Source organism: Niastella sp. sgz303648, assembly GCF_059587045.1.
This window is the reverse complement of sequence record NZ_JCAPSW010000010.1, coordinates 230,687-284,644: the sequence shown is the minus strand read 5'-3', so window position 1 is coordinate 284,644 and position 53,958 is coordinate 230,687. Positions and strand designations below refer to the sequence as shown.

General features: G+C 38.1%; 43 protein-coding genes (1 of these 43 running past the window's edge). 31 read left to right on the top strand and 12 right to left on the bottom strand.

The window, feature by feature from the left end; translation table 11 throughout:
• Positions 1–241 precede the first annotated feature (241 nt).
• Complete coding sequence (locus tag AC59IL_RS27010; protein ID WP_496555341.1) at positions 242–853, top strand: fibronectin type III domain-containing protein; 612 nt, start codon at positions 242–244, stop codon at positions 851–853.
• Between the two features lie 180 nt (positions 854–1,033).
• On the opposite strand, the gene AC59IL_RS27005 is transcribed toward AC59IL_RS27010, so the two are convergent.
• From AC59IL_RS27005 to AC59IL_RS26990, 4 genes are all read right to left on the bottom strand, one after another.
• Positions 1,034–1,399 (bottom strand): cupin domain-containing protein, encoded by a 366-nt coding sequence (locus AC59IL_RS27005; RefSeq protein WP_496555340.1) that lies wholly within the window; start codon positions 1,397–1,399, stop codon positions 1,034–1,036.
• A 15-nt stretch (positions 1,400–1,414) separates the two neighbouring features.
• Entirely contained in the window at positions 1,415–1,939 is a 525-nt protein-coding gene (locus AC59IL_RS27000) for a hypothetical protein (RefSeq protein WP_496555339.1), read from the bottom strand.
• On the bottom strand, positions 1,929–2,402 hold the full coding sequence (locus AC59IL_RS26995; protein ID WP_496555338.1) for a hypothetical protein: 474 nt from the start codon (positions 2,400–2,402) through the stop codon (positions 1,929–1,931). Before AC59IL_RS26995 ends, AC59IL_RS27000 begins: the two co-directional genes overlap by 11 nt.
• A gap of 257 nt (positions 2,403–2,659) precedes the next feature.
• Positions 2,660–3,757 carry an alpha/beta fold hydrolase gene (locus AC59IL_RS26990; protein WP_496555337.1) on the bottom strand — a complete coding sequence of 366 codons (1,098 nt, stop codon included), beginning with the start codon at positions 3,755–3,757 and terminating at the stop codon, positions 2,660–2,662.
• A gap of 243 nt (positions 3,758–4,000) precedes the next feature.
• On the opposite strand from AC59IL_RS26990, the gene AC59IL_RS26985 reads away from it, so the two are divergent.
• A complete protein-coding gene (locus AC59IL_RS26985) occupies positions 4,001–4,546 on the top strand; it encodes a hypothetical protein (protein WP_496555336.1) in 546 nt (181 codons plus the stop codon).
• Positions 4,547–4,691: 145 nt separating this feature from the next.
• Positions 4,692–4,928, top strand: a complete 237-nt coding sequence (locus tag AC59IL_RS26980; protein WP_496555335.1) for a hypothetical protein — start codon at positions 4,692–4,694, stop codon at positions 4,926–4,928.
• A 179-nt stretch (positions 4,929–5,107) separates the two neighbouring features.
• Here AC59IL_RS26980 and AC59IL_RS26975 read toward each other — a convergent pair whose 3' ends face one another.
• From AC59IL_RS26975 to AC59IL_RS26965, 3 genes are all read right to left on the bottom strand, one after another.
• On the bottom strand, positions 5,108–5,338 hold the full coding sequence (locus AC59IL_RS26975; RefSeq protein ID WP_496555334.1) for a hypothetical protein: 231 nt from the start codon (positions 5,336–5,338) through the stop codon (positions 5,108–5,110).
• Between the two features lie 233 nt (positions 5,339–5,571).
• Complete coding sequence (locus tag AC59IL_RS26970) at positions 5,572–6,117, bottom strand: GNAT family N-acetyltransferase (RefSeq protein WP_496555333.1); 546 nt, start codon at positions 6,115–6,117, stop codon at positions 5,572–5,574.
• Positions 6,118–6,388: 271 nt separating this feature from the next.
• The gene (locus tag AC59IL_RS26965; RefSeq protein WP_496555332.1) at positions 6,389–8,059 is read right to left on the bottom strand and encodes a T9SS type A sorting domain-containing protein; all 1,671 of its coding nucleotides are present in this window, start codon (positions 8,057–8,059) and stop codon (positions 6,389–6,391) included.
• A 319-nt stretch (positions 8,060–8,378) separates the two neighbouring features.
• Here AC59IL_RS26965 and AC59IL_RS26960 point away from each other — a divergent pair, with 319 nt between their 5' ends.
• Entirely contained in the window at positions 8,379–9,626 is a 1,248-nt protein-coding gene (locus AC59IL_RS26960; RefSeq protein WP_496555331.1) for a zinc dependent phospholipase C family protein, read from the top strand.
• 231 nt (positions 9,627–9,857) lie between these two features.
• Here the strand turns inward: AC59IL_RS26960 and AC59IL_RS26955 are convergent, their stop codons facing one another.
• On the bottom strand, positions 9,858–10,139 hold the full coding sequence (locus AC59IL_RS26955; RefSeq protein ID WP_496555330.1) for a hypothetical protein: 282 nt from the start codon (positions 10,137–10,139) through the stop codon (positions 9,858–9,860).
• Positions 10,140–10,696: 557 nt separating this feature from the next.
• On the opposite strand from AC59IL_RS26955, the gene AC59IL_RS26950 reads away from it, so the two are divergent.
• From AC59IL_RS26950 to AC59IL_RS26900, 11 genes are all read left to right on the top strand, one after another.
• Positions 10,697–12,817: an ATP-dependent nuclease gene (locus tag AC59IL_RS26950; protein ID WP_496555329.1), complete on the top strand. Its 2,121-nt coding sequence runs from the start codon at positions 10,697–10,699 to the stop codon at positions 12,815–12,817.
• 1 nt (position 12,818) lies between these two features.
• Complete coding sequence (locus AC59IL_RS26945) at positions 12,819–14,630, top strand: UvrD-helicase domain-containing protein (protein ID WP_496555328.1); 1,812 nt, start codon at positions 12,819–12,821, stop codon at positions 14,628–14,630.
• Between the two features lie 601 nt (positions 14,631–15,231).
• Positions 15,232–16,398, top strand: a complete 1,167-nt coding sequence (locus AC59IL_RS26940; RefSeq protein WP_496555327.1) for a hypothetical protein — start codon at positions 15,232–15,234, stop codon at positions 16,396–16,398.
• 12 nt (positions 16,399–16,410) lie between these two features.
• The gene (locus AC59IL_RS26935; RefSeq protein WP_496555326.1) at positions 16,411–18,765 is read left to right on the top strand and encodes a hypothetical protein; all 2,355 of its coding nucleotides are present in this window, start codon (positions 16,411–16,413) and stop codon (positions 18,763–18,765) included.
• 322 nt (positions 18,766–19,087) lie between these two features.
• Positions 19,088–19,387, top strand: coding sequence for a helix-turn-helix domain-containing protein (locus AC59IL_RS26930; RefSeq protein ID WP_496555325.1), 300 nt, complete (start codon positions 19,088–19,090; stop codon positions 19,385–19,387).
• The gene (locus tag AC59IL_RS26925; protein WP_496555324.1) at positions 19,387–22,545 is read left to right on the top strand and encodes a helicase-related protein; all 3,159 of its coding nucleotides are present in this window, start codon (positions 19,387–19,389) and stop codon (positions 22,543–22,545) included. Before AC59IL_RS26930 ends, AC59IL_RS26925 begins: the two co-directional genes overlap by 1 nt.
• The gene (locus AC59IL_RS26920; protein ID WP_496555323.1) at positions 22,546–23,316 is read left to right on the top strand and encodes a DUF4391 domain-containing protein; all 771 of its coding nucleotides are present in this window, start codon (positions 22,546–22,548) and stop codon (positions 23,314–23,316) included.
• Positions 23,317–23,320: 4 nt separating this feature from the next.
• Positions 23,321–25,312, top strand: a complete 1,992-nt coding sequence (locus tag AC59IL_RS26915) for a site-specific DNA-methyltransferase (protein WP_496555322.1) — start codon at positions 23,321–23,323, stop codon at positions 25,310–25,312.
• Positions 25,313–25,333: 21 nt separating this feature from the next.
• Positions 25,334–28,372, top strand: coding sequence for a type III restriction-modification system endonuclease (locus tag AC59IL_RS26910; protein WP_496555321.1), 3,039 nt, complete (start codon positions 25,334–25,336; stop codon positions 28,370–28,372).
• A gap of 212 nt (positions 28,373–28,584) precedes the next feature.
• On the top strand, positions 28,585–28,761 hold the full coding sequence (locus tag AC59IL_RS26905) for a hypothetical protein (protein WP_496555320.1): 177 nt from the start codon (positions 28,585–28,587) through the stop codon (positions 28,759–28,761).
• A 456-nt stretch (positions 28,762–29,217) separates the two neighbouring features.
• Positions 29,218–29,694, top strand: a complete 477-nt coding sequence (locus tag AC59IL_RS26900) for a hypothetical protein (RefSeq protein ID WP_496555319.1) — start codon at positions 29,218–29,220, stop codon at positions 29,692–29,694.
• A 190-nt stretch (positions 29,695–29,884) separates the two neighbouring features.
• Here AC59IL_RS26900 and AC59IL_RS26895 read toward each other — a convergent pair whose 3' ends face one another.
• On the bottom strand, positions 29,885–30,238 hold the full coding sequence (locus AC59IL_RS26895; RefSeq protein ID WP_496555318.1) for a hypothetical protein: 354 nt from the start codon (positions 30,236–30,238) through the stop codon (positions 29,885–29,887).
• Positions 30,239–30,657: 419 nt separating this feature from the next.
• Between AC59IL_RS26895 and AC59IL_RS26890 the strand changes: the two genes are divergently transcribed.
• The 8 genes from AC59IL_RS26890 to AC59IL_RS26855 all read left to right on the top strand — a co-directional run bounded on the left by AC59IL_RS26890 (position 30,658) and on the right by AC59IL_RS26855 (position 38,983).
• Positions 30,658–31,527 (top strand): hypothetical protein, encoded by an 870-nt coding sequence (locus tag AC59IL_RS26890; RefSeq protein ID WP_496555317.1) that lies wholly within the window; start codon positions 30,658–30,660, stop codon positions 31,525–31,527.
• Positions 31,528–31,671: 144 nt separating this feature from the next.
• On the top strand, positions 31,672–32,193 hold the full coding sequence (locus AC59IL_RS26885) for a hypothetical protein (protein ID WP_496555316.1): 522 nt from the start codon (positions 31,672–31,674) through the stop codon (positions 32,191–32,193).
• 266 nt (positions 32,194–32,459) lie between these two features.
• A complete protein-coding gene (locus tag AC59IL_RS26880; protein ID WP_496555315.1) occupies positions 32,460–32,819 on the top strand; it encodes a helix-turn-helix domain-containing protein in 360 nt (119 codons plus the stop codon).
• Between the two features lie 543 nt (positions 32,820–33,362).
• The gene (locus AC59IL_RS26875) at positions 33,363–34,151 is read left to right on the top strand and encodes a hypothetical protein (RefSeq protein WP_496555314.1); all 789 of its coding nucleotides are present in this window, start codon (positions 33,363–33,365) and stop codon (positions 34,149–34,151) included.
• Positions 34,152–34,439: 288 nt separating this feature from the next.
• Complete coding sequence (locus tag AC59IL_RS26870) at positions 34,440–34,844, top strand: plasmid mobilization protein (protein WP_496555313.1); 405 nt, start codon at positions 34,440–34,442, stop codon at positions 34,842–34,844.
• 14 nt (positions 34,845–34,858) lie between these two features.
• The gene (locus AC59IL_RS26865; RefSeq protein WP_496555312.1) at positions 34,859–36,055 is read left to right on the top strand and encodes a relaxase/mobilization nuclease domain-containing protein; all 1,197 of its coding nucleotides are present in this window, start codon (positions 34,859–34,861) and stop codon (positions 36,053–36,055) included.
• Positions 36,056–36,117: 62 nt separating this feature from the next.
• Positions 36,118–38,127, top strand: coding sequence for a conjugal transfer protein MobC (mobC, locus tag AC59IL_RS26860; RefSeq protein WP_496555311.1), 2,010 nt, complete (start codon positions 36,118–36,120; stop codon positions 38,125–38,127).
• 40 nt (positions 38,128–38,167) lie between these two features.
• A complete protein-coding gene (locus AC59IL_RS26855; protein ID WP_496555310.1) occupies positions 38,168–38,983 on the top strand; it encodes a hypothetical protein in 816 nt (271 codons plus the stop codon).
• Positions 38,984–39,557: 574 nt separating this feature from the next.
• Here the strand turns inward: AC59IL_RS26855 and AC59IL_RS26850 are convergent.
• The gene (locus AC59IL_RS26850) at positions 39,558–40,124 is read right to left on the bottom strand and encodes a hypothetical protein (protein ID WP_496555309.1); all 567 of its coding nucleotides are present in this window, start codon (positions 40,122–40,124) and stop codon (positions 39,558–39,560) included.
• A 577-nt stretch (positions 40,125–40,701) separates the two neighbouring features.
• On the opposite strand from AC59IL_RS26850, the gene AC59IL_RS26845 reads away from it, so the two are divergent.
• From AC59IL_RS26845 to AC59IL_RS26810, 8 genes are all read left to right on the top strand, one after another.
• Positions 40,702–41,319, top strand: a complete 618-nt coding sequence (locus AC59IL_RS26845) for an RNA polymerase sigma factor (protein ID WP_496555308.1) — start codon at positions 40,702–40,704, stop codon at positions 41,317–41,319.
• Between the two features lie 116 nt (positions 41,320–41,435).
• The gene (locus AC59IL_RS26840; RefSeq protein ID WP_496555307.1) at positions 41,436–42,638 is read left to right on the top strand and encodes a FecR family protein; all 1,203 of its coding nucleotides are present in this window, start codon (positions 41,436–41,438) and stop codon (positions 42,636–42,638) included.
• A gap of 4 nt (positions 42,639–42,642) precedes the next feature.
• Positions 42,643–42,915 (top strand): hypothetical protein, encoded by a 273-nt coding sequence (locus AC59IL_RS26835; RefSeq protein ID WP_496555306.1) that lies wholly within the window; start codon positions 42,643–42,645, stop codon positions 42,913–42,915.
• A 731-nt stretch (positions 42,916–43,646) separates the two neighbouring features.
• Positions 43,647–46,946: a SusC/RagA family TonB-linked outer membrane protein gene (locus tag AC59IL_RS26830; protein WP_496555305.1), complete on the top strand. Its 3,300-nt coding sequence runs from the start codon at positions 43,647–43,649 to the stop codon at positions 46,944–46,946.
• Between the two features lie 24 nt (positions 46,947–46,970).
• On the top strand, positions 46,971–48,419 hold the full coding sequence (locus AC59IL_RS26825; RefSeq protein WP_496555304.1) for a RagB/SusD family nutrient uptake outer membrane protein: 1,449 nt from the start codon (positions 46,971–46,973) through the stop codon (positions 48,417–48,419).
• 56 nt (positions 48,420–48,475) lie between these two features.
• Positions 48,476–49,819: a thioredoxin family protein gene (locus tag AC59IL_RS26820; protein WP_496555303.1), complete on the top strand. Its 1,344-nt coding sequence runs from the start codon at positions 48,476–48,478 to the stop codon at positions 49,817–49,819.
• A gap of 13 nt (positions 49,820–49,832) precedes the next feature.
• A complete protein-coding gene (locus AC59IL_RS26815) occupies positions 49,833–50,096 on the top strand; it encodes a hypothetical protein (protein ID WP_496555302.1) in 264 nt (87 codons plus the stop codon).
• Positions 50,097–50,276: 180 nt separating this feature from the next.
• Positions 50,277–52,988: an alpha/beta hydrolase family protein gene (locus AC59IL_RS26810; RefSeq protein ID WP_496555301.1), complete on the top strand. Its 2,712-nt coding sequence runs from the start codon at positions 50,277–50,279 to the stop codon at positions 52,986–52,988.
• A gap of 187 nt (positions 52,989–53,175) precedes the next feature.
• Here the strand turns inward: AC59IL_RS26810 and AC59IL_RS26805 are convergent, their stop codons facing one another.
• Together AC59IL_RS26805 and AC59IL_RS26800 are read right to left on the bottom strand one after the other, a co-directional pair.
• Positions 53,176–53,403 (bottom strand): hypothetical protein, encoded by a 228-nt coding sequence (locus AC59IL_RS26805; RefSeq protein WP_496555300.1) that lies wholly within the window; start codon positions 53,401–53,403, stop codon positions 53,176–53,178.
• A gap of 228 nt (positions 53,404–53,631) precedes the next feature.
• Positions 53,632–53,958: the 3' portion of a TlpA family protein disulfide reductase gene (locus AC59IL_RS26800; RefSeq protein WP_496555299.1), read on the bottom strand. 162 nt of this gene lie beyond the right edge of the window; the window shows 327 of its 489 coding nt (coding positions 163–489); the start codon falls outside the window, past its right edge — the gene reads right to left on this strand; the stop codon is at positions 53,632–53,634.

The following is a 53,958-nucleotide window of genomic DNA, read 5'->3' as shown; positions in this document are numbered from 1 at the left end:
GTGTCATAATGTGTCATTTTGAGTGCCCACATTTGGATTTCGCATAAGTGTCATATTATATTTGTATTGAACAAAGAAACTAATATGTATAACCGAATTATTCTTAAAGGATCCTAAGGGTAGGCCGGCGAAGCAAATTAGTATCTTTTTCAACGGACTTTATTAGCTAATAGGTTTGAATGATGTTCTTTTTAGTAGCATGAACAGTAACAATTTTCCTTAACAATTAAATTTCATTCGTATGAATAAGATTACATTTCCCTTCAAACACGGTCGTGATGCCGAAGTAGCCAAAACGGCCAACCGTGTTCTGAACAGCGTTAAAGGCAACGCAAATTTCCCTGATACCACTTTGGTACAGGCGCTCGAAAAAAGTTTGAGCGAATACCAGGTGGCATTAAACGCTGCTGCCGATGGCGGCAGAACGCTGATATCGATCAAAAAAGACAAACGAAAGGCTTTGATTGAAGCCTTAATAAGGCTGGCTTTTTATGTATCGCAGATCAGTAATGGCGACAGAACCATGCTGCTTAGTAGCGGTTTCGACGTTAACAGGGAAAGAAATGCATCTTCGCAATTGACTGCTATCGAAGGTGTGGTGGTTGGAAATGGGCCTTCAGGCGAATTAACCGTGCAAGTAAAAAAGGTCACGGGCGCCAGGGCTTACATTCACCAGTACACGACCGAGCAGCAGCCAAACTCAGCCACTGCCTGGGTGAGCGAAACAACTGCCCACCGAAAGCATGTGTTTAAAGGGCTGAAGCCGCTTACGATTTACTGGATACGTGTAATTGCCATTGGCCTCAACGGCCAGTCGGTAATGAGCGATCCGGTGGCAAGAGTGGTGCAGTGAGGTTGTTCGGCAATTTGCAGGATAAATAAAAACGGGGCCGGCGTAGGTCGGCTTCGTTTTTATGGTCTTATAAATAAGGTGTGTAACGTATTTGTATATATTGAATTGAAAATGAGAGATAAAGTGTTATTACTAAACACCCATTTTGAAAGCAAAATGTAATGATTGTAGTAATCGCCACTAAATACTTTCCAGATCATACCTCGTTAAATCACTTTTTTGATCACCTGTATTTAATGTGGTAGCAGGCTCAAATAAAATTACCTGCACTTCCTGTGGCGCAACCGGCCTATGTTCAACGCCTTTGGGGATAATGATAAATTCACCCGCGTTCAGGGTAATTGTTTTATCGCGTAGCTCCATATTAAAAGAACCTTCGACAACCAGGAACATCTCATCTTCATGATCATGTTTATGCCAGATGAACTCTCCCTGAAATTTCACCAGCTTTACATATTGGTTATTGAGTTCTCCGGCAATTCTGGGATTCCAGTAATCAGAGATCGAGCTGAATTTTTCAGCAATGTTTATTTTGTTGAGTGACATATAGGATGCCTGGTTTTAAGCTGATAATTTTAGTTTCACATGCACAAAAGGCCTTTCCTTCTTCCTTAATTCTTTATCGTTTGTTAATTCATGCAATCGCTGCTTTTCTACCAGTTTTATCCACGAGGTAGCGGGGATAAAATTATTGGAATGAATTTCCAGCCGGATGGCAATATAATCGGGTGGTAAACGGTGCATATTGATCAGTTGGCTCAACAACGTTTCATCTATACTAATTTCTTCTGCAAAATCTTTTCTTTTTTTGTTTAGCACCTCTACATATTTTTTTAGAAAATTGCCAAACGTGAATTCAACATCATATTCTTTGCTTTCGAGATAATCTTCCAGCTGAAATCTAAGACCGTAAAGCCTCAGGGTTAACCGATCTTCATCAGTCATCTCTTCCTGTGTTTTTTTTCGTGCTGCAGCCAATTGCCTGGCAGCCTCTTTTTGTTGTTTGGCAGTAAGTTTAACCGGAAATACAAATGCTTCAGCTAATTCTTCAGGAGTATGTTCCTTAAATAATTTTTTATAGCCCATAAAAATATTCGTTTAATATTTTTTTTAATGCACTGCCTTCCAGATATAATTGCCAGCCTCCGTAAACCATAAAGTACTTTTGTTTATAATGATTAATTAAGCTTGTTTTTGGTATCAACGATATACATGCTGCTGCAAAGTACTTCCTGGTAGATAATTGACATGCGTATGCAATAAGGCAGCCGGCAACTCTATCATATTTTTTGTTTTTCCCTTTGTTTTCAATTGAACAAGCCAAAAGCTTTATCTCAATTCTTTTTTCGAAGGGAAAATCAATCAATGCCATAACCCCTAAAATTTCAACTTCATTTTCAATTTGCAGTTTGTATAAAACGCCGACATCTTTAACAGATTCCCAGTGAAAAGAATATCGCTTTTTTGTAAGTATTTTAAAGTCTTTGCTTTCAACCTTACTGATAATGACCTTTTTCTTTACTCCACTGCATACTTCTGTTATGTACATATAAAGGTAATAAAAAGTTTACAAAAAATGTAAAGTAATTAATGAAAGATGTACTAATGCAGATTGGAGAATCTCAATGATTTTTGGGAAGTGTTTCTAAGAACCTTAAGTGTAAAAGGCTCTTTCAAATATACGAATTCCAGACGTGTAAATCAGTCAATTGTAAAAGCATTATCAAAAAAAGGGCCGTCTCAATTGAAACTGCCCGCGCTTGTTTCCGGCGCGCTTTTACCTATCCCAAACCCCATATACATAACTCACCGGGCACAACTATCGGCCTCAATTATAGCTTGTGCAAATGCTTTAGGCGCTTCCTGAGGCAGATTATGACCTATGCCTCCCTTAATAACTTTGTGTGCATATTTGCCCGAAAACTTTTTTGCATAAACGCTGGCATCAGGATGAGGCGCACCATTGGCATCACCTTCAAGAGTAATAGTTGGTACAGTGATACCGGGTCCTTCGGCAAGCCGCTTTTCAAGGTCATCGTATTTCGGTTCACCCGCTGCCAGTCCAAGTCGCCATCTGTAATTGTGTATTACGATAGCTACATGATCAGGATTGTTGAATGATGCAGCAGTGCGATCAAAGGTAACATCGTCGAAATTCCATTTTGGTGAAGCCAGTTGCCAGATAAGTTTGGAAAACTCGTTCCGGTATTTCTCATATCCCAGGCGGCCACGTTCGGTGGCAAAATAATATTGGTACCACCATTGAAATTCAGCATTGGGGGGAAGCGGTGTAGCGCCCAGTTTTTGATTACCGATCAGATAGCCGCTAACCGATACCAGCGCCTGGCAACGTTCGGGCCAAAGCGCTGCCATGATGTTGGCAGTACGAGCTCCCCAGTCAAAGCCACCGATGATTGCTTTTTTGATGTTGAGTGCATCCATTAAGTTAATCATATCTACCGCTATTACCGATTGCTGACCATTGCGAACTGTATTTTCAGAAAGAAAACGAGTGGTACCAAAACCGCGCAGATAAGGCACTATTACCCGGTAACCTTTTGATGTTAATATAGGCACCACTTCGTCGAAGCTGTGAATATCATAAGGCCAGCCATGCAACAGAATAACAACAGGGCCATTGGCAGGACCCGCTTCAAGATAACCTACATTCAAAACGCCGGCATCAATTTGCTTCAGATCGCCCACAGACATGCTGCCGGTAGTTTTTATGGTATGAGTATTTACATGATCGTTTTTGTCTGTTGGTTCCATAGTGAAACCGATCATCGCAAGTTCGGTAGCCGCAATAGTTTTAAAGGCGGATCCCAAAAACCGGCGGCGATTATAAACTGTATTTTTTGCTGCCACAAGGGTATCTGTCGGAATCGAAATATTCTTTTTCATTGCCTGCTATTTTCTGTTTAAAAATTTCTTTTGTAAAATTATTGCAGATAGCAGGGGTTCCAACAAACAACCAGTTGGGGCAGGCTACAAAAGCGCTGAGCCGGTCATTTTAAGGCGTGAAATTTTAATCTGGATAATTTCTTGTAAGGCGTAGTTGCAAATAAAGTTTGTTTGTATTTATTTTGAAAAGTTTCCGGTTGAGTTTAAACCATCTTACTGCTCCCGCCGCAAACAGATTAATTTATGGACAAAGAGTCTTTTAAAAATAAAATCAGACAACCTTACAGAAAAGGTGACAAAATAAACTACGTATTTGCTTCCTTTTTTCTTGTTGCGGGGCTTTTTGTGGCAATCGGTTTTTCAACAAGCAATTCTCTGGGTGAAACGGTACCTGGAAAATATTTGATATGGCTTATACCAGCAATGCCTGTTGCTGTTGCTTTATATGTTTACTGGCGTATTCCCCGGGATTATAAAGTATTTCAGATTGATTCTGCAGCTCCTATGGAAGAAAAACTTAAGATAATAGAAAATTATTTTTTGAATGTAAAAATAATCAGATCTCGTTTTGAGAATAATTATGCAAGTTATACCTACGAAAACAGGTTTTTTTGTATGGTTGATGTAAGGTTTTATATTGATGACAAAAAAATACTTTTTAATGCTAAGTCAGTAGATTCCAGCCCGATAAAAGGATGTATTGATTTTGGTTTATCTAAAAGAGCTGCGAATAGACTTTTGAAATATTTAAAATCCCCGATCGCAGATAAAAAAGATAAATTGCAATAATAAAAGATAAAATATTTAGTATATTTGTGCTAAAATAATTGTCATTCAGGAGTGTTTTCTATTCACAAATTAGAATGTATTTTAGCGACCTGTTTTTCCGGTACGCTGTTAAATGAAGACTTTAAAATAAAAAACAATCAATCTTATGGCCAAAGAAATCATTGCAAAAGAAAATCCGGTTACTGACGCTCTGCGCAAATTAAAAGAAGAGGAGGCGGAAATAATGATTAAATTAAAGCCTGTTCAGGAAGCCATCGGCGCTCTCGAAAAAATTCTCGGCAAATCAGAAAAAAAAGTTAAACCGTCATCCGGGGCAAAAGATGCTTCAGGTGAAAATTTATTCTCTGAGGAAACTGTGCCGGAGGCAAGTGAGGCGGAATAGTAAAGAGATTTTTTTTCAGCATAAGAAATTAACAAGGCGTTTAAAAAGTTGCAGGGTGAATATCCTGCAATTTTTTTTTCGAGATTTTTCCTTGAGGCTTTTCGGTTAATATCAGGTCAATGGCAATTGTGAGTTTTTTGTAACTGCAACTCAGGTAAACTCTATAGGGGATGAGGGTATTATTCACCGTCTTTAATCTTGAAATAATCTTTTAGCTGTTGCAGTTCTTCATTAGGAACGCCCAGTTTTTGGCATAATTTTACCAGCAACCAGATGGTGACTTCCTGATTGTTTACAATTTTATCGGCCCGCACTGCCCAGCGTATAAGTAAGCAAGTTATAAAAATTAAAAAAATAACAAAACCAACATATATAATTATGGCCAAAGAGTCAACAATGAGTAAGAGCATGAGCATGCTATTTGAAGGTTAAAATTTAATACCAGGCAACAATTGAATGGTAATGGTTGCAGGCATGTGATATTCGGATGGGGAAAAACTCAGAGAGTCTGTAACTGGTTGGAAATAAGAAATATGTGTGCGGTCTCGCCTACACATCCCAGCCCGAATATAAACATTTTTTTATATAAAGTGAATCGGTTTCTCCGCCTTGTTTCAAATAGATTACCTGCCGGCGGACCTCATTAATAGCGATTAAAATATTCATCTTCCAATATGCCATACGTGTAAGCGTCGTGCCAGCCGTCTTCAAGTGGTAATACTTTTCTTTTTATTCCTTCTCTTGTCATTCCCACCTTCTCCATTACTTTGAAAGAAGCAATATTATGTACACTGCAACCGCATTCAATTCTATGAAGCAGCAATTGCTCAAATCCAAAAGCAAGCATTGCTTTCACAGCTTCCGTAGCAAATCCCTGCCCCCAATAAACAGGAAGCAGTTTATACCAGATCTCTCCTTTCCGGTATTTGCGGTCACTTAAATCTAAAGAAATTACACCTATAAAGGGATGATTTACTTTATCAAAAATTACTGCGGTATAATTACCCCTTGCGGCATTAACAGGTTGTAATGACCAATCAGCAACTAATTTTCTACTGGCATCTTCATTTTCAGGATATCCGCTTGGATTATACTTAACAGTTTCGGGCTTCATATACAGAGTATGTAAATCCTCCCAGTCGCTGTTAGTAAAATCTCTAATCATCAATCTTTCCGTTTCAAGATTCATGTCAATATTTTTATATTTAAAGGTTTTATCTTTTAAAGCTTCCCTTATATCTATTCACATAACTTTTCATACCTTCCATACATAATCATTTTCCGGCTGTTCGAACAAATACGCGTTAGCGAAATTAAATAAAATGACAGCAGAACAATTTAAGAAAGCGTAGGGCAAAACATAAAGACAATTATCTCCGATTGCCTGAATGGAAGTTGAATATAAAAAAATTATGACTTTATTTGAATTTGAAAAAATATATACGCGGGAGATAGAGCAATTACCTGTAAACAATTAATTTTTTGGTTATACTTTGGTTAGCGGTGAAGATTTGAATGAAATAGATTCCGGCTTTGTTGAGCTGAAGGTTCAGTTTTTTTTCACCCGGTTTAACCTGATAAATAATTTGTCCTGCCAGATTTGAAATTTTCAATTCACCTATCATTGCAGAACTCGAAAGCGAAACTGATCCATTGCCCGGATTCGGATAAATATCGATTGATAAATTGCCCGACGGCTTGTTTGAGATGGCGATGATAGCTGAATAATTTAACGAATGGTCGTTCCCTTGTTGCCCTATCCGATAGTAGTTTATTCCATCTGCGGGATGTTTGTCAATGAAAGAATAAGAATATCCGGGTACAGCATTTACAGTGCCTATTTCAGTAAAGTTTCGGGAGCCTATACTTTTTTCTATCGCAAAATAATTGTTACCGGCTGCATCCTTTGCTTGCCATTCCAGCAGGTTATAACTGTCTTTATTTTTTCCTGTAAAGGAAACCAAATTCAATGGCAAAGGTGTGCATCCTATAAATCCTCCTGTAATTAACCGTATGCGATTATTATAGTAATCGGCGATGTACATATTGCACTTCGGCTGGTCAAAGAGTATATAAAAAGGAAAATTTAATTGAGCAGTAGTGGCGGGAATTCCATCCCCGTTATAACCCTGGGTTCCTGTTCCTGCAATGGTGCTGATGAGGCCGGTACTTTTAATTACTTCCCTCACACGCTGGTTGCTGCCTTCACCGATAAACATATTTTCGGCGGCATCAAACTTTATGTATGCACAGCCGGCTAACTGTGCAGTTGTTGCAGCAATTCCGTCGCCATTATAACCGAAGGTTCCTGTACCTGCGATGGTGCTTATATTGCCGGTGCCGATGTTTATCTTACGAACTCTTGCGCCTCCGTATTCTGCTATGTATATATTTCCTGCATTGTCGAATATAATTCCGCAGGGGCCATTTATTTGTGCAGCCGTAGCGGCAATCCCATCCCCGTTGTAACCGGCAGTTCCCGTTCCTGCAATAGTATTGATGATGCCGGAGCTTTTATCTACTTTACGAACACGGTTATTGAACCAATCGGCAATGTATAAATTACCGCCTGCATCAAAAGACACCTCATTGGGGTTATTTAATTGCGCAGCTGTAGCAAGGATGCCGTCACCATTATATCCTGCAGTTCCTGTTCCCGCTACCGTACTGATAATGCCTGTTGACGTTGTTATCTTTCGTATGCGACTGTTCGACCGGTCGGTAAAATACAAATCACCGTTGCTGTCAAAAGCCAAAGCCGATGGAATATTTATTTGTGCAGCCGTAGCCAGTATGCCATCTCCATTATAGCCTCCGGTTCCTGTTCCTGCGATGGTGCTTATGATACCCGTGCTGAGGTTGATCTTTCGAATGCGATTATTTGAAATGTCAGCAGCATATAAATTACCGGCGCCGTCAAGTGCCAATCCCTGAACGCCATTAAACTGAGCAGATGTTGCGGCAATTCCATCTCCGTTATAGCCAGCGGTTCCTGTTCCTGCAATGGTGGTTATGTTTTGGGCATTGGAGACCAGGGACAACAAAACCAGTGAAAAGAAAAAAGAAGTAATTAATGAATAGCAGCTCACCCTCTTACAGAAAATATCATTAGGTCTTTTATAACTTACCATACAATCTTTGTGACAGGTGTTTCCGGATGCGTTTTGTATGCTACCGTTTCGCAACTTTCAAATAACAAACGTCAAATGAATTAAAAAAGTTTGTATAGTATTAGTTAAGCTGACTAATGTTGACTTATATCAACCCCAAAACAAAAAATCCCGCATAAAGTCTTGACTTTATACGGGTTCTTTGAATTTAATTGCTTCTAATTGGAAGTGGGAGGGTGGTCTCGCCCAAACGACTTTTATGTTCAAAACCCGGTTAAAATCAATGATTTATTACGGTGTATCGGGCGGGGCCCGGTTATTGCTTCGCAAATAATAAACGATGTGGGTGAATGCCTGTTTTATAAAGAAGACAAGTATAATTATTCTGTTATCTGTTTATGCTTCACTGGTTTGCAGAGCCTATTCGGTATTAACGCACCAGGCCATTATTGATGTTAACTGGGATAAAGTGCTGCTTCCTTTATTGAAACAAAAATTTCCTGATAGCTCAAACGATGCATTTCGCGAAGCACATGCCTATGTATATGGAGGGGCGGTTGTGCCGGATATGGGTTATTATCCTTTCGGCAGTAAGCTATTTACCAACCTGATCCATTATGTACGCAGCGGCGACTTTGTAACTACTGTACTCAATGAGGCAAAAGGATTATACGAATATGCTTTTGCGCTTGGTATGTTATGTCATTATTATGCCGATGTGTATGGTCATGCAATAGGCATCAATACCAGTGTGCCTTTGATATATCCGAAATTGAAATTAAAATTTGGCGATACCGTTACGTTTGCCGAGAACCATGTGTCGCATTTACGTACCGAATTCTCTTTTGATGTATTGCAAACCGCCCGCGGCAATTATGCATCTACCGCGTATCATGATTTTATCGGGTTTAAAGTGGCCGAACCATTACTACAAAAAGCATTTAAAGAAACGTATGGCCTGGAAGCCAATGAACTGTTTGGCGATCTGTCAAAAGCAGTGGGCCGCTTTAGGTTTACGATCATGCATCTTTTTCCATTTATGACCAAAGCCGCCTGGTCCTATAAAAAAGGAGAGATCCAAAAAGTGCAACCAACCGCAACCAGTCGAAATTTTATTTTCCGGATGCATCAAAAAAATAACAGGCACCGCTTTGGAAAAAAGGAGAGACCCGGTTTTTTTGCACATGTACTGGCGGTATTTATTCATATTGTGCCTAAATGGGGGGCATTAAAAGTTATTAAGTTTAAAGATCCGGGACCGGAGGCTGAAAAAAAGTTTATCGCCAGCTTTGATACGGTTACAGTTCATTATGCTGGTAGTATTATGGTATTGCATCAGCATGCTGTGCAAGCGATGCATCCCGTCAATGTTGATTTTGATACCGGTATTAAAACAAAGGAAGGCGAATATGCGCTGGCTGATAAAACGTATTGTGATTTGCTGATAAAACTAAAGCAAAAGCATTTTGAAACTGTTTCTCCTTCTCTTAAAAAGAATATTCTTTCATTTTATGCAACTGCAGGTACGGACCCTCCTAAACGAAATTCAAAAATGGTGGAGGCGCTGGTGCAGCTCAGGATGAGGTAAGAAGTATGAAGTAATATGAAACCAGTGGGCTCTTCGAAGCTTGAAGCTTCGCGAAGAATTTGTGGTCTCGCCCAGAATCGAACCTGGTGGCGTATATTATTTCAAATCAATTTTTTCGTAGGCTGATTTTTCGGTAGGCCCCTGAACAGGCCCCCGAATTATTTATACTGCTTTAAAACACTTTAAAAGAGCTGGAATCGAACAAATTTACTAAAAAAATACAAAACTCTATCAATTCAAAGCCTTCACTTTCAATTGTCGTTCTTCCGCTTGTTGCTGAGGGGTTGCAGCAGCGGCTGCCTGTTGAACACTCGTTCCTTCATAAATTCTGCAAAAGGCTTGAAATTTGGCTGATAAAGTATCGCGATGAATTAGCAGCGATACAATCCCGAATTTTCCAGAAAATAACATTCTTTCATTGTTTCGTGCAAAAAATACAATAAGCAGTGATATAGAAATTTCAATTGAGTTTTCAATTTTCTGACCCTTAGAGCATCTAATTAAACAACCCATAGGACAAAGAATTTTCTAAATCGGATTTTGAATGGAGGGATGACGTTAATATTCCAAAAGGTCTTGGTGTAATAATATGGTTTAATGAACCAGATGGTGAGTATTTTGAAGTGTAGTGGAAAGATGTACCTACAGGGGTTGAACAATGTATTATTAAGCTAACTAGTTAGATATTCCTTCCATTTAACAACACTTAACAAAGTCATATGGAATATTTATTAAATAAAAAACGTGAAAAACACTTAATGTTTATGCAGGAATTCTTCTTAGCCTGCACTCTAAATTAATATATTATGTTCTGAATAGACAGTTGTAGCAAATGTTAACAAATATGAATAGAATAAATTTTATATTTATATAATTTAAATGTTGATCCCCCTGAACCTGGCCGGTAGAATAAGCAAGTCTCATCCCCTTCTTATTTTCTTCCGAGGCAGGATAAATCTGTCATTTGTCAACATTATTATAAATACCTGAGTGCAAGGCCCAGTCGGTGAACTGTGTGGTAAATGAAATAAAGTTACACGGGTTAAAATATTCTTTAATGCGTTATAGTTATGTATATATCTGAAGTCATTATTAAAAATTACCGAAATTTTAAAGAGAATACTATACTCTTTAATCCCGGTTTAAACATCATAATTGGTCACAACAATGCTGGCAAAACCAATCTTTTGAAAGCTCTGCAATTGGTATTTGAACGCTCACAACAGAGATTATCTATAGAAGATTTTAATACCAGTTATAATGATTTCACGAATCCTCCAACCATTGAAATCAAAATTACTCTTACTGAGTCTGTTGCGAAACCCGGTCAGGTTAATACAGGAGAGAATCCTGATGATAGGAATGTAATCTACGAATGGCTGTTAAATGAACAACAGCCCTATCATGCTTGCCTAACTTATCGATACTTTCTACCTTATAAACACTATGATGAATATACCCGAGAGATGACTTTGCTTCGCAACGAGGATGGAAGTTATCGTATCCCAGAATGCCGTAAAGTTATTGAGAAGAAATTTTTGCGTAAATACAATGCGGCTATATACGGAGGAGATGTTCAAAAAGAGGAAAAGGCGAGCGTTGATAACCTTGAACGGTTTGATTTCCAGTTTCTGGATGCTATTAGAGATGCAGAACGACAAATGTTTTATGGCAATAATACACTACTGCGCGATGTACTTAATTATTTTTTGGATTACGATCTGACTGAGGGGCAGGGCTTTGAACTTCTTTCAGCAGAGAAAAAGCAATTACTCAAAGCAAGGGAAATCGAATTTAATAGTAAAGCCAATGAACTTTTGGCACATTTGATTGGGCGGATATCAAAACAGGAAATGCTTGAGTATTCAAAAGCCACGGGTGCAGGAAAAGGTGGTAATCCTGATTTCGATGCGGAAATTTCGGAACAACAACTTCTCTTTGCATTGCGACTTGTTGTTGAAAAACTAGGGTTCAAATTGCCGATAAAAAACAACGGACTTGGTTATAATAATTTGCTGTTCATTGCTTTGATTCTTGCAAAAATGCAAATGGAAAGAAGCAGTTTTATGGGTGACAATGCAAAAATTTTCCCCATCTTAGCCATCGAAGAGCCTGAAGCTCACCTTCATCCTTCAATGCAGTATAAGTTCCTGAAATTTCTGGATAACAACCTTCATACTCAAAAGCAAGCAAGACAGGCCTTTATTAGTAGTCATTCAACACAAATAACTGCTGCGGTAGACCTTGATTCTGTTGTGTGTTTGTATGAAGATTTTGAAGGCCAACAACGGGTAAGCTATCCAGGTCGAATCTTCGAGGATTCGGCCGAAGACCAAATCTCGAAAGCTTTTGTTCGCCGTTTTCTGGATGCTACTAAGTCCAATATGCTGTTTGCTGACCGTGTCGTTTTTGTAGAAGGTTTGGCAGAACAATTGTTGCTCCCATGCTTTGCTGCATATTTAAAAGCGGAAGATCTTTTGATAAATGCGCATATTGCAATCGTAAGTGTCGACAGCGCCAGTTTCAAACATTTTCTTAAACTTTTTGCATTTAAGGAAGAGCCTGGTAATTACTGTCTCAGAAGGAAAGTTGTTTGTATAACGGATGCGGATCCGGCAAAAAAGGAAATTAAAGAGGAAGAAGATCATCGAAGGACATGGAAATCCTGTTATCCCTTCGAGTTGGATACAGAACCTGAAGCATATCACTATAAGCCTTTAGCGCCACACGCAGTGAATCTGAAAAATTTTGCTAATCATTTTCCGCACATCCATATAGCTACGCCTGTCGCCGGAATCGGCAAAACACTTGAATATGAACTTGCTTATCATAATCCTAGTTGTTCGTTGCTGCTTACAGACAGTTTTCCTACAAAGGGTAAAAATAAAAAAGAACTGATTGGTCAGATGATGGCAGCGCTGAAAGAATCAAAGAATTTGGAGGAGATTGTCAACATGTGCCTCCATGATGATATTAAAAACTCATTGACTATGAGTAAATGGGAAGAGGATCAAAAGAAAACTGCACTAATTGCAGCATGCTATCACCGAGCAATTGAAACCACAAAAGGCGAACATGCTTTTTTGCTTGAAACACAATTGCGGCAAAATTTATTGTTACATGAAGATGCAAGAACTCCATTTGTGATTCCGGAATACATAGAGAAATCAATCACCTTTATTACTCAGTAAAATGGTAGATATTAATTCGTTACCATCAATACACCAATTGCCGAATATTGAAACACCATTTAAGGCATTTGCAGGGCCAGGAGCAGGAAAAACGGCATGGCTTATCAAACATATTAAAAGAGTACTTAAAGAATCGCAGAAACTAGGTTTGACTAGAAAAATTGCGTGCATTACTTATACTAATGTGGCTGCAGAACAGGTTTTGCGGCGTATGAATTGTGACAAGGCACAAATTGAAGTAGGCACAATTCACAGTTTTCTATATAAAAACATAATTAAACCTTTTTCCTATTTGATTAAGAAGGACGAGAATGATGCAGACTTATTTAACACAGCAGAAATGCAAGGGCACGAAGAACATTTACCTCATTCTGATCGAATACGTCGTTGGTTAAAAACCATTGAACAACTTAATCAAAAGCGGGCAAACCATTATGGATATTTGAATTCCCCTGTGTCCAAACCTAAGCTGATCAAGTTACTTTCAAGCATCGATTTCCGGTTAGATCAAGGAAATAATATTGTTCTCTATTGCAAACGTTATATTGATATAGCAGTACCGACAAGTAATAACGAACTATGGGTATATAAAAAGAAGTATTGGTCTGATGGTATAATGCACCACGAGGATGTCTTGTATTTTGCGTACTATATTATAAAAAAATCGCCCCGTGTTCTAGAATTCATACGTAATAAGTATCCATATATGTTTATTGATGAGTTCCAGGACACGACGGCGCTTCAAACAGTAATTGTCAGAAAAATCGCTGAAGGTGATACTACAATTGGTGTTATCGGTGATCCGGCACAATCCATTTACAAGTTTGCAGGGGCAGTTAGATCAGACTTTGAGAATTTAGGTGTGGAGAGAATGAACTCATATAAACTTGAACGAAACCATCGCTCAACACAAGCTATCATCGATTATCTAAACACTCTTCGTTCTGACATAGAACAACACGGATATGAGGGTACAAAACCGGGTGTCCCCGTAACGGTACTCATTGGCCCACATCATGATTGTTATAGATGGATGCTTGAAAATGTTAGCGTCTCCACTGTTGCTGTGGCAAAAGAGCATGTAGATGTCGAGAATATTCTCTCCGAATTAGTTGCCAAGGGCACAGATCTTGTGTCTAAGATGTTTGCAGAAGATTCAAACTCAAAAAGAGCAAAATTTATTCATTCGCTATTATTGGGCTACAGGTGGCTTGAAAAGAAGAATGCCAAAGAAGCGATTCGATTAGTTAGTCGGCAAATTAAAGCAACAAATCCACAAGCAAGTGCGTTCGCTATTCAAAAAGTATGCATTTCTCTGCTGGAAGATTTTAAAAAAGATATAGTAAGACAAATGAATGTCAATGATTACTATATCCAGATGATAGCATATCTAGCCAATCTTCAATTAAAATCACATTCAAAATTGGCCGCAGGAGCAGCGCAGGTGTTTTACAAAAGTTGTTCCTTGAATCAACTGCTTCACTTTGTCAAAATTGATACTCAGTCAGAGGACACAATAAGAACTATCCACAGTACAAAAGGTGCTGAATTTGACCATGTACTCGTTTGTTTGCCTTCTGTCGGTGACCTGGATCGCTTTGTGTTTGATGCTAAAAACCGTCTGCAAGCAGACGGAGATGATGCCCGGGTTTATTATGTCGCATTTAGCAGGGCAAAAGAAAGCCTTTTTATTGCGGTGCCATCCTGTAATCAGGAAACAATACAAAAAATTAAAGATTGGGATATGAATGTTAAATTACTGCCTGATATACCCAATGACTGCCAAAATATAGCAGATGTATCTAATAGTTAACAGCTTGTTTATAGTCATCCTGATATAAGATTATTAAAGAATGGAAGAACCTTTGCCATTATTGAGGTAAAGGTAAAGGCTGGGTGGATTCAGGCTTTCCTTTCTCCTGACAGATACAAACATGATCGAAACAGATTAATGACGGGCGAATCTTCATTTAATCCGGACGATTTAATAAGTAAATCAAAGAGACAATTAAATAAGTACTTCACTACATTTCAATTGACTAATAAAGACGTTTTTTTGTTGCTGCCTACCTTAGCATTAGTACATCGGAAAAAGTATATGACCGATATTCCTGTTTATTATTCTTACTTCTCATCTAATTCGGAATTGCCTGAAGAAAATTTTATTTTACTTTCTCATAACAAAAGGTTAGATCTTTCGGTACATACAAACAACCTTGAACCTACGGCCAATTTTGAAAAGCTATTAGCGAAACTATCAGCCAAATAAACCAAATCCAACTAACTTTATTAAATTCTCACCTGGTTGTACCAAATAAGGTAAAAATTGTTTTCTTTTAGTACTTTTCCGCTTGAACCGGACCAAGCAAATACCAAATTCCTGATTTATGATTTCGATCAAACGAGAGATTAATATGAATGATATCGAAACTTTATATGAAAAATATAAAGATGAAAGCCGGGACCATATGGTCGACCTCGAACTGCCAAATGATTTCAAGGAAGAAAATATTGGCGTACTGCCCTCGATCATTCAATTTATATCTACAATCATCCGGGACGGAAAACTGAACCAGTTAAAGGCAAGGATTAAAAGCTCCAATAAGGAACAACTCGATTCCGCCGCGAAATCCTATCTGTGGTTTGTGTCCTCATCCCTCCACTGGTTTAAAGAATTTAACTATGAAGATGGAAATTCTTTAAAAGTGGATTTGCGGCCAACCAACCAGTATGTTAATGAGTTGATGAGAAATTATAAGCCTTTGGGGACGTCCTACATGCTTACTTGCTTTGATCATCTGCCAAATGAAAAGGGGCTTGTTAAAATGTTCTACAACGCTCCTTCATATAAAATTGTCGATGAGGAAATGATCGAGCAATATGTAAATCAAATCATAAAGAACTTGGGAGAAAAAACCAACAAAGTAGTAATGGGAAAAATGCAGGGCATTCTCAAACCATTAACTGCGATCATTTATGAGCTTTTCAAGAACACGGATGACTGGGCCACGAAAGATCGTTTTGGAAACAAGGCCGTGCCCGGCGTAAGAGGAATTTATTTCAGGTATTATAAGAATTTTCAGAAGAACATAAAGCAACATACCGAAGATAATGCGGCATTAAACAGGTATTTCTCACACGGTATTTTTAAGCCTGATGCGGAGAATAAGATTTCCTTCCTTGAAATTTCAGTCTTTGATAGCGGTGATGGCTTTGCAGGTAGACGAATGGGTGAAAAATACGATGAGGCAATGCCCGTTGTAGAGGAAGTAAGTATTATCAAACAATGTCTGACCAAATACTGGACGAACGATGAAGGAAGGAAGGGGGTAGTGAAAGGTATTGGTTTAGATCGTGTGCTTTCAACCATAGATGCAAGGGGGTTTATACGAATCAGGACAAACAAAACACATGTTTTCCGGGATATGATTATAAATCAGTATGAAAATGAAACTGTCTCAGAAAATATAACGCTTTATGACTGGGGCAAAATTTCAGATAAGGAATTTACTTCCTATTACAATACCAAAGGGAGTGTTATTACCATCATCCTGCCTCTTGAACCTGTAGTTAATTACTAAACCTGCTATTACATGGCCGATGTCCTGATATTTGACGCCTCTTTAACAAAAGATGCCAAAATCACGAACTATACGATTGCTTTCCTCCATCAGCAAAAAGCAGATCTGCCTGGCTTGTTAAACCAACTTAAAAATCACTTTCAGGAGCATCATGTTCCTGATCATTTACTGGTCGTAGCGGGGGCATATCTTAAACCGCAGTTGGAAGCGTTCGCTGCGGACTCGGAAGATGCCTTTAGGGCTATTATTCCGACGAGATTTCACCAACAAAATATGTACTCCAGTTTTGTGGGGATGTACTTATTTGATGAATATGGCAGTTTAAGTTCATTGAAAGGTATACGGATAGCCGATGCTGTCTTTGTAAATCTCTTTCGTATTGGAATGAACAATATCTTTTGCAAAGGAGGTTTGATCACTGCCCAAGAATCCCACCATTTTGTATTTCCCTCCGGGAAACATTGTGATAAGTTTTTACGTACAGGCAATGTGTTGATAAAAAGTCAGGATATTTACTTTATAGCATTCAATCTTTTGAAACGGTACAAAGTTAGCTATGAGATCATCTATTGTGATACATCGTCGATCAACTCCTTGGCCTTTGCTCTGGTGGAGTTAAAGAAGCGTTTCGATCCGGATTTTGTATGCCCGCACATTGAAAGCTATGGGTCTTATAAAGGTTTTGAAGAAAGCGAATTTATTGACCGGCACAAAGCCCTGTTTCTGGTGTCTTCGTCCACTTCTGCCAACATTATTGACAGGCTGGAAGAAAGACATGTGGAGCTGGAACGTATCGTCCTTATTTATTGCCTGAAGCCTGCAAAGCATAAGGATTTAGTGATCTGTGATTTACACAGGGATGCTATAAACAAAGACGGAATTGACACTTTTGACACCTATGCATTCAATGAGCCTTGCGCCTTATGTGCAAAAGGCTCTATGCCGGTAGCTATTCAGGGAGATGTATTTCTGCTTGAAAAACCTCTAATTAACAAGCTGGTCCTTAAGACTACCGACGCGCCCCGCAACTTATCGCCGTTTATGGAATCTTATCACCGTAAACATGCGCTTAAGAATACGTTTATTAAAGCGAATTTCTTTGAAAGTAGCGTTCGCAGCAGTGCTTCCACTCGATTCGGTTATGAGGTGTTTTTTGACCTTCAGGCTGTTTTTGAGGACCTGGCAAATGGTGGGCATGTTTTTGCAGATTTCAAGGAAAAACTGAATGGATACATCCATCAGTATATTCCTTCTAATACCAGGTACATTGTTCATTTAAATGATAAGGGATCTGAGTTATTTGCAAAGTACCTGCTCCATATGATTAGCCAGGTCGTAAAAAATGAGTTTTTGCCTGAGATCATCCCTATGAATAACATGCATACCATGGATGAGAAGAAGGAAGGGGCGGCAGTAATCGTTTGCTCTTCTATGGTGTCCGGAGGCAACCTTATTTATGTGAGCAAGGAAATGCGGAAATGCAGCAAATTATCCATTATCTATCTTGTGGGTTTCACCAGAACCCAAGATGAAGAGTATTATAAGTTTATAAAGAATAACCTTACGCAGGGTATAAGGGGAATTGATACCAATTCATTCTATAGTGTTGAAACCATTCATTGTAATAATGACTACCTGAATACGTCTTGGATTGTTGAATTAGATTTTGTGAAAACTTTTATGGGCTTCTGTGAAGTTCACCTGCCACAGATTTCTGAGAATGTTATTAAATTTTTCATGCAAAGGCATGATGTAATTTCGAATTCCATGAAAGTGGAAGAACGCGGATTAACTGACCAGCTATTTTATCCCAATGTCTACACAGATGATCAGCTTGCCATCAACAAGAATTTTGCCTTCTTCAATTTTAGCAACTATGATAAGGATGCAAGCCAGGCTGATATATACTTTACTATCTCTACTATAATCAACCGTCTCAGGCATTCAAAGGATTTAAAACGCTGTCTGAGGCAAAGCGAATACGTAAGGAACTTACTTGATCCGGAGAACTTTTCAAGGTTCAATGATGGTATCATCCAGGCCAGTTTCTTACGGGCAGCGCATCCACTGGAATTGGCGTATGATATCGACAAAGATATCAGCAGGAAGTTCCTAGCAATCATCAACCCAATTGTACTCAGGGCACAACATCATTATGGAGAGGCGTTATTGGAATTCCTGTACGCCATAGCCATTAAAAAGCTGCGTCTGGAAATTAGTGCTTTAAAAGAGCTATTGGCGCTGGTGAAAGAGAAATGTACAGGCAGCCCGGTCATTAAAGCCATCTGCGTTTACATAGAGAAAGTGCTCGTAGAAAAAGATCCTGAAATAATCAAAGAATATACTATCAGGTATGAATTTCAGTAAAGGAAACCGGTTAAGATTCGAACCATTTTGCTACGACACGGATGGGGTTAGATGCTGAAACCAATGTAAAAATTCATGGGGTAAGAACTTCTCACGATACGGCTCACTCTCTGCGAGAAGAGGGTTTGAGTATGGCGATACAAGCTCGTAAAGACTTTCATCGTATTTTATCGGACAAAAATAATAAATATCAAGTCTATCTGAGTTATTTGATAATTACTATTTGAGTGGGCATCACCTATCCTCATTAGCTGATAATCAATAAAAAAGACTAAAAAATGATAAAAGATTTTATAAATTTGACAAGTAAGTCCAAACTATAATGTCAAACACTTGGAGTAGGGAATTTGGAGCATTGATCAATTCCGAAAGGAAGCAGAAGAACATGCCGTTGCGTAAAGTAGCAGCCGCATTGGATATTGATACTTCCATTTTAAGTAAAATTGAAAAAGGGGAAAGACCTGCAAACTCGAAAATGATCCCGGTTATTGCTGAGCTTTTTAGCCTGGATTTTAAAGAATTGGAGATACGGTATTTGAGCCAGACGATGACTGATGAGTTTGGCGGGGAACCTTTTTTTGAAGAGGCTATAAAAAATCTAAACAGCAGACCAAAGCCATAATGAAGCTAATAGACAACCAGGCAACTCGCTTATTTGACGAATTTAAATCCTTGCTAACTGAAAATTCAGAGGTATTGATTTGTGCCTCCTATTTCAGTATTAATTCATTTTTCGAACTATGCATTCAGCTTAAGAAAGTAGATAGCATTAAAATTCTTCTCGATTATAATAAAGATTCTGACATTCGTTTTTGTTACGATTCACAGGAATGGAAACAATACCATGATTTAAAGGGGAAATATAAAGCTGAAACAACGCTTTCGATCATAAAAGAAAAGTGCATCATTCGTTACGGGAATTTAGGAGGGCAAAAATTTATCCTTGTAAAAAATGATGATAAAACACAATGCTTTTCAATAGTACCTCATGATTTGAATAGCATCTGTCTTGGTCTGCTTCAATCAGCAAATCCGATTATAATAAACACTTTTGAAGATTCAGAGAATCAATATCTCAACCTATTTTGCCAATTCTGGAATAATAGTAATAAAGACATTAAGAGCCAGATTGTAGCCACAATTGAAAAGGCCTGCAATCATCACTCACCAGACCACTTGTATAAATTCACCCTGTATAATATTTTTCAGAACGCCACTATTGATGAAGTATCCGAACAGCGCCTTAAAAAGATCGGTTTTAAGAATACGCTTATTTGGAACATGCTATACAATTTTCAACAGGACGCAGTTTTAGGGGCAATTGATAAAATTGAAACTTTCGGCGGCTGCATCATTGCCGATAGTGTTGGTTTGGGAAAAACGTTTGAAGCTCTGGCCGTAATGAAATACTACCAAATGCGGAATGATCGTATCCTGGTATTGTGTCCGAAAAAACTCCGTGATAACTGGTTGGTATATGCTCAGAACGATGTGCGCAATATACTCTCGAAAGACAGATTAAACTTTGATGTCTTAAACCACACCGATCTTTCCCGTACTAATGGTTTATCGGGCTATATCAATCTTGAAACTGTTAACTGGGGTAACTATGACCTTGTGGTAATTGATGAATCGCACAACTTTCGCAACAACCCTCCACGCAAAGAAACAATCACCAGGTATCAGCGGTTGATGAATGATATTATAAAATCTGGTGTGAAAACGAAAGTGCTTATGCTCTCAGCAACGCCGGTAAATACCCGGATGAATGATATTAAAAACCAAATTGCTTTTATAACAGAACAACAGGATAATGCACTTAAATCGTATGGCATACCTAGCATTGACCAAACTCTTCGCAAGGCGCAGCAAAAATTTAATCATTGGCTAAGAGCCAGAAACGGCGATGACTATAACAGGGATAGTTTAATTGAAAGCCTCGATGGTTCCTATTTCAAAATCCTTGACTTGCTGACTATTGCCCGTTCCCGAAAGCATATCCAGAAATATTATAACACCAATGATATAGGCAAATTTCCCGAACGTCAAAAGCCGGTAAATAAATATTCTGATTTTGATCTGAATGGGGCTTTCCCTGCTATGGATAAAGTGAATAACGAACTCAATGCCCTAAACCTTAAGTTCTATTCTCCTTTATCGTATGTAAGGCCAGACAAAAAGAAAGCATACGAGGATAAATATGATATGACTACTTCCTCAGGAAGTGTCTTCAAACAGATAGAAAGGGAAAATAGCCTTATTCATTTGATGCGTGTGAATCTGCTGAAAAGATTGGAAAGTTCCATTCATTCCTTTCATTTAACCCTTGAATCATTACTGCACCAAATAAACAGTTTATTGGAAAAGGTGGAAAATGCAAGAAACAATACTTTTTTCGATAACGAACTTGACATAAACAATATTGATTTTGACGACGAACTGCTTGAAGATTTATTAGTAGGTGGAAAGGTGAAAGTATTACTGCAGGATATTGATTTGATTAAATGCCGTGAGGAATTGTTAGATGACAAGAAGCGAATTGAAAACCTGCTTTCTCTTACAAAGGTGATTGACCGGACGAGGGATGCCAAGCTCCGTGATCTCAAGGATTTGATTGCCGCCAAAGTGAAAAAGCCACTAAATGGCAATAACAAAAAGGTAATTATTTTCTCTGCATTTGCAGATACGGTAAAATACCTGTACGATGAATTGCATAGTTGGTTAAAAAATGATTTGGGTCTTTTTTCTGCACAGGTAACAGGAGGCGAAACCAATAAAACAAACATGCCAGGGTGCAAGGCAGACCTCAGCTCAATCCTTACTCATTTTTCTCCCATCTCAAAAAAACGGCAAATCATTTTTCCGGAAGGAACAGACGAAATTGATATACTATTTTGTACCGATTGCATTTCTGAAGGACAGAATTTACAAGATGGAGATTATCTGGTGAATTATGACATTCATTGGAACCCGGTACGGATTATCCAGCGTTTTGGACGTATTGACAGGATCGGTTCCAAAAACGAAAAAATACAATTAGTCAACTTCTTTCCAAATCTTGATTTGGATAACTATATTGACCTGATTGGAAGAGTGCATGGCCGTATGCAAATACTCGATGTATCGGCAACCGGAGATGATAATATCATTGATGAAACAACCGGTCAAAAGCAAGATCTGGAATATCGAAGAAGGCAGTTAAAGCAGCTTCAAAGCAAAGTGCTTGACCTGGAAGACATCGAAGGTGGCATTAGCATTACCGACCTTACTTTTAACGATTTTAAAATAGATGCAGACAGGCTAACAGTTGATGAAAGGGAAGAATTTAATTTAATGCCGAAGGGAATTTACAGTGTTACCAGCTCTAATCTGGAAGATGCACCAAAAGGAATTATTTTTTGCCTGAAAGATCTGGCCTCAATCACTGAAGATGTTTATAGCAGCAATGCTATATTTCCTTACAACCTATGTTATATCAATATTGAAGGAGAAATTTTTATTCCCGGCAACAATCCTAAACGCTGCCTTGACTATTTTAAAAAACTTTGCCTTGGAAAAAATGAAATTCTTCCCGATTTGATAGCAGGTTTTGATAAGGAAACAAAGGCTGGTAGTAAGATGGATTTATATGCACAACTTCTTCAAACTACTATGACACATTTAAAAGGTGTAGATGATGAATTGGGGTTAGATACTCTGGCAATGCCCGGAGGAACAAAATTGAGCAAATCATCAGTGAGTAATGGCTATGAGCTGATTTCATTTTTGGTAATTAAATAAATGCAAGCGCTGAATACCATATTGCAAATACCTGAAAGAAACCTGGTGAATAAGAAAATCACCAAGGCTTTCTTTAAACGCAACTTTGATCTTACCAGCACCGAAAAAGCATTGCTGGATGATGTCAATGCCATATCCGGTATTGATTGGTTAGCCAGTGTAAGCCCATCTAATTCAAATATCAACCCTTACAAGGATGAACAATACCTTTTTGAAGAAGTTCAGGTAATAGTTGTTCATACTTCAGGTAGTGATTTCGAAAAAAATCATCAGCGAATAGCTGATCTCATTCAGAAATACATTCCTTATCCTATCCTGTTATGTATTCGGCAGGACGGCACTTTTGTGTTAAATGCATGCGATAAGAAAATTAACCAGAACGACAGCAACCGCAGAATAGTTGAGAAAAAATATACTACGGAACCTATAGACAAGCAAGAAACTACGGAACGGCAACAGAGCTTTCTAAGTAGTCTTGCCTTTTCAGAATTGGATAAAACCAATTTGAAAACCTACTATGATTCTTACATCCAGCGGATGATCGCTCTACAGGCTGCGGAACTAAGTGGTGTGTTTACACCCCGCACTAAAGACCGCACCCAAAGTGACATGGAAAAGCTGGAGAAAATTGAGTCTTTGCAAAAAGAAATTCAAGTATTGCAAAACCAGGCAAAAAAAGAAAGCCAACTGAATCAAAGAATTTTATTAAACACGGAAATTCAGAATAGAAGAAAACTGATTGAGCAATTAAAAGCATTGATAACTGCATAGTATTATGGAACAAATAACCGCCAACCACCCATTGAGCAAGAGTGCCGACATTATAAAGGAGAACGTGGATATTCTAAAATCTCTCTTCCCAACTGTTGTAAAGGAAGGAAAAGTAGATATAGAAGAATTGAAGGCATTATTAGGTGAAGAAGTTGAAACCAGTGAGGAATATTATCGCTTTACCTGGGCTGGTAAAAGCATGGCGAGACAAGAAGCTAATAAGCCAAGTACGGGTACATTGAGACCTGTTAAGAAGGAAAGTAAAGATTGGGATAGCACCCAAAACATTTTTATTGAAGGAGATAATCTAGAAGTATTAAAACTTCTTCAAAAAAGCTATGCGAATAAAATCAAGATGATCTACATAGATCCTCCTTATAACACAGGAAAGGACTTTGTTTATAAAGACAATTATGCAGATAATCTTGGCAATTATTTGGCGATTACAGGACAGACCGATGAAGAAGGAAAAAAGTTGAGTACGAATACCGAAAGCGATGGACGATATCATAGTAACTGGCTAAATATGATGTATCCCAGGCTAAAACTAGCTCGGAATCTTTTGAAGGAAGACGGAATTATTTTTATCAGCATAGATGATGACGAAATGCACAATTTAAAAAAAGTATGCAATGAGATATTTGGAGAAGAGAATTTTGTTGCTTCACTGGTATACGATAAAAATAGAAAAAATGATGCGAAGTATTTTTCGGTAGGACATGAGTATATGTTGGTTTACTTTAAAAACTCCAAATGGATAAAGGAGTTAGAGATTGTTTATAGGGCACCTAAAGAAGGCATTGCCGAAGTGAAACTGGAGTTTAATAGATTAAAGGAACAATTTAATAATGACTGGGAACTTGTCGCAGAGGGCCTGAAAAAACTCTACGCAAGCTGGGATGATGAAGATGAAAGAAAGCCATTGTCTCGGTTCTCAAAAGTTGATGAAAAAGGACCCTTCCGAGATGACGGTAATATAAGCTGGCCAGGTGGCGGCGGCCCGAAATATGAAGTCATTCATCCGATTACAAAAAAGCCATGTAAAGTTCCAGATGCCGGATGGCGTTTTCCAAAGCCGGAAAGAATGCAGGAGGAAATTGACAAAGGACGAGTTGTGTTTGGTCCGGATGAAACTACCTTGCCAAGAATCAGAAGAAATTTATTTGAGGCCGATAATGAAGTAATGAGAAGTGTGAATTTTAGCTATGCTCAAACTGCAACAGTTGAATTCAATAAGATTTTTGAGAATAAACGAATTTTTGAGAATCCCAAACACTTTGAGGACCTAAAAGCTTTGGTCGCATATGTTACATCTAAGGAAGACAATGATATTATTTTGGATTTTTTTGCGGGCTCCGGTTCTACTGGACATGCTGTTATGAAATTAAATGCAGATGATAGTGGCAGCCGTAAATTTATTTGTGTTCAACTACCAGAGCCTACTGATCCAGACAGTGAAGCAAACATGGCCGGTTATAAAACCATAGCAGAAATAACCAAAGAGCGATTGCGCCGTGCTGGAGAAAAAGTGAAGACTGGAATTCAAGATGATCTTTTTTCTGCAAACAATAAACAATTAGATATTGGTTTTCGGGTCTTCAAATTGGACAGTAGTAACATTAATGCCTGGGATGGCAGCGTGAAATATTTTGAACAAAACTTACTTTCTGCCGCAGAAAATATAAAACCTGATCGTACAGAAGAAGATGTTTTATATGAGATTCTCCTGAAGTCAGGTTTGGATTTAGCACAACCAATTGAAGAAAAAACAATAGCAGGCAAAATAGTATTCAACATTGGTTTGGGCGCATTGTTCATTTGCCTCGCCAATGGTTTAACCACTGCCGTAGCAGAAGGCATTGGAAAATGGAAACGGGAGCTGGAACCTTTTACTTGCAGGGTTATTTTTAAAGACACTGGTTTTAACGATGTCGAAAAAACCAATTCTATCCAGATATTGAAGCGCTATGGTATTAATGAGGTAAACACTATTTAAACCAGTTTAAGAACACGGAGCATGAAGATAAAATTTGAAAGTGGATTACCTTATCAGCAGGAAGCGATTAATGCCATAGTTGATATTTTCCAGGGGCAGGAAGTTTGCACCTCTAATTTCACAGTTTTTTCACCGGAATACCTGGCTAAGCAAAAAACACTTGATTTTAACCAAATAGGCTACGCCAATAAACTGCAGCTCACCGATGCACAAATATTGGAGAACACTCAAAAGATCCAGCTTCGCAACGGTTTAAAGCCCTCCCTGCCTAATGAGGTAGATATTAAACATCTTGATTTTTCCATTGAAATGGAGACCGGTACTGGTAAAACCTATGTGTACCTGCGAACGATTATGGAAATGAACAGGCAGTATGGATTTACCAAATTCATTATTGTCGTTCCATCCATACCAATCAAAGAAGGAGTATATAAAAGTTTACAGATAACGGAGAGCCATTTTAAGGAGCATTATAACAACATTCCCTACAAATATTTTATTTACGATAGTTCCAACCTGCCCGATGTAAGAGATTTCGCCGTCAATGACCAATTGCAGATCATGGTGATCAATATTGACGCCTTCCGTAAAAGCTTTGAAAACGAAAAGGACGAAACAAAAAGCCAGAACATCATCCACCGGTACAACGATAAATTAGGCTATAAGCCTTTGCAATTGATCCAGGATACGAGGCCGGTAGTAATTATTGACGAACCACAGACTACGCTCAGCACAGTACTCGCCAAAAAGAGTGTAAAAAATCTGAATCCACTGGTGATGCTTCGGTATTCAGCTACCCATAAAGAAAAGCTGAATCTGATGTATAAGTTAGATGCAGTGGATGCTTATAATCGTCAACTGGTAAAGCAAATTGAAGTAGCATCGGTGAAAGTGGATGGTGCTGCAATTGACGGAGCTTACATGAAATTGGTCAATGTTAAAAACAAACCAAATATCCGGGCCAAAGTAGATTTGGATATCCTTGAAAAAGGCGAAAGAAAACGCAAACCCAAGGAACTCAAAAAGAATGATGATTTGCTGGAAATAACCAAACTACAGCAATATGAAGGATTCATTGTAAATGACATTTACACTCAACCCGGCAACGAGTATATTGAATTCATCAATGGGACTATTTTGAAATTGGGAGAATCATTAGGAACGGTTGATGATAGCTTGATCAAGCGAATGATGATTCGTAAAAGCATCGAGGAGCACCTTGATAAAGAACTTGTACTAAACCCGAAAGGCATAAAAGTATTAAGCCTTTTCTTTATTGATGCCGTTAAGCATTACCGCGTCTATGATGAAGATGGCAATATGCAAAATGGTGACTATGCCAATATCTTTGAAGAAGAATATAAAAAGCTTATTAAGAAACCCAAATACCAAAGCCTTTTTGGAGAAATAAAGGATTTGGATTCGGAGGTGCAGGAGATTCACAATGGTTATTTTTCCATAGATAAAAAGTCAAAGGCTAGTAACAAGAAGGAGAAGTTTGAATACTTTAAAGACACTTCCGGCAATGTGGCAGCCGATGAAGACACGTACAACCTTATTATGAAGGATAAGGAAAAGTTGCTCAGTTTTGAATCAAGGCTTCGTTTCATCTTCTCACATTCTGCATTAAAAGAAGGATGGGATAACCCAAATGTATTTCAGATTTGCACATTGAAAGAAGCGGGAGCTTCGGAAATACGCAGACGGCAGGAAATAGGTAGAGGACTTCGATTGGCCGTTAACCAGGATGGTGAAAGGGTTTATGGCTTTGATACAAACACATTAACTGTAATGGCAAGTGAAAGTTATGAGGACTTTGTAGATAATCTTCAAAAAGAAATTGAGAAAGAAACAGGAACCGTATTTGGCATCCTTCAGCCGCATAGTTTTAATAACATTACTGTAGAAATGTACGGCGCTGATCCCGTTTTCCTTGGGCAGGAAAAATCGAAAGAACTATTCGACTTCCTGATGATGAAAGGATATATCAGCAACAAAGGAAAAGTACAGGAAACGCTGAAAGCTGATTTGCGTTCGGGTAATGTTCAACTCCCAGATGATCTGGAAGATCATGTGAGGGCCCAGGTTATTGAAACACTGAAACAAACTGCCGGTAAGCTTGAAATAAAGAGAAGTGAGGATAAGCAGGTAGTCAGGATAAATAAGCAAGTATTATTAAGCCCTGAGTTCAAAGAACTATGGGATAAGATAAAATATAAAACTACCTATTCAGTCAGGTTTGATTCCGAACACTTAATCAAGGCTTGCCAGAAACATATCAGTGATAGGCTTGTAGTAAGTCGTGGGAAATTGGTTTATGAAAAAGCCAGCCTGGATATAAACAAAGGCGGTATTTCCGTTGTTGGTGAGCCTGAAACAGAATATGGAACTATTGACACAGAAATAGAGATATTACCCGATATAGTCAGCTATCTTCAAAATGAAACACAACTCACCCGCAAAAGTATAGTCTCGATACTAATAGGTTGCACTAATCTTAGGTACTTCAAATTGAATCCACAGAAATTTATTGAAGGCTGTATTGACATCATTAATGAGCAGATGCGTTTGCATATTGTGGATGGCATTGTTTACACCAAAATTGGAGATCATGAAATTTATAGCCAGGAGCTTTTTCAGAATGAACAACTCACCGGTTACCTGAAAAGCAACATGCTGGCAAGTACCAAGTCTCCTTATGAGCATGTGGTATATGATAGCGGCGTGGAATCCGACCTTACAAAGGAATTTGAAAGAAATAAAAACGTAAAGGTCTATGCCAAGCTACCCCGCTGGTTTGAAATAGATACTCCTTTAGGAAAATACAATCCAGACTGGGCCGTTTTATTTGAAGTGAACGGAACTGAAAAATTGTTTTTTGTTGTAGAAAGCAAAGGAACAATGGGCTTTGACTTTTTGCGTCCAGCAGAACAAGGAAAAATTGAATGTGGGAAGAAACACTTTAAGGAGCTGGCTGATAAAACCGGAAGCAACTTAAGTCTAGAGTATGTAAATAATATGGAGGAGTTTGTTGAGAAGGTGTTGGCGAAGGCTGGATAAAAACGCATTAACAATGCTTTTTTGTTGGGAGTGGCCTATTACTGCACATATACATTCAAGTACAGCAATCTTGATGGGTTTGTTAAGTGAGCGAAATATTCTATCATTAGATTAAATTTGGCATTAACTATTTAAAAATCACGAATCCCCACAATTCGGAGACCAAGGAGAAGTTTTACTTATATTCGCCGAATCGAGCAAAATAAATCTACATGGAAAAGTTACTAGCGTTTCATAATATCCAAATGGTCACATTCCCGGTTGAAAATGGTGCCCCCCGCAATTTCGCCTTTACCGGTATGGCATCGAACAATATTTTTATTGAATTCAGAATAACACCAGACTGGAGACTGGGAAGAGGAGAAAGAGGAAGAGGATGCAGAAACTGAGTTCGGAGCTCGGTTCAGGTAGAAATTCCTGTTTTGATGGGCCAAACCATAGTTTTTCTGGCAAACATCTGCGAAAAGTCTGAACCTAGTAGGCTCATTGAAATTTTGCTCGAAACTTGTCCGGACCCTCTTATTCCACACGAGATAAAGGAGAAATCATCTAGAGAGGCGGCGCTTAAATTGATCTCTCTGAAAATTAGCACAATTCACCAATTGATTCAGGAAGAAAAGACAGACCAAAACTAACAGTTCGAATTAAACGGGAGAAGGAGAGACCAGTTATGCCGCCCAGCTCAATCCTGACGAAGATCCACACTATACCAGCGGAAGCATATTTATGGTTGCAGACATCTGTTCCAAAATGGGTGAAGAAACTCGGTATACTATAATATATCAACTTCCCGAGGCAGACGTATAAAACACAAAGACAACTTATATAAATTAAACCTATCAACTATGCAATATATAAATGAAGTAATTGCTCTTAGTCACGCATACGCAAAAATAATAAGAGAATGGCTAACAGCTGAAAAGCTAAAAACTGTAATCGAAAAAAATTCTACTGAAAATAGCAATGTAGAGCATGCACACGACTACTGCGACGCTAATCAAGCTCTATTAAATGCATTTCATGATATTTATCAACGCGATTATTCCTGTGACAATGATAAAGATAATTACTTAGCCGATAAAGCAATGGGAATAGCAAAAGAGAACCATTTTTACTTTTTCCCGCAACTATTTTTAGCAATATGCGAAGTACCGGTCTATACCATATTTGCAGTTGCTGACAGCGAGCGCAAGGGCCGCCACCTTATCCAGTCAATGTATAAAGACCTTTATGATAATAGCTGCATGGAGTATCAACCATTACAGCATAATGAAATTACTGTAATATCAACGGAGCTAAATGCTGCAATTCATCCTGATTAAAATTAACACGCTGCCACTTTTATTCATGTGGCGAGTTCATCAGATCGAAAAAGCCACATGAAATGTATTGGCGGTCTTGGCTTTGGGTAGTATAAGCATTAGCCGCAAAAATCGAAGTGCAAACGATTAGAGTTGTAGAACTCCAGCAATGAATCATTAAGGGTGATATCTATGCCAATAAGTTTCGCATTCAGTTAATCGAACCATCCATAATCCCCTGGTACAGCTTTACTGGATATATTTCACAATAGAATGAATTGTTCATCCTGATAAAGAAATGTTTTTTGGCCAGCAGCTTTTTATTGCCAGGATCTTCCAGTAACAGATAGGCTAGATCCCTGGCAACTGCGGATCCTGAAATATCGTTTACAACTTTTCTATTCTTAATTTCTAGTCTAAATCCATAATTCTTGCGATTGCCAACTTTCTTGAAATTGGCGGGAGGAATCGGAAACCCTTCCCCCAAACCAAATTCAAGCGTACTTTTTATTTGATCCAAGTACTTTATCCAAACTGGGCCGTATAAAAACTGCCGTTTGACCATACATTGTTTTTTAATTGAGGGTGAATTGAAATAAAGGTATCAAATTTTCATGAATAGATGGTCTTACCACAATGTCAATAAGGAAATAAGAAAAATCAAATGGATGGCTCTTAGAATGTTGCTAACGGACTACGTTTTTTGCATTTTTTTTGTTATCGTGTATTTCCCACGTTCATCTTTAGGATGCCCCAATTTTTAGTAACTTTTCTGATTTCCCCGCCCATATGAATCTTGCATCACCAAGCAAAAGAACAACTGAAGATAATTTTCTTCTGGCCAGACAATTCAGCCGTACCTAACCCTTGCGCGCCTACTTTCCCTCTAAGGTAACATTTTTAATAAAATCTTTCCGAGGCTCTATTTGCACTCTGAAACACCACCTTTTTTTCAGTTCATATTTGTTTTATAAAACAGAAACAATGAAAAAAAATCGGTTGGAGTCTGATAATACAGATCCTTTTGAAAATGCCCTAAAACACTACAATTTATTAGTTAATAAAGGGTATACACATAAACAACATTTCCCTTATAGTGAAAATTTCCTTTTAAAAAAACTGCAATATAAGCTCAAAAGCAAATACACTGATAACAACGCAAAACCAGACTTTTTAATTCGCATACAGGGCTTTTTCAACAACAAGGAGAATGAATTAAACTACAACTTATTTTACTCAATTAATCGTACTAATCACACACTTAACCTTTACTCCCTGGTTGCTGAACTCAACGATAAAAGAATCTGCTATCCCTTAAAAGAAGAAAATGATTTACCGCCAGCAATTAATGTTTGGAAACATTTAACGAATCTCCTAAATGATAAAAACGTTCATATCATTTATCCAAAAGAAAAAATAAAATTGATTTTATGTGAACAAGACGACATTTTAAAAAATATCGGATATTATAAAACTTTTTTAGACAATCGAACCTTTTTCATTAATCGAGAACTAAAAGCTTTACTACAAGCAAACCTTCATGAATATGAACCAAAAATTCTCCCAATTAACATACGACTTCAGTTAAACTCCTATGAAAATATTCATTGTCGGTTTCAATACCACTTCGATCCGGTACAAATTAAACTAACACTTCAAAGCATTACTGCAAAGTCTGGTCTCCTGGAACAAGAGTATTCATTTGAAAAAATTCAAAGTCAAAATTTAAACCTACAAAAAATTTCTGATGAACTAAAAGAGCAGAATCGTTTATTGAACGCCCGAAAAATTTCAGAAGCACCCAACAGATCAGGAATGAAAGCTATGTTGAAACATCTTCAAAAAAGACCATAAAGAATACCTACCCTGTATGGAGAAAGTACCATCGCCTTTTGTTGCGGTCGTCAATTAGTCCAATAAAACCTGATAATTATGGGATAACAAGGTCCGGTAAATTTCCTTTAAATACAGGTTAATTAAACTTTCAAAATTAAGATTATGCAAAAGAACAACGCTACAATTGTCAGTTATTTACAAGATCTAAATGAAAATGTTGATGTTGTAAGGTATTCGGATGGTACTGTTTGGATAATTTGCCAGCAACAACCATTTAATTTAAAAGAAATGAGTGAGCTTCAATCGGGGCCCATAAACTATGGCCTTTATAGGCATAACCACATACCTTACCTCTTATTAGAACTTGCAGGTTTCAAATTTGATTTTAACTTAAATGTGTACGATCTGATACCTTCTGGTCAGCATTACAAGTTAAAAGATTTTAAGGGAAACGCTTGCTTTACAATAGTGAACCGAAAAACTCACAAAGTAGTAATTGAAAGGCATTTTTTGTTTAATACACATTTTGTTTTGCTTTTGAAAAGTTCTTTACAAAAGCAAATGCGGTATTATCATAATGAATCGGAAGTTATCAAAGAAACATACAGATTGTCTAAATTCCTGATTACTGAAGAAATGTTTGCAGTCAGTACATTATACCAATCCCCTGCCATTACAAGATAATCGGTAAATAATAAGGTAATAGGTATCTCAAATTGGCTGACCCGAAAACGAGGTCAGCCAATTTTATTATCAATAGAAATCTAAGGCTGATTGTTGAATCAAATTTGGATGAGCAGTGTTATCAATTGTTTGAGTTGAATATTCTTTGGCCTTCTCCGCTCTACATTCCTACCAATTTTAAAAAAAATCTTCCCGAGGCTCGGGTCTGACTCTGATATTTCGCTTTCAAGTCGATAGATATTTGATCTCAACAAAACAGGGTCATTATGAATAAAGTGCGCGAGCTATTTCCACCAAAGCAAAATCCAGTATTTCGTGATCAACTTGTTACCCTGGCAGACTTACAGGCATTCAAAACGGAAATCATGTTAGGGATTCAACAACTGCTCACCGAAAATAAACCACAGAGTAGTAAAAAGTGGCTAAAGACCTATGAAGTAAGAGCATTATTAGGGGTTTCAAGCGGCACGCTGCAAACGCTCCGGAGCAATGGTACGCTCCCCTACACGAAGATCGGGGGTACTATTTATTATGACATGAGCGACCTTGACAAGCTTCTTTCTGTAAAAAAAGGTCGTTTTTCTTCTGGGGTAAGTACATCCAAAATTTTTAAAAACCATGCCTGATGATAACAAAACAATTACTGGTACAGATGCCAGGCCGCCGACGATGAGAGATGTAAAGATTTATTTTAATCAAAAGGGTATGCCTGATTGCGAAGCGCATAGCTTCTTTAAATTCTATGAAAAGCGGAAGTGGTCGACCCGAAATGGGAATCGCATAACGAAATGGAAAGAGTTTGCGCACCGATGGATTGGCGCAGTGGTTCAGAATCAACCGGGTCTTTTTAATAGACATGTGCATTAATGATGGCTTAATAATTTAAATGGTTTTTTTATGTATTACATCTGTAAGTTTTCTGATTCTTGGTCACTATATGACGGCAAAAAGAATAGCAGCCGACTTTTAGAGAAAACCGAAATTGACTGCCTGAAAAATCTTTTTCCTTCTTTGTTGAATGACAATGGTAAAATACTTACCGCAGTACAGATTACCAGTATTCAACCGAACAAACTCATAAATCTTTCTGATACTACGAAAAAGGAAGTTTCCAAAAAACAGTCAGAGACAGCAAAGAATCAAATTCCTTGATTTTTAAAAATAATATAATGGCAGCAGCAGACATAAACGATTTTGATGAAATCCTGGAAAAAGAGTTTGCCGATTTAGGTTTCCATTACCAGGATATAAAGGATAATGGCGTTACAAAATTAGATGCCCAACGCTATCAAATGTTCGGGGTAAAATACATAGATATGCTCCCTTCGCCGGCGGAAGGTCTTTATATGCTCTTCATCATTAGAGACCTTAATAATGGAAAACCGCCATTTATCGAATTATTATCAGCATCCCTTTTCAGTGAAATGAGTGAAGGCAAATACCATGAACTTGTTAAAAAATCTTATTCGATCAACCGGGAAAAAATTCCAGCAAGACAGCAAATATGCATGGAACTCTCCCAATTATTGAAAATTCAAACTGATCTTCAAAATGAACTTGCTCGTCTGGGATTTGAATTTGTGAATATTTCTAGTTGGGAAAATATTTCCGAGACCAACACCAGCAATAGTAATTCTCTTTTAAATGATAGGTTGATGCTGGCAACTCATTATAATAACAAAGATGATATAAGTTACATTTTTATTGCTCAAAAAGATAAAGCCTCCGATAAGTGGCACATTGATTCTATCAGTGCTGATGTGCAGATAAATACTGAGCGCAACATTGAAGGGGTTATCGTAGTCGGAAAAGAATACCTATCAAGAGACGGCCCTTTACCTCATATAGATCAAATCCGAAACGAAGTCCTTAAAAAAGTAAAGATTGAAGAAGTTAGGGAGCGATTCTACCTTAATAGTAACAACCCTACTATTTTCAAAAAATCCATCGGCAAATAAGCAACCGCACCCGATGATTGATTCAATTATGTACCACATCAGAAAATATCAAATTAAATACTTCAGGCATATGATGGGATGGTTTAGTCAATAAAAATAAGAGTGAATAATCGCCTTGTAAAATCTCAGACGTAGAGCTGAAACGTAGCGCTTCTGTTTGACCGGGCATTTGCAGCCCGGAGCAAGATGTAGTGTTGTTGACAACACGGGGTTAGCTATTCGCATAATCATTGGCTCTATTAATATGAATGACATAGATTTTGGGCAGGAAACTTAAACTCGTGGCAAATGAGAAAAGGAGAAACCAAAGGGAAGGACCGTTTAGAGCATTTGGTATGGACACGGATTACGGATAAAAAATACCAGGAGTTACAGACGATCCTACGTAAATCAAAGGATGAAACTCTGAGCGGATTAGTAAGAAAGATCATTTATAAACAACAGGTAAAAGTTTATGTCCATGACGAAACCATCAATATCGTGATGGAAGAGCTGGCGGCACTAAGAACTGAAATAAAGGCAATTGGTATCAATATCAATCAGGTTACCCGTTTTTTTAATACTTATCCTGAAACCCAAAAAAAGGAATTCTATGCAAAAATCGCATTCAGCGGCTTTGTGAGCACAGAATCCAAAATTGACGATTTGCTAGATATTATTTCAAAACTGGCGAAAAAGTGGTTGTCCGAATAAAACAAGGTACATCTATGCGAGGTGCATTAAATTATAATGAAGATAAGGTAAATCGTGGTTTAGCAGAACTGATCGCTGCTTCTGGTTTCGCCTGCGATGTTGAAGAATTGGGTTTTTCGCAGAAATTAAACCGGTTCAATGCTTTGATCAGCAATAGTACCAAAGTATCATATAATACCGTTCATCTTTCATTGAACTTTGCGCCAGGGGAGGATCTCAGTACCGAAACCTTACAAAGAATCTCACGGGATTATATGTCGAAAATCGGATTTGCTAATCAACCATTCATAGTATATCGCCATGATGACACCGCACATCCTCATATTCATATTGTTACCACTCCAATATTGCAAAATGGAAGGTCGATTAATATTCATAACCTGGCTAAAAGAAAATCGGAATCTGCACGAAAAGAGATTGAAATGCAATATGGATTGGTTATAGCAGAAAGCAGGAAAAAGGAGCAAACACTGCCTTTGCAACCGGTTTCGCTGCAAGCTGTTCAATACGGACATTCAGAAACGAAGAAGGTTGTTTCAAATATAGTTCGGGAGGTGGTTGCCCGGTATAAATTTACCTCACTGGATGAATTGAACGCGGTATTGCGGCAATACAACATATTCGCTGATCGCGGTGGTACCAGTAGCCGCATGTATCAAATGGGTGGTCTGGTTTATAGTGTTATCGATAAAGACGGTTATAAAACCGGTGTACCTATCAAAGCCAGTTCAATTTTCACCAATCCCACGCTTCCCAATCTGCAAAAGAAGTTTCAACGAAATAGAACATTAAAAACAGCATTTAAGAAAAACGTACAATCTAAGGTTTTGTCTGTCCTGCATAAAAGTAAATCTACCGGCGAGTTTATGGATAGTCTTAAGCGCCGGAACATGGGGTGTAGTGTTCAGTACCATTCTGATGGTACTATGCAAAATATTTGTTTTGTCGATCATTATACAAAAACCGTGTTCTCCAGTAACGACCTGGGTATATCTACCGATACACTCCTTCGCCGGCTAAATGTGTCATTGACGGGTATAGATAAAAACAAGCAACAATCAGGAACATTTGCAATTGAACATAAACAAACAACTGGTACCTACAACGCGGAATCCATCGATATATTAAAAATACTACTCACCACCGACTCTTATAAACCTGAACTTTCCCCTGAGTTTTTGAGGAAGCGAAAGAAAAAGCGCAAACGCTAACCCTCCAATTATTTTTTAACCATTTAATCTAACCGACCCCACCGGGTTGGAACAGGCATCGTATGCGTGAAACTGAAAACATAGGAGCTTATAACAAAATTCTGGACTTCATTCGGCTTGGAAGCATTGTTCTTCTTTTAGTTCATTTTTATTGCGTATGCTTCCCCGCCGTTCAGGAATGGCAATTGAGCTTGCCATTTATCGATAAACTGATTTTCAACATTACAGAAAAAGTTGATTTTTTAAGTGGCGTTAATAAACCAAAGCTGACCTCCCTATTCTTATTAATTATCTCATTGGTTGGTGGCAAAGGAAAAAAGGATGAAAACCTGACAATTGGCCCTGTCCTATTTTATATATGCATTGGCCTATTGCTTTATTTTCTTTCCTCATTACTTCTTTTTGTTGAATTAGAGCCAAAGACACTTGCCTGCCTGTATATCGCAGTAACCGTTACAGGGTATTTATCTATGCTTTCCGGCGGTGCAAAGGCTTCCAGGCTGCTGTTCCTGAAATTTAAAGGCGACATCTTCAATGATAAGAACGAGGCATTTCCACAAGAAGAAAGGCTTTTAGAAAATGAATTTTCAATCAATCTTCCAGCGCAATACCATTTAAAGGGTAAAAGCCGTAAATCATGGATCAATGTCATCAACCCCTTTCGTGCGCTGCTGGTGCTCGGTACGCCCGGCGCCGGAAAATCTTATTTCGTTGTGCGCCATGTGATCACTCAGCACATACAGAAGGGATTTACTTTTTTTATTTATGATTTCAAATTTCCTGATTTAACCCGTATTGCCTACAACACACTAAGAATCCACTATGATAAGTACAAAGTAGTTCCGAAACTTTATACAATCAATTTCGATGATTTATCACGCACGCACAGGTGCAATCCTCTTTTTCCAGAAAGCATGGTGGACATAACCGATGCCACGGAATCAAGTCGGACCATGCTTTTGGCCCTTAATAGAGAGTGGATAAAAAAACAAGGTGACTTTTTTGTTGAATCGCCCATCAATTTTACTACAGCAATTATCTGGTACCTGCGAAAATATGAGGGCGGCAAATATTGTACACTTCCCCATTGTATTGAACTGGCCCAGATAGAATATAAACAACTCTTCCCGGTATTAAGCCTTGAGCCAGAGATCGAGGTTTTGATTAATCCGTTTATTTCCGCCTTCGTCAACAACGCCCTTGAACAGCTCGAAGGACAGATTGCCAGTGCAAAAATTTGTCTTGCACGATTATCCTCACCCCAGCTGTATTATGTTTTAAGCGGCAACGATTTTACGCTGGATATCAATAACCCCGAAAAGCCAAAGATCGTTTGTGTTGGTAATAATCCAAGTAAGCAGGGAATATATGGCGCCGTACTTTCCCTTTACATAGAACGCATGCTGAAGCTCGTCAACAGGAAAGATCAGCAAAAATCAAGTTTGATATTCGACGAATTGCCTACCATTTTTATTAATGGGATTGATTACATCGCAACGGCGAGATCAAATAAAGTTTCAACTACACTTTGCGTCCAGGACCTTTCGCAGCTCCGACGGGACTATGGCAAAGAACAGGCCGATGTTATCGTTAATACCTGCGGTAACATTATATCCGGACAAGTGATGGGAGATACTGCCAAATCACTTTCTGACAGAATTGGAAAAATCATGCAGGATAGGGAATCCCTGTCAATAAATAGCAGCGACACTTCTGTCAGCAAATCAACTCAATTAGAAGCTGCCATTCCTCCTTCAAAAATTTCCAACCTCAGCTCCGGTGAATTCGTTGGCGCAGTAGCTGATGATCCATTGCAAAGAATTAAGCTAAAGACTTTTCACAACGAAATACTCAACGACCATGAAGCCATCAAAAAAGAAGAAGCCATGTATGAAGATTTACCTGTAATAAGACGCATTGATCAGCGTACGACCATGCACGACTACTACAAGGTGAAAAAAGAAGTACGCAACATTATTGAAAAAGAAATGAAAAAAATCAACGAAGACCCGGTATTGAAACAACAAATGGAAAACAAAGTAAAACGTAAAAAATCTGACGCCAGTATGTAAACATGTAAACCATTTTAACCACAATTAAATACTATTTATTATGAATCAAGACAATTATCAGTTTTTGTTGGAAACAATGGAACGCCACGGATTTAGTCACCCAGCAATTGAGCAGGCGCTTAAAACAAAAATGACATTGGGAGCCAATGAATTTGAAATTCCGGGTATGAAGTTCACCTTTGGTCAAGATGTCGTGATTTTCACTGCAAAATTTGGAAAAGGTGAAGCAAAAGGTGAGGAAGAAGGAATCTATTACCTCAACAAGTTTAAAGCAGATATTACCAAAGAAAATGGTATAACTCAAAAAGCGGAATTTACATTGTACAAGCAACAGGGTTTTAACAAAAATCAAATGCACAAATTGATGTTAGGCCGTCCTGTATTCAAAATGCCCAGAAACGAAGAAGGTCGATGGGCAAAAGTAGATTTCAAAAATACAGATGATAATGGTTTCGCAAGGGTACGTAACTATTATGACAGTACTACCAATTTCAACCTGGAGCGGGAACTTGACAAATTAAAAATTCCATTTGCAAACCAGCAGGACAAAGCAAATGCAATCAGTGATTTGAAGAATGGAGAAATCATTAGTGCAAATTTTAAAGTAGATGGCGAGCGACAAACATGGAATATTGGCGTTTCTCCTCAAATAGGTGGTTTGACTATTTATAATACCAATATGGAAGTAATCAGGCACACTAACAGCCAATCAATGGAAATGTTGCCTGATGACGTTTTGAATCAGGGTCAAGGCAAAAAGAATGATAAATTGCCCGAAAAAACTGTCGAACTAATGAATGAGATTAATAATCCTAAACAAAAGGAAGGACAGGGCCATAAAAAGAAAGCCTCATAAAAATGTTTTCCATCTGAATCCTGCAACGCTGCTTAAGCAGCGTTTTTTATTTTGACAATACTATACGTTTTTTTCGCCTTACAGGTTTTTTGCTTTTTTGGAAATGTATCTTCTTGCAAAGCTGGTAGAAACTGATGTGCATTCCATTTTCAAAATTGTACATAAGCAATTTGAAAATCAACATGCCGGAGCTTAAAAATCAAACGCCATCCGAAAAGAATGGCGTTTGCAGATAAAGCTTTTTTTAATCAGGATACAGACCTTAACCAGTTAAATGAAAATGGTCGTGTTGTAATACCTGTGCCAACAAATCATCGAGGGGTGGTGTGTTTCCAGGAAGGGCATAATATTTTTCCACGATATGAAGGGTTCAGGGGCTCGATTCATACAATTCTTATGTATAGAAACAGCAAAACGGGTATTGCTGACTAATTGTTGGACTTATTTTTTTTGAAATGATTCTTGCATGCTGCCAATTTATAGCATCAAAAACCATAAAAAGCGTCGTGTCGAAAGATGTTATTGATTTCTGTAATTAATTTTGTTCACTCTTTTTTAGCAGACTGCTTTCAACTTACTTCGCATCAGCGCCTGGAGATGGACCGGCCCCCCCGCTCACCCATTTTTGATAATGCCTTTTCAACGTAGCTAACATGGCCGAAGTCAACCAGACTTCATGATGGGTTGAAAAGTATTGGACGAAGGAACTGTATAAACCCGAGGGATCATAATTGTCTGAAAAGTTTTTACTGTCATTTATCAACGCCATCGAATAAGTAAAGTTTAAAAAATAAGCATTCACCGTTGCGGTTATTTCTTCCTTATGTGTGAGTAAAAGTTGATTGTTATTTACCGTAAACAGAATGGGATATGGTGTCGTCCGAAATCGCAGCGATTCCGATGCCACAAATAATTTAATCAGGCAAACTATTTCTATCCCTTCTCTTTCCTTGTCGAAAATTCCTTTTAAAAATGCGATCAAAAAAAGGGAAATTACAAATCTGTCCTCCGGCTCTAATTTTTCTACTTCTCCGAACGGCACTCCTTCATTATTGGTTTCGAGCCAAAACCAAATTTTAGCCGGTTCTTTGGCCAGTGTTGCAATGGGTTCATTGTACATGTAGGATAGCAATGTGTCCATTGTTGTCACGGGATCATGGCCGGATCTTTTTATTATGTAAACTGTCGGAAGAAAATACCGGTTCATGAAAATACAAAAGGAGTTACCGGGAAACCTATTCAGTAAGAAGGCAATATTCGCTTGAAAATCCATGCTGCTTTTTGTTTTAAAAACATGAGAACAATCCATTACATACGGAACTTTCTAAGAAGGCCTTAGTAGGGAATTTGCCCTAAAAACACTATTCTGGCCGATTTTACTATTCGGGCATCCCACTTTTTGCAGACTTATAATGAATGATTGATATTCGTCAATGGGGAGCAAAAGATTAGCTAAATCGGTGTTGCGACTTTTATTTTACTAATATGGGTTGGTGTTGGATTTGAATTGTTGAATCCGGCTTTGTACTGTGCGGGATTGGGTAATAAAAGTCCTTATTTTGAGAAAGGGAGAAAATTATTGCATCGTGTTTAATTTACAAATTTGCCTTTTCCAGGCATATTTTTTAATATTATTGCATACATATTAAACCTTCCCTTCTGGCCATTAAAAAACTTCAAACCCAATTGATGCTAAATTTGTTTAGCCATTTATTTGTATGACAGATTTCATGAAAGATGAGCAATATACCATGGAGAGATTCCAACAGGGGGATGCAGCCGCATTCAAAGCTATCTTTGATGAATTCTATAAGCAGATCTGTTATTTTACAGAAAGACTGACCAATGATGCGGAGGAGGGCCAAAATATTGCCATTACCACTTTTGAAAAACTATTCCGGCGGCATGAGCATTTTAATACACTCATCAACATCAAGGCTTTTTTGTATATCACAGCACGAAATAATTGCCTTAATTATCTAAAAGCTCGAAAGCGGCTGAAAAAAAGGGAAAGTGAATTTCGTTATCTTCAAAACGATCAATTTTTTGAGTTGGAGCAAATTGATGCAAACGTGGTGAAGGCTATTCATGCAGCGGTTGAATCGCTGCCTACCCAATGCCGTCGGGTAGTGGAGTTGCTTTATTTTGAGGAAATGAAATACCGTGAGATTGCCGACTATCTTGGCCTGGCGGAATCAACTGTCAGAGCTCAACAACAACGGGCCATAAAATTACTCAGAGAAAGATTAGGAAAGCCCCAATTTACAGTGCTTGCCTTGTTAGTGTATGCAGAATTAATACAATATATCCTCTCTCAGCCTGTCAGCGCAAAATAGTTAAAAAATAATTCCGCTTTTTTTAATCAGGATTATAAAAATGGTGTTTCTATAATATGGGAATGTTAGCTGTGAGTTATGCTATTTTTAATTATATGTGACCCATCAATAAAAATATGGAAAATCGGATTAATATATCTGACCTTATCCTTAAGAATCTCTATCGGACTATTTCCGAAGCAGAAAGACTGCTATTGGAACAATGGCTAAATGAATCGGATGCCCACCGCCAACGATTTAATGAATTAACAAATTCAGAAAAGCTGCAAAAAAAGGTGGTGAGCTGGCAACATGCCGGCGGAGATAAGGAACTGGCCTGGGAGAGATTGAAAACACAATTGGAAGCGCCGGAACATGTTATTGTACGACGCATACCTATGATTCGCAAATATTGGCAAGTCGCTGCCGCCGTGGTCGCTGTTGCCTTTGCCATTACGATTTATTTCATTCAATCCAAACCAAGAACAGTATCGAAACAACCTCGTACCGAGATGGCCGTCGTAAAGACAGATGTGGCACCGGGAGGGAATAAAGCGAGGCTGGAGCTTGCTGACGGCACTTCCATTACAATGGATAATGCATCTGATGGCCTGCTGACCAAGCAAGGAGCTGCGCAGGTGGTAAAAAAAGAAGGGGTTGTTTCTTATGTGGGGGGAATTCCACAGGCTGGAATAAAGGTGCTGTATAATAAATTAACAGTGCCAAGGGGCGGTCAATTCCAATTGGTATTACAAGACGGGACAAAAGTGTGGTTGAATGCAGAATCTTCGATCCGTTACCCGGCCGTATTTGAGGAAAAGGATCGAACAGTTGAAGTTACAGGAGAAGCTTATTTTGAAGTTGTTCATAATATCCAAAAGCCGTTTCATGTTAAGACAGGAGATTTGGAAATAAGTGTACTGGGAACCCACTTCAATGTTATGGCCTATGCAGAAGAAGATGAGATTAAAACTACATTATTAGAGGGCGCAGTACAGGTAAGCAAGAGTGGAACCGTTGCGTTTTTGAAACCGGGACAGCAGGCTGTCACAGTAGGAAGTAGGCAATTGGCAGTAAATAAGAGTGTAGATGTAGATGAAGTGATGGCGTGGAAAAATGGACGGTTCAATTTCTATAATGCGGAATTAGCAGTCGTGTTAAGACAAATTGCTCGTTGGTATGATGTAGACATAGTGTATGAAGGAAAGGTACCGCGGATACGTTTAAACGGTGAAGCACAGCGTAATTTGTCGCTATCTAATCTTTTGAAGATGTTAGAATTGAGTGATGTAAAGTTCAGGATTGAAGGAAAAAAACTGATTGTACCTGAGCAACAATGAAATTATGGATGTCAACGAAAGAAAGGAACGAATTGTCGTGTTAATAGTCCGGAAGGTATTTTATTCGCTTAAACCTGATGAAGAGAAAGAACTGGATGCACTGATAAACAGGTCGAATGAAGGCCGGGACTATTGGGAGGCGTTAATGGATATGGACAAGCTGATTGATTTTCTTGCTAAGCAAGGCAGTCAATATAGAAGTTGGCAGGAGATTGATTCGGCGAAAGTAAAGTTGATGTTGTATGAGTCGCTTAAAAAGCGTGAAGAAAAAAATTAAAGTAAGTTGTAATTAATAGATAAATCCCGGTATCCTTAAAAAATAAAGGTAAAAGAGGGCCTCGCCCTTCAGCAACAAGAAACTGTTAAAACGTAATGGATGATAGCAATACTTCAGGATATGATCCTGTGTATGCATTTTGGTATGAATAAATGCAACATTTCTACTTTTGAAAAGCAAGGTAAAGATTATGTTCTCTACAACTCACTATTCTTACCAATACTAGTATCCCGACTTCCATTTATTTTTTATCCACTTTCGGTGAAGGATATTGGCTATTTAAAAAAAAAGTTATTACCTTTTATTGGCAAAAAGGCATCTCAAACCTTTGCCTTATCCCATTTCTGCCCCCATTTCATTTATGTAAATTCAATTGACGGTTTGTTATTCTAACCAACAACGCCGTGTATCTATAAAGATAGCCATTGAAAATTTCCATCATCCTGTGGCTTAACCATTGATCTGAACATTTTTGAATTACCTATCCTAATAATTTAACACCTTATCTCCTTTTGCTTTCGCCATTGAAAGTAATGACCATTGAACACATCCACCAAAATTAACCGGCCACAGATAGGCCATGAAAAAGCCACACGGGTTGCCTCCCGTATGGCCTGTATCAAGGTTAATCAAAAACGTATGGTATTATTTAACCTTAACAATCACAAGGTATGGTATTTTTTTGTCATTTATGTCCGCCCAAAACGTGGATAATCAAAACACTGCGAGTTTTGAAAATTACTGCAATAATATTATTAACAGCCTGTCTCCATGTAAGTGCCCATGGGTTCGGCCAGGCTGTAACCCTTAATGAGAAGGACGCAAATCTTGCCAGCGTGTTTGACAAGATAAAAAAGCAAACAGGCTATTTTTTTTGGTACCGTAGCGATTTGATTGATAAATCAAGGCCGGTAACAGTACAAGTTAAGAATGTGCCTATACAGGAAGCGCTACAGGTAGTATTTAAAGATCAGCCCCTATCTTATACAGTGATGGGCAATGCAGTGTTAGTAAAGCCTAAAGTAGAAATGGTTGGTAGTAGTGGAATAGCTACTCCCCAACCTATAGATATAAAGGGAAAAGTTGTAAACGAAAATGGAGATCCGGTAGAGGGAGTCACTATCCAAGTTAAGGGATCGAATAAAACCACTTTGACCGATGCCAACGGCGAATTCACCATGGTAACGGTCGAACAGGATGCCATCTTAGTTTTCACTCATGTTAGCATGGAATCATTTGAGTTGAAAGTTAGTGGTAAGACAGAATTTGCCATAAGCCTTAAATCTAAAGTTAGTTCTTTGGATGAATTACAGATTACTGCATATGGTGCTACAACCAAAAGGTTAAATACTGGAAATGTTAGTACCGTTAAAGCATCTGAAATACAAAAACAACCTGTGAACAATCCATTATTAACTTTGCAAGGCCGGGTACCTGGTTTATTTATTACTCAAAACAGGGGATTTGCCGGCGGTGCTGTAACAATACGGGTACAGGGACAAAACAGTATGCGTAGTGGCAGCGAACCTTTATACGTAGTAGATGGGGTGCCTTACGTTTCCCAATTATTAACAACCGGGTTAAATAATTTTGTATTAGGTGCTAGTGAAAGTGTGAATACAGGCTCAAGAGCTGGCAATCCCCTTAATTATATCAATTCTTCAGATATAGAAAGCATAGAAGTTTTAAAGGATGCAGACGCAACTGCGATTTATGGCTCACGCGCAGCAAACGGAGCAATCTTAATTACAACAAAAAAGGGAAAGGCTGGACAAACGAAAGTTGATGTTAATTTTCAAAGTGGATGGGGAAAAGTCAGCAGAAAGGTGGATCTTTTAAATACCGAGCAATACCTGTCGATGAGGCGAGAAGCATTAAAAAACGACGGACAAACAGCCGATCCTTACCGGGACTATGATTTGACACTTTGGGGAGATAACAGGTATACTGACTGGCAAAAAAAGTTGATAGGAAATACTTCTAATTATACAGATGCCCAGGTAGCAGTTTCCGGGGGAAGCAAACAAACACAATATTTAATAGGAAGTGGTTTTCACAAAGAAACAACGGTTTTCCCTGGAGATTTCGATGATAAAAAAGGGTCTTTGCATTTTAATATAAATAGTATCTCAAATAATCAAAAATTCCGCATACAACTGTCTGGGAACTATTTAATCGATAACAATGCTCTTCCCGCTGACTATGATCTTACCTTTTATGCTTTAACTCTTGCCCCTAATGCGCCTGAATTATTTCTAAACGATGGATCATTAAATTGGGCACTTAATGATCTGGGTGTTCCTACCTGGAGTAACCCATTGTCCTATACAAAAATGCGGTATAACAACAAAACGCAGAATCTGATTGGTAATGTAAAATTAAGTTATCAACTTCTACCACAGTTGGAAATTAAAGCGGATTTGGGTTACACAAATTTATTATCGAATGAAATAGCCACCTATCCAATGGAATCTATACAGCCTGATTGGCGTTCTTTTTCGCAACGAGGCGCGCTATATGCCGACAATAAAATTCAGTCATGGATTTTGGAGCCGCAATTGATTTACAAGCAATCATTATGGAAGGGGAAGTTAGAGGCCTTACTTGGATTCACCGTTCAACAAAGTAAAAATGATGGTGAACAAATTTATGGTGCAGGCTATAACAGCGATTTAGTATTAGATGATATAAAATCTGCTGCAACCGTCACTGTGTACGCCACCGAACTTAGCAAGTATAAATATAATGCAGTATTTGGTCGTCTTAATTACAATATTCAGAATAAATACCTTTTGAATTTATCGGCCCGACGGGATGGGAGCAGCAGATTTGGACCAGGAAATCGGTTTCAGAATTTTGGCGCTATAGGTGCCGCCTGGGTTTTTTCGGAAGAAAATTTAATAAAAAACATAATACCGTTCTTAAGTTTTGGGAAACTTAAATTTAGTTACGGTATAACAGGCAATGATCAAATTGGTGATTATAAGTATTTAGATTTATATGGCCCTCCCGCAAGTGTGCAAGTACCTTACCAGGGTATTTCAAGTATTTCCATTACTGGTTTGCCTAACCCAAATATTCAGTGGGAAGAAACCAGAAAACTTAATGCAGGAATAGATTTCGGCTTTTTAAATGACAGAATTTTATTCTCCTTTAACTATGCAAAAAACAGGTCTTCGAATCAGCTAGTTTTATACAATTTGCCAATAAGCGCCGGAAGATCCAGTGTATTAAAAAATCTTGACGCTACTCTCCAAAATACGAATTTCGAATTTTCTTTAAACAGCGTTAACTTTAAATCGAAGGATTTTAGCTGGAGTAGCAGTATTAATTTAACTATTCCCAAAAACAAACTTGTAAGTTTTCCGGGGTTGGCCAATTCAACTTTAAGTACATCCTATGTCGTGGGTTACCCTGTTAATGTAATAAAAGCATACCAATATATTGCAGTCGATCCTACTACCGGTCTATACACATTTACTACCAGTAACGGATCTATCACATCGGAACCGAGTTTCACTACAGACCGTACTGTTTTAATTGATCCAAATCCTAAATATTACGGTGGTTTTCAAAATAGCTTTACCTATAAATCCTTTCAATTGGATTTCCTTTTCCAGTTTGTAAAACAAATAGGTAAAACATATGAATTTGGTGCTCCCAATCAACCGGGATTTTTTAATGCCAACCAACCCACTACAGTGTTGAACAGGTGGCAGAAGGAAGGAGATACGCCCCCATATAGCCGCTTTGTTTCTAATTATGATCATAGTACAACTTTTGCAGCCATAACTGAAAGTAATGCGGCCTATAAAAATGCGTCCTATGTTCGACTTAAAAATGTTTCACTGTCATGGCAAGCGAAACAAAACCTTATGAGTAAGCTTCACATGAAAAGCGGACGGTTATATGTGCAGGGACAAAATCTGTTAACAAAGACTAATTATATTGGACTCGATCCTGAAACGTTAAGCTCTTCTGTATTGCCACCCTTACGGGTAATTGTTTTAGGTGTTCAATTAGGTCTTTAATTGATACAATCAAAAAAAAGTAAAATGAAAATTAAATATATTTTTTATATACCGGCATTAGTGCTTTGCTTTTCACAGTGCAAAAAAATGGTAGAAGTCGATCCGCCTGCTACCAGTGTTACGGGGCCATTGGTTTTTGCAACAGATGCCACAGCTATTGCCGCACTTACCGGAATTTATGCTAGTATGTCTGCGGTTAGCCTGGTGGGAACATCTACATCTGGTGCGGGCGCCGGCTTGACAAGTTTATCACTATATCCGGGATTATCTTCAGACGAGCTTAGACTTTTAAATAGTCAAACCAATTCTACTTACCTCAGATATTACCGGAATGGTCTTTCCACTACTCCGGCTTTATCACTTGATTTTTGGAGCAAGCTATATCCAGTGGTTTATTCAGCGACTGCAGCCATTGAAGGATTAAATACCTCCACCACACTTTCAAGCACTGTTAAACAACAGCTTTTAGGTGAAGCAAAGTTTATGCGGGCATTCGCCTATTTTTATCTTGTTAACTTGTATGGTGATCTGCCTTTAGTGACCGGAATAGATTTTAATGAAAATGCGACACTCGCCAGATCAGGTAGGACCGATGTTTATCAATTAATCGTTAAAGATTTAAAAGAAGCAAAGGAACTGCTAAATTCACAATATTTGAATGGAAGCTTACAGGTATACAGTGGCACAGCAGAAAGATTACGCCCTACTAAATGGGCTGCCACAGCCCTCCTTTCAAGAGTATACCTATATTTAAATCAATGGGCAGATGCAGAGTTACAGGCTTCGGAAATCATCAGTGATATATCTGACTATTCATTGGTAAATCTTGCGGATGTTTTTTTAATGAATAACAAAGAAGCCATCTGGCAATTACAACCTGTGGCAACTGGGTGGAATACCTGGGAAGCAAGAATATTTAATTTACCTGCTTCAGGCCCTAGTAACAGTACCTACCCGGTTTATTTAAATACCCCCCTTTTAAACAGCTTTGAAACAGGAGACCAGCGGAAAACATCTTGGATCAAAAGTGTTGTTACAGGATCCGGAAATACCTATTATTATTCAAACAAGTATAAAAGCAATACTTTAAATGCCAGCATAACAGAGTATTCCACTGTATTAAGGTTAGCAGAGCAATTTTTGATACGGGCAGAAGCGCGGGCACAGCAGGATAATATTACAGGCGGCTTGTCGGATTTAAATGCAATAAGAAACCGGGCAGGTTTGACAGATACAATGATCACCAGCAAACCAATTTTAATTTCAGGTATTCTTCACGAAAAACAAGTTGAATTGTTTACCGAATGGGGCCATCGGTGGTTTGACTTAAAACGATCAGGAACAATTGATGCGGTAATGAGTATTGTAACCCCCTTGAAAGGAGGTACATGGGAAGCATCAGATGCTTTATACCCTATTTCCAATACAGAACTACTGCGGAATAAAGCGCTGACCCAAAATGCAGGGTATTAATATTAATGATTGGAGGTTTCAAATTACCTAGGCGGGTTAGTAAATTTAAACAGGACATGAAGAAGCTATTTATTTTTTTCCTTTATACACCGTTATTGTTAAATGCACAAAATGTTTCATCCATATCGGTTAACAAGGGTATTGAGTTTGAACAATATGCAGATTGGCAAAAAGTAAAGATACGTGCACAGGAGGAAAACAAGTTGATATTTGTTGACTGTATGACCACCTGGTGTTTGCCTTGTAAAAAAATGGATAAGGAAGTTTTTAGTAAAGAAAGGATCTCAGCTTTCATCAATCAGCATTTCATTTCCGTCAGAGTTCAAATGGACACATCCAAAAACGATGACCCGCAAGTCCAAAGCCTTTATAAGGAAGCAAAGGCACTGAGAGAAAGGTATAATGTTAGTGTATTTCCTACTTATCTTTTCTTTGACGCTAATGGAGAGATTGTGCATCGCGATTTTGGATTTAGAAGAGAGAGGGAATTTATGACTGTCATTGAGAAGGCCATTGATCCAACAAAGCAGTATTATACTCTTTTGTCTAAGTACCGTGGAGGTAATTTGGAATACGCCTACTATCCATACCTGGCTAATGGGTCAAGGTCATTAAAAGAAACTGACCTTGCTTCTACTATCGGACGCCAATACATTGATGATTATTTAATGAAGTTGCCGAAGGAAAAGTTATTTACAGAAACCAACATAGATTTTATTGGGGCCTATATAACTACTAAAGATAAAGAAGCATTCAGTATGTTTTTCAAAGATGGCGTGAGGATAGATAGTGTTATGAAAGTGCGGGAAGTAAAAAGTTATTCGCGGGAAATAATTAATTGGGTAGTATCAAATGAGCACATATACCCATTTCTTTGGAAAGATAATGATAAAAGAGCACCACTTGTTCAAAGACCTGATTGGAAAAAATTGGCCATCGTCATTCGAAAGAAATACGGTAATGAAATTGCTGATAGAACGATATTGAACGCCAAAATTCATTGGTATGAATCTAAAAAACAATGGCCGGAATTAATTCAATGCGAGACGCAGAAATTAGAAAAATACGGTTTGGATACCGTGGGCGCCATGGCCAAACTTTCATTGAACAATACGCTTTGGTACCACTTTTTCCTGCACACAAACGATAAATCTATACTTTTAAAGGCTGTTAATTGGATGGAGGTTTTAGTTAAGGCGCCCTATCTGCAAACCGATCCACTTTATTCAGGTTGGGTTGACACTTATGCCAATTTATTATACAAGGCAGGAAGGGTAGATGAAGCTCTTCAATGGGAAAAAAAGGCAGTGGCATTAGCATCATCAGATAAAGACATTCAGTTATCGTATCAGAAAATGTTGGCGGGAGAACCGACCTGGTTAATTAAAGATCAAGAGTAAAATATTATATGAAATGGATTGGATAAAGGTAGATACAAAACCAGAAATTCTCAGCAAACTGGATAAGCACGATTATATGTATTTTGAGGACACTGAAGATATGCATGTAAAACCGACTTTATACAATTTATTCTTTGTGAGGGAAAATAGCGGTATGGATCTGACATTGGTAGCCATGTCAGATGGAGTGACCACCATAAGAACACATGAGAGCTTTTTAAACGGTTACTGGCTCGCCTTTAAGTTACCTGAGAATGTTAAACAGGCAATCAGCTGATGTAAATATCCTTTGCCTGCCGATGAAATGCCGTCTCCATTGCCGTTTTAGGCTGACAAAGGTGAAAATATTAAATATGTCAGATAGTAAAACCTTGAAATATTATTTATATACTTTTAAGGTTATCTGTATTTCACGTGAAGGTTTAAAATTATAGAATGAGTTCAAACAAAGGTCTTCATGAAAACTGTAATCCTATTTTTTTTATTGGCTATCATTTCTGCAGACATAGTAGGGCAAAAACCGATCCTCGATACTTCAACCTTTGATTTATGGCCTGGTTTGGAAGGGGGATTAATCAGTAATGACGGGATTTTTTTTGGATATACTATTATGAATCGACCTGTTGGTGGAAAAACTTTAGTCATTACTAAAACAACGGGCAGTTGGCGGCAGGAAATTACCAATGGTTTCAATTTAAATTTTACTGATGACAACAAAATAGCCACGTTTTTGATTCAAAATGATAGTTTAGGGTCAACAATACTTGGCAGTTCTTCTATTAGGTACTTTTCTAATGTTCAATCGTATAAAATTTTTGAAACAGGTGGCAATAATTGGATAATCTATAAGCAAAAAGGGAAGGATGAAATTATACTACATAATTTATCTGATGGCACACAAAAGAGCTTTAAGGCTTTAGATTATTCAATACATCCAAAATCAGGAAATCTTGTCTTAAAATGTAAGACTTCAACAGATGCTGCAGAGGAATTAAAGTTGATAAACCTCTTTCAGTATCAAGCTTATTCTTTTTGGGAAGGACCCCATGCCTGGAATTTTGTGTGGGATGATTCCGGAAGGCAATTGGCTTTTTTAACAGATGAACCGGCCACGTTGCCGGTAAAAAGGACAATTTGGACTTATAGAGTCGATTGTTCAAAACCTACTATTTTAAAAGAGGTCGATAGTTTGTCATTTGGTGCGAACCTTAGTTTTAACAGAATTTCGCGTTTTAGCAAGGATGGAGAACGTTTATATCTAACGGCAAAAATTAGAGAACTGCCTCGGCAAAGTGTTAGCACCAGTGCAAAAGTTGATGTTTGGAGTTATGCAGATGCAAAATTACAATCACAGCAATTACAGGAAGGACGTTTTTCTTTTCGTAATTACGAGGCGATAATTTCTGTAAAATCAGGATTACTTATTTTTCGCGAGGATGTGAAGGATATACCTTTTTCAGATTCGCAAAATGAAAGTTTTGGAGTATATATAACACGGAATGGTGATGAAAGTGAAAATAACTGGAATATAGAGGCGAAAGGCCATTTTTTTGTGATAAATAAACGAAGCGGGATAAAAAGGCCTCTGGAGAACATACCGGAAACAAATGTGATGAATCTTTCACCCCTTGGCAGATACTTGGTGTATTATGATAGCAACAAAGGAAATTACTACAGCTTAGATATTGTAAGTGGGAAAGTGATCAATTTAACATCTGCTATTTCTACGACATGGACACTGAATGACGACAGACCTGAAACAAGGACGCGGGCAGTGGGTGTAGCCGGTTGGCTTCCTGAAGATAGCGCTGTATTACTTTATGACCGATATGACATATGGAAAATTTCCCTCCACAATCCTGCATCAGTTCTAAATTTAACCGGCGGCAAGGGACGAAAAAATAATATTGTATTCAGGATGTTGGAAAGAAATAAGGTTTATCTGCCTGGTGAAAAAGTGATAGTAAGCGCTTTTAATAAAAGTAATAAGGATAATGGCTTTTATGCGATCGAGCCCAATAAGGCCAATTCCACGGAGGTGCTTTTTATGGGGCCATATTATTTTTATGCACCCGAATCGTCCACCCTGGTTATCGATGATTCACATAACTTTTTACCGGTTAAGGCACGGGATGCAAACAGTTTTGTAATCAGAAGGATGCGTGAAGATGAAGCACCGAATTATTTTTATACTGCTGATTTCAAAAGTTTTGCCCCTTTAAGTGATATGCGGCCAGAAAAAGAATATAACTGGTTCAGCGCTGAATTAATAAAATGGAATACGTTAGACGGTTCTCCTACCCAGGGAATTTTATATAAACCAGAAAACTTTGATCCGAAAAGGAAATACCCTGTTATATTTTATTATTATGAAAGGCTTTCAGATGGTCTCCATGTTTTTTATCCCCCACAGCCTGCAGACGGGGGATTAAATATACCTTGGTTTGTAAGCAGAGGATATTTAGTATGCACACCTGATATTTTTTACAAGATTGGATATCCTGGTAAAAGTGCTTTTAACTCAGTTGTATCAGGTGCTAAATATATTTCAAAATTTTCTTTTGTCAACTCCTCAAAAATAGGTCTGCAGGGCCATAGTTTTGGTGGCTTCGAAACAAACTATATTATTACCCACACCTCGATTTTTGCTTGTTCAATGTCGTCGTCTGGTGTTTCCGACGCGATAAGTGCCTATACAAGCCTTTGGGGAGGTGGCAGCAGCAGAATGGAGACATACGAGTTACGACAACACCGTCTGGGTACAACACTATGGAATAATCGAAATCTTTATATCGAAAATTCGCCCATTCTTTTCGCTGACAAAGTACAAACTCCGTTATTATTGATGCATAATGCGAAGGATGCTAATGTTCCTTTTTCTCAAAGTGTTGAGTTTTTCACAGCTCTTCGAAGATTAGGAAAAAAAGTTTGGCTTTTGCAATATGATAATGGCAGTCACGGGTTAGACCTTTATGATAAAACATCTGTTATGGACTTTACCATCCGGTTGACACAATTTTTCGATCATTATCTAAAAGGCGCTCTTGCTCCAAAATGGATGACCGGAGGAATTGATGCATCTAAGAAAGGAATTGAAAACGGATTTGAACCGGATAATGATCTAAAAACACCCGGCAAGGGTTTGTTATTGCAAGAGAGCAAAGAATGATATGAATTAAACAGTTTGATAATCCTGCTATGAAAGGGATGCCATAAAAAAGATTCAGTTGACGGAAGTAAAAACCTCTTTGTTTTTATAAAAGATGCAAGATTTGTTTACATATGCATAGGCACAAAATGGCTATCTTTTGAATAGCCATTTTGTTGTTGCTGTAGTAGCAGCAAAGAGAGATTAATTAATCATTTTGTCTGAGGTGCAATGATTGACATGCGCCGGCAGAACCTAATTTTCCAGTCGTAATAGTGGAAACGCTATTGTCAATAACATATTTAACATTAGAGTTAACATCGCAAGTGCCTGCTGTTTCCCCTTCGGTAAACAGAACTTGTCCTTGCATAGTTTTGAAAGCTAATGCACTTCCTACAATGGCGAGAACCGCGAATGCTGCAAATACTTTTTTCATAAAAAAAGGTGCTTTTTAAAAATCAAAAAGCTAAACTTTGTTTTTTAAAATAATGCCTACTCTGTTATCGTGGTTTTCGGCTTCTCCACTTTAGTTCCTGCACACTTCTGTTTTAAAAGGTGCCGGAACAATAACTGAACAATCTATTGCGGGCCCGGCATTTATGATGGTTCAGTGATAAATGTGGTTTGATTGATCAGGACAAACCTATATATGCATAAAAAGCATTTAATTCTCAGCTATATCTTTGATTTGACTACTGGTCAAATTACCTAAATATGCGTGTTTCAATAACCTGTCTTTTCCATAAATCGCAATAAAGGGCACTTTTGAGGTTTTAAAATACCGGCTTATGTAATAAGCCGTATCTCTTCCAAAGGTTATATTATCGTGCTGCGCTAAACTCTGCTCTTTGAAAAATAGCTCCAATTCATTTAAAGGTTCCGGGGATGCAATGAGGAAATGAATATCTCGTAACATGTTCATATTCTCCAGTATATTTTTAAGCAGGGCACGACAGTAAGGGCAATGAGCACTAAGATAGAATACTACAAC

Bases quoted from the DNA above. Each gene is read 5' to 3' on its own strand.
- AC59IL_RS27010 (WP_496555341.1), top strand. From the start codon at position 242: ATGAATAAGATTACATTTCCCTTCAAACACGGTCGTGATGCCGAAGTA.
- AC59IL_RS27005 (WP_496555340.1), bottom strand. From the start codon at position 1,399: ATGTCACTCAACAAAATAAACATTGCTGAAAAATTCAGCTCGATCTCT.
- AC59IL_RS27000 (WP_496555339.1), bottom strand. From the start codon at position 1,939: ATGGGCTATAAAAAATTATTTAAGGAACATACTCCTGAAGAATTAGCT.
- AC59IL_RS26995 (WP_496555338.1), bottom strand. From the start codon at position 2,402: ATGTACATAACAGAAGTATGCAGTGGAGTAAAGAAAAAGGTCATTATC.
- AC59IL_RS26990 (WP_496555337.1), bottom strand. From the start codon at position 3,757: ATGAAAAAGAATATTTCGATTCCGACAGATACCCTTGTGGCAGCAAAA.
- AC59IL_RS26985 (WP_496555336.1), top strand. From the start codon at position 4,001: ATGGACAAAGAGTCTTTTAAAAATAAAATCAGACAACCTTACAGAAAA.
- AC59IL_RS26980 (WP_496555335.1), top strand. From the start codon at position 4,692: ATGGCCAAAGAAATCATTGCAAAAGAAAATCCGGTTACTGACGCTCTG.
- AC59IL_RS26975 (WP_496555334.1), bottom strand. From the start codon at position 5,338: ATGCTCTTACTCATTGTTGACTCTTTGGCCATAATTATATATGTTGGT.
- AC59IL_RS26970 (WP_496555333.1), bottom strand. From the start codon at position 6,117: ATGAATCTTGAAACGGAAAGATTGATGATTAGAGATTTTACTAACAGC.
- AC59IL_RS26965 (WP_496555332.1), bottom strand. From the start codon at position 8,059: ATGGTAAGTTATAAAAGACCTAATGATATTTTCTGTAAGAGGGTGAGC.
- AC59IL_RS26960 (WP_496555331.1), top strand. From the start codon at position 8,379: ATGTGGGTGAATGCCTGTTTTATAAAGAAGACAAGTATAATTATTCTG.
- AC59IL_RS26955 (WP_496555330.1), bottom strand. From the start codon at position 10,139: ATGGGTTGTTTAATTAGATGCTCTAAGGGTCAGAAAATTGAAAACTCA.
- AC59IL_RS26950 (WP_496555329.1), top strand. From the start codon at position 10,697: ATGTATATATCTGAAGTCATTATTAAAAATTACCGAAATTTTAAAGAG.
- AC59IL_RS26945 (WP_496555328.1), top strand. From the start codon at position 12,819: ATGGTAGATATTAATTCGTTACCATCAATACACCAATTGCCGAATATT.
- AC59IL_RS26940 (WP_496555327.1), top strand. From the start codon at position 15,232: ATGAATGATATCGAAACTTTATATGAAAAATATAAAGATGAAAGCCGG.
- AC59IL_RS26935 (WP_496555326.1), top strand. From the start codon at position 16,411: ATGGCCGATGTCCTGATATTTGACGCCTCTTTAACAAAAGATGCCAAA.
- AC59IL_RS26930 (WP_496555325.1), top strand. From the start codon at position 19,088: ATGTCAAACACTTGGAGTAGGGAATTTGGAGCATTGATCAATTCCGAA.
- AC59IL_RS26925 (WP_496555324.1), top strand. From the start codon at position 19,387: ATGAAGCTAATAGACAACCAGGCAACTCGCTTATTTGACGAATTTAAA.
- AC59IL_RS26920 (WP_496555323.1), top strand. From the start codon at position 22,546: ATGCAAGCGCTGAATACCATATTGCAAATACCTGAAAGAAACCTGGTG.
- AC59IL_RS26915 (WP_496555322.1), top strand. From the start codon at position 23,321: ATGGAACAAATAACCGCCAACCACCCATTGAGCAAGAGTGCCGACATT.
- AC59IL_RS26910 (WP_496555321.1), top strand. From the start codon at position 25,334: ATGAAGATAAAATTTGAAAGTGGATTACCTTATCAGCAGGAAGCGATT.
- AC59IL_RS26905 (WP_496555320.1), top strand. From the start codon at position 28,585: ATGGAAAAGTTACTAGCGTTTCATAATATCCAAATGGTCACATTCCCG.
- AC59IL_RS26900 (WP_496555319.1), top strand. From the start codon at position 29,218: ATGCAATATATAAATGAAGTAATTGCTCTTAGTCACGCATACGCAAAA.
- AC59IL_RS26895 (WP_496555318.1), bottom strand. From the start codon at position 30,238: ATGGTCAAACGGCAGTTTTTATACGGCCCAGTTTGGATAAAGTACTTG.
- AC59IL_RS26890 (WP_496555317.1), top strand. From the start codon at position 30,658: ATGAAAAAAAATCGGTTGGAGTCTGATAATACAGATCCTTTTGAAAAT.
- AC59IL_RS26885 (WP_496555316.1), top strand. From the start codon at position 31,672: ATGCAAAAGAACAACGCTACAATTGTCAGTTATTTACAAGATCTAAAT.
- AC59IL_RS26880 (WP_496555315.1), top strand. From the start codon at position 32,460: ATGAATAAAGTGCGCGAGCTATTTCCACCAAAGCAAAATCCAGTATTT.
- AC59IL_RS26875 (WP_496555314.1), top strand. From the start codon at position 33,363: ATGGCAGCAGCAGACATAAACGATTTTGATGAAATCCTGGAAAAAGAG.
- AC59IL_RS26870 (WP_496555313.1), top strand. From the start codon at position 34,440: ATGAGAAAAGGAGAAACCAAAGGGAAGGACCGTTTAGAGCATTTGGTA.
- AC59IL_RS26865 (WP_496555312.1), top strand. From the start codon at position 34,859: ATGCGAGGTGCATTAAATTATAATGAAGATAAGGTAAATCGTGGTTTA.
- mobC (WP_496555311.1), top strand. From the start codon at position 36,118: ATGCGTGAAACTGAAAACATAGGAGCTTATAACAAAATTCTGGACTTC.
- AC59IL_RS26855 (WP_496555310.1), top strand. From the start codon at position 38,168: ATGAATCAAGACAATTATCAGTTTTTGTTGGAAACAATGGAACGCCAC.
- AC59IL_RS26850 (WP_496555309.1), bottom strand. From the start codon at position 40,124: ATGGACACATTGCTATCCTACATGTACAATGAACCCATTGCAACACTG.
- AC59IL_RS26845 (WP_496555308.1), top strand. From the start codon at position 40,702: ATGACAGATTTCATGAAAGATGAGCAATATACCATGGAGAGATTCCAA.
- AC59IL_RS26840 (WP_496555307.1), top strand. From the start codon at position 41,436: ATGGAAAATCGGATTAATATATCTGACCTTATCCTTAAGAATCTCTAT.
- AC59IL_RS26835 (WP_496555306.1), top strand. From the start codon at position 42,643: ATGGATGTCAACGAAAGAAAGGAACGAATTGTCGTGTTAATAGTCCGG.
- AC59IL_RS26825 (WP_496555304.1), top strand. From the start codon at position 46,971: ATGAAAATTAAATATATTTTTTATATACCGGCATTAGTGCTTTGCTTT.
- AC59IL_RS26820 (WP_496555303.1), top strand. From the start codon at position 48,476: ATGAAGAAGCTATTTATTTTTTTCCTTTATACACCGTTATTGTTAAAT.
- AC59IL_RS26815 (WP_496555302.1), top strand. From the start codon at position 49,833: ATGGATTGGATAAAGGTAGATACAAAACCAGAAATTCTCAGCAAACTG.
- AC59IL_RS26810 (WP_496555301.1), top strand. From the start codon at position 50,277: ATGAAAACTGTAATCCTATTTTTTTTATTGGCTATCATTTCTGCAGAC.
- AC59IL_RS26805 (WP_496555300.1), bottom strand. From the start codon at position 53,403: ATGAAAAAAGTATTTGCAGCATTCGCGGTTCTCGCCATTGTAGGAAGT.